Annotated in this window: 39 protein-coding genes and 1 pseudogene; 26 read left to right on the forward strand and 14 right to left on the reverse strand. The window is 67.5% G+C overall.

Translation table 11 applies throughout. The features are described from left to right. The first annotated feature begins 608 nt into the window (after window positions 1-608). The 5 genes from DN824_RS19035 to DN824_RS19055 all read left to right on the forward strand — a co-directional run bounded on the left by DN824_RS19035 (window position 609) and on the right by DN824_RS19055 (window position 5,853). Window positions 609-2,006: an enolase C-terminal domain-like protein gene (locus DN824_RS19035; RefSeq protein WP_138409931.1), complete on the forward strand. Its 1,398-nt coding sequence runs from the start codon at window positions 609-611 to the stop codon at window positions 2,004-2,006. Window positions 2,007-2,040: 34 nt separating this feature from the next. After that, window positions 2,041-3,009, forward strand: a complete 969-nt coding sequence (locus DN824_RS19040) for a tripartite tricarboxylate transporter substrate binding protein (RefSeq protein WP_138409932.1) — start codon at window positions 2,041-2,043, stop codon at window positions 3,007-3,009. A 69-nt stretch (window positions 3,010-3,078) separates the two neighbouring features. Beyond that, window positions 3,079-3,555: a tripartite tricarboxylate transporter TctB family protein gene (locus DN824_RS19045; protein WP_138409933.1), complete on the forward strand. Its 477-nt coding sequence runs from the start codon at window positions 3,079-3,081 to the stop codon at window positions 3,553-3,555. 9 nt (window positions 3,556-3,564) lie between these two features. Then, complete coding sequence (locus tag DN824_RS19050; RefSeq protein ID WP_138409934.1) at window positions 3,565-5,085, forward strand: tripartite tricarboxylate transporter permease; 1,521 nt, start codon at window positions 3,565-3,567, stop codon at window positions 5,083-5,085. A gap of 228 nt (window positions 5,086-5,313) precedes the next feature. After that, window positions 5,314-5,853 carry a hypothetical protein gene (locus tag DN824_RS19055; protein ID WP_138409935.1) on the forward strand — a complete coding sequence of 180 codons (540 nt, stop codon included), beginning with the start codon at window positions 5,314-5,316 and terminating at the stop codon, window positions 5,851-5,853. An 18-nt stretch (window positions 5,854-5,871) separates the two neighbouring features. On the opposite strand, the gene DN824_RS19060 is transcribed toward DN824_RS19055, so the two are convergent. Further along, entirely contained in the window at window positions 5,872-6,057 is a 186-nt protein-coding gene (locus tag DN824_RS19060; RefSeq protein ID WP_138409936.1) for a hypothetical protein, read from the reverse strand. A 150-nt stretch (window positions 6,058-6,207) separates the two neighbouring features. Here DN824_RS19060 and DN824_RS19065 point away from each other — a divergent pair, with 150 nt between their 5' ends. After that, complete coding sequence (locus DN824_RS19065; RefSeq protein WP_138409937.1) at window positions 6,208-7,074, forward strand: DUF6279 family lipoprotein; 867 nt, start codon at window positions 6,208-6,210, stop codon at window positions 7,072-7,074. Between the two features lie 124 nt (window positions 7,075-7,198). On the opposite strand, the gene DN824_RS19070 is transcribed toward DN824_RS19065, so the two are convergent. Further along, window positions 7,199-11,542 (reverse strand): DEAD/DEAH box helicase, encoded by a 4,344-nt coding sequence (locus tag DN824_RS19070; protein WP_138409938.1) that lies wholly within the window; start codon window positions 11,540-11,542, stop codon window positions 7,199-7,201. A gap of 122 nt (window positions 11,543-11,664) precedes the next feature. On the opposite strand from DN824_RS19070, the gene DN824_RS19075 reads away from it, so the two are divergent. From DN824_RS19075 to DN824_RS19095, 5 genes are all read left to right on the forward strand, one after another. Further along, window positions 11,665-11,973, forward strand: a complete 309-nt coding sequence (locus DN824_RS19075) for a hypothetical protein (RefSeq protein ID WP_138409939.1) — start codon at window positions 11,665-11,667, stop codon at window positions 11,971-11,973. 14 nt (window positions 11,974-11,987) lie between these two features. Then, the gene (locus DN824_RS19080; RefSeq protein ID WP_138409940.1) at window positions 11,988-12,680 is read left to right on the forward strand and encodes an SDR family oxidoreductase; all 693 of its coding nucleotides are present in this window, start codon (window positions 11,988-11,990) and stop codon (window positions 12,678-12,680) included. 97 nt (window positions 12,681-12,777) lie between these two features. Further along, complete coding sequence (gene egtB, locus DN824_RS19085) at window positions 12,778-14,073, forward strand: ergothioneine biosynthesis protein EgtB (protein WP_138409941.1); 1,296 nt, start codon at window positions 12,778-12,780, stop codon at window positions 14,071-14,073. Next, on the forward strand, window positions 14,074-15,033 hold the full coding sequence (gene egtD / locus DN824_RS19090) for an L-histidine N(alpha)-methyltransferase (RefSeq protein WP_138409942.1): 960 nt from the start codon (window positions 14,074-14,076) through the stop codon (window positions 15,031-15,033). Window positions 15,034-15,066: 33 nt separating this feature from the next. Then, window positions 15,067-16,836 carry a S8/S53 family peptidase gene (locus DN824_RS19095; RefSeq protein ID WP_138409943.1) on the forward strand — a complete coding sequence of 590 codons (1,770 nt, stop codon included), beginning with the start codon at window positions 15,067-15,069 and terminating at the stop codon, window positions 16,834-16,836. Between the two features lie 351 nt (window positions 16,837-17,187). Here the strand turns inward: DN824_RS19095 and DN824_RS19100 are convergent, their stop codons facing one another. Continuing rightward, window positions 17,188-17,583: a transcriptional regulator gene (locus DN824_RS19100; protein WP_138409944.1), complete on the reverse strand. Its 396-nt coding sequence runs from the start codon at window positions 17,581-17,583 to the stop codon at window positions 17,188-17,190. 167 nt (window positions 17,584-17,750) lie between these two features. Here DN824_RS19100 and DN824_RS19105 point away from each other — a divergent pair, with 167 nt between their 5' ends. Further along, window positions 17,751-18,032 (forward strand): hypothetical protein, encoded by a 282-nt coding sequence (locus DN824_RS19105; protein ID WP_138409945.1) that lies wholly within the window; start codon window positions 17,751-17,753, stop codon window positions 18,030-18,032. Between the two features lie 149 nt (window positions 18,033-18,181). Here the strand turns inward: DN824_RS19105 and DN824_RS19110 are convergent, their stop codons facing one another. Continuing rightward, window positions 18,182-19,498: a DEAD/DEAH box helicase gene (locus tag DN824_RS19110; protein WP_138409946.1), complete on the reverse strand. Its 1,317-nt coding sequence runs from the start codon at window positions 19,496-19,498 to the stop codon at window positions 18,182-18,184. Between the two features lie 175 nt (window positions 19,499-19,673). Then, window positions 19,674-19,994, reverse strand: coding sequence for a 3-phosphoglycerate kinase (locus DN824_RS19115; protein WP_138409947.1), 321 nt, complete (start codon window positions 19,992-19,994; stop codon window positions 19,674-19,676). A gap of 71 nt (window positions 19,995-20,065) precedes the next feature. Here DN824_RS19115 and DN824_RS19120 point away from each other — a divergent pair, with 71 nt between their 5' ends. From DN824_RS19120 to DN824_RS19130, 3 genes are read left to right on the forward strand one after another with little or no spacing between them, the layout of a single operon-like run. Continuing rightward, window positions 20,066-20,974, forward strand: a complete 909-nt coding sequence (locus tag DN824_RS19120) for a LysR family transcriptional regulator (protein ID WP_138409948.1) — start codon at window positions 20,066-20,068, stop codon at window positions 20,972-20,974. A 29-nt stretch (window positions 20,975-21,003) separates the two neighbouring features. Continuing rightward, window positions 21,004-21,558 carry a peptidylprolyl isomerase gene (locus tag DN824_RS19125; RefSeq protein ID WP_138409949.1) on the forward strand — a complete coding sequence of 185 codons (555 nt, stop codon included), beginning with the start codon at window positions 21,004-21,006 and terminating at the stop codon, window positions 21,556-21,558. A 47-nt stretch (window positions 21,559-21,605) separates the two neighbouring features. Then, the gene (locus DN824_RS19130; RefSeq protein WP_138409950.1) at window positions 21,606-23,438 is read left to right on the forward strand and encodes an ABC transporter ATP-binding protein; all 1,833 of its coding nucleotides are present in this window, start codon (window positions 21,606-21,608) and stop codon (window positions 23,436-23,438) included. Between the two features lie 114 nt (window positions 23,439-23,552). Here the strand turns inward: DN824_RS19130 and DN824_RS19135 are convergent, their stop codons facing one another. Next, window positions 23,553-24,683 carry a GNAT family N-acetyltransferase gene (locus tag DN824_RS19135; RefSeq protein ID WP_138409951.1) on the reverse strand — a complete coding sequence of 377 codons (1,131 nt, stop codon included), beginning with the start codon at window positions 24,681-24,683 and terminating at the stop codon, window positions 23,553-23,555. Between the two features lie 384 nt (window positions 24,684-25,067). On the opposite strand from DN824_RS19135, the gene DN824_RS19140 reads away from it, so the two are divergent. Both DN824_RS19140 and DN824_RS19145 read left to right on the forward strand, forming a co-directional pair. After that, complete coding sequence (locus tag DN824_RS19140) at window positions 25,068-26,168, forward strand: porin (protein WP_138409952.1); 1,101 nt, start codon at window positions 25,068-25,070, stop codon at window positions 26,166-26,168. 157 nt (window positions 26,169-26,325) lie between these two features. Then, entirely contained in the window at window positions 26,326-27,021 is a 696-nt protein-coding gene (locus DN824_RS19145; RefSeq protein ID WP_138409953.1) for a DUF2057 family protein, read from the forward strand. Between the two features lie 175 nt (window positions 27,022-27,196). On the opposite strand, the gene DN824_RS19150 is transcribed toward DN824_RS19145, so the two are convergent. Beyond that, complete coding sequence (locus DN824_RS19150; RefSeq protein WP_138409954.1) at window positions 27,197-28,318, reverse strand: beta-ketoacyl-ACP synthase III; 1,122 nt, start codon at window positions 28,316-28,318, stop codon at window positions 27,197-27,199. A 157-nt stretch (window positions 28,319-28,475) separates the two neighbouring features. Then, a complete protein-coding gene (locus DN824_RS19155) occupies window positions 28,476-29,294 on the reverse strand; it encodes a TlpA family protein disulfide reductase (protein WP_138409955.1) in 819 nt (272 codons plus the stop codon). Between the two features lie 99 nt (window positions 29,295-29,393). On the opposite strand from DN824_RS19155, the gene DN824_RS19160 reads away from it, so the two are divergent. Further along, complete coding sequence (locus DN824_RS19160) at window positions 29,394-29,924, forward strand: hypothetical protein (RefSeq protein ID WP_138409956.1); 531 nt, start codon at window positions 29,394-29,396, stop codon at window positions 29,922-29,924. A 4-nt stretch (window positions 29,925-29,928) separates the two neighbouring features. On the opposite strand, the gene DN824_RS19165 is transcribed toward DN824_RS19160, so the two are convergent. Continuing rightward, the gene (locus tag DN824_RS19165; protein WP_138409957.1) at window positions 29,929-30,141 is read right to left on the reverse strand and encodes a DUF3820 family protein; all 213 of its coding nucleotides are present in this window, start codon (window positions 30,139-30,141) and stop codon (window positions 29,929-29,931) included. Between the two features lie 293 nt (window positions 30,142-30,434). Between DN824_RS19165 and DN824_RS19170 the strand changes: the two genes are divergently transcribed. After that, a complete protein-coding gene (locus DN824_RS19170) occupies window positions 30,435-31,820 on the forward strand; it encodes a cytochrome B6 (RefSeq protein WP_138409958.1) in 1,386 nt (461 codons plus the stop codon). A gap of 103 nt (window positions 31,821-31,923) precedes the next feature. Then, on the forward strand, window positions 31,924-32,466 hold the full coding sequence (locus DN824_RS19175; RefSeq protein ID WP_174236541.1) for an ankyrin repeat domain-containing protein: 543 nt from the start codon (window positions 31,924-31,926) through the stop codon (window positions 32,464-32,466). Between the two features lie 24 nt (window positions 32,467-32,490). Here the strand turns inward: DN824_RS19175 and DN824_RS19180 are convergent, their stop codons facing one another. Next, window positions 32,491-33,420, reverse strand: a complete 930-nt coding sequence (locus DN824_RS19180) for a DMT family transporter (protein ID WP_138409959.1) — start codon at window positions 33,418-33,420, stop codon at window positions 32,491-32,493. A 191-nt stretch (window positions 33,421-33,611) separates the two neighbouring features. Between DN824_RS19180 and DN824_RS19185 the strand changes: the two genes are divergently transcribed. Together DN824_RS19185 and DN824_RS19190 are read left to right on the forward strand one after the other, a co-directional pair. Continuing rightward, complete coding sequence (locus tag DN824_RS19185; protein WP_138409960.1) at window positions 33,612-34,598, forward strand: aldo/keto reductase; 987 nt, start codon at window positions 33,612-33,614, stop codon at window positions 34,596-34,598. 151 nt (window positions 34,599-34,749) lie between these two features. Continuing rightward, window positions 34,750-35,967: an MFS transporter gene (locus DN824_RS19190; RefSeq protein WP_138409961.1), complete on the forward strand. Its 1,218-nt coding sequence runs from the start codon at window positions 34,750-34,752 to the stop codon at window positions 35,965-35,967. A 10-nt stretch (window positions 35,968-35,977) separates the two neighbouring features. On the opposite strand, the gene DN824_RS19195 is transcribed toward DN824_RS19190, so the two are convergent. Next, entirely contained in the window at window positions 35,978-38,134 is a 2,157-nt protein-coding gene (locus DN824_RS19195) for an FAD-dependent oxidoreductase (RefSeq protein WP_138409962.1), read from the reverse strand. 260 nt (window positions 38,135-38,394) lie between these two features. Between DN824_RS19195 and DN824_RS19200 the strand changes: the two genes are divergently transcribed. Together DN824_RS19200 and DN824_RS19205 are read left to right on the forward strand one after the other, a co-directional pair. Further along, window positions 38,395-39,006: a LysE family translocator gene (locus tag DN824_RS19200; RefSeq protein WP_138409963.1), complete on the forward strand. Its 612-nt coding sequence runs from the start codon at window positions 38,395-38,397 to the stop codon at window positions 39,004-39,006. Between the two features lie 116 nt (window positions 39,007-39,122). After that, a complete protein-coding gene (locus tag DN824_RS19205) occupies window positions 39,123-39,839 on the forward strand; it encodes a substrate-binding periplasmic protein (RefSeq protein WP_138409964.1) in 717 nt (238 codons plus the stop codon). A 38-nt stretch (window positions 39,840-39,877) separates the two neighbouring features. Here the strand turns inward: DN824_RS19205 and pgm are convergent, their stop codons facing one another. After that, window positions 39,878-41,527 (reverse strand): phosphoglucomutase (alpha-D-glucose-1,6-bisphosphate-dependent), encoded by a 1,650-nt coding sequence (gene pgm, locus DN824_RS19210; protein ID WP_138409965.1) that lies wholly within the window; start codon window positions 41,525-41,527, stop codon window positions 39,878-39,880. Between the two features lie 317 nt (window positions 41,528-41,844). Here pgm and DN824_RS19215 point away from each other — a divergent pair, with 317 nt between their 5' ends. After that, window positions 41,845-42,996, forward strand: coding sequence for a zinc-binding metallopeptidase family protein (locus DN824_RS19215; RefSeq protein ID WP_138409966.1), 1,152 nt, complete (start codon window positions 41,845-41,847; stop codon window positions 42,994-42,996). Window positions 42,997-43,142: 146 nt separating this feature from the next. Further along, complete coding sequence (locus DN824_RS19220) at window positions 43,143-45,719, forward strand: ATP-binding protein (RefSeq protein WP_138409967.1); 2,577 nt, start codon at window positions 43,143-43,145, stop codon at window positions 45,717-45,719. Window positions 45,720-45,726: 7 nt separating this feature from the next. Here DN824_RS19220 and DN824_RS19225 read toward each other — a convergent pair whose 3' ends face one another. Continuing rightward, window positions 45,727-46,878 carry an L-talarate/galactarate dehydratase gene (locus DN824_RS19225; protein ID WP_138409968.1) on the reverse strand — a complete coding sequence of 384 codons (1,152 nt, stop codon included), beginning with the start codon at window positions 46,876-46,878 and terminating at the stop codon, window positions 45,727-45,729. Window positions 46,879-47,097: 219 nt separating this feature from the next. Further along, window positions 47,098-47,289: pseudogene (locus DN824_RS19230) on the reverse strand (5-dehydro-4-deoxyglucarate dehydratase); the annotation flags it as partial.

The raw sequence follows: 47,289 nt of genomic DNA on the forward strand, positions 1-47,289 counted from the left end.
CCCCGAAGAAAGAATGGCCTTCAGTTCTTGTGGATTCATTATTTGAAAACCTTGCGCAGCAGTGGGGTGAAACTCGACATGAGTAGAGATACGTTATCGTACGACAATTGACATTGCCAGCCCCTGTCGTACGAACGCGACCAACGTCTTACCCGCCGGGCCGCAAGCCCCGCCAGCTCTAGTCTGGGCTCGAGCCCATGGCTAGTGCCAGCGCGACGCCGCGCCCCAACGGCGGTGAATCGACGCTGCCAGGTTTGACAAGGCCCGCCAGAGATGGGTAATAATCTCGCCAAGTCATATGACAACCTATGACACCAATAACAACAACAGCAGAGACAGGCCCATGCCCACGATCCGTGGTACAGCCACACGCCCGCTCCCCTGCCGTCTCGCCATGATCCTCGATCATCGCCTGCGCGCCCCGACCCGTCTGGTCGGGCGGCACCTTCCCTCCGGCACTGCGCAGCACCCACTACCGAACATCGACAGCCACCGGCGCCTCCGAGCCCCGGGGGCCGGCCGTGTGCGCCCGCTGGCCGGGCCGGCTGCGCGAACACCTTCTTCCCTGACGGCGATCGGCGCCACACTTTCGAGGAGTGAAACGGAAAATGGTTGATCAAACGACGGCGACCCCGGTCGTGCGGGACATGCAGGTCATTCCGGTGGCCGGCTACGACAGCATGCTGCTCAACCTGTGCGGCGCCCACGCGCCCTACTTCACCCGCAACCTGGTCCTGCTCAAGGACAGCGCCGGACGCACCGGCATCGGCGAAGTCCCCGGCGGCGAAGGCATCCGCCAGGCCCTGGAACGCACCAAATCGCTGGTGATCGGCCAGCCCGTCGGCCGCTACAACCGCATCCTCAATCAGCTGCGCCATGCGATCGCCGGCAACGGCCAGGGGCCCCAGGCCACCCGCCACGAAGTCACCTCCGAGGCCGAGGCCGCGGTGCTCAAGCAGCCACATGAAATCAACCTGCGCCTGGACAACGTGATCACCGCCGTCGAGGCCGCCCTGCTCGACCTGCTCGGCCAGCACCTGCAAGTGCCAGTGGCCGACCTGCTCGGCAACGGCCAGCAGCGCGACAGCGTGCCAATGCTCGCCTACCTCTTCTACATCGGCGACCGCAACAAGACCGACCTGCCCTACCTCGCCGGCAACGGCAGCGGCGACGACTGGTATCACATCCGCCACCAGGAGGCCGTGACCCCCGAAGCCATCGTCCGCCTGGCCGAAGCCACCGTGGCCCGCTACGGCTTCAAGGACTTCAAACTCAAGGGCGGCGTGATGAGCGGCGCCGAGGAGATGCAGGCCATTGCCGGCATCAAGGCGCGCTTCCCGGAGGCCCGAGTGACCCTGGACCCCAACGGCGCCTGGTCGCTGGACGAGGCCATCGCGGTGTGCAAGGGCCAGGGCCATATCCTGGCCTACGCCGAGGACCCGTGCGGTCCGGAAAACGGCTACTCGGGCCGGGAGGTGATGGCCGAGTTCAAGCGCGCCACCGGCATTCCCACCGCCACCAACATGATCGCCACCGACTGGCGGCAGATGGGCCACTCGCTGCGCCTCGAAGCCGTCGACATCCCGCTGGCCGACCCGCATTTCTGGACCATGGCCGGCTCCGTTCGGCTGGCGCAGATGTGTGACCAGTTCGGCCTGACCTGGGGTTCGCACTCCAACAACCACTTCGACGTGTCATTGGCCATGTTCACCCATGCGGCGGCCGCCGCGCCCGGGCGCATCACCGCCATCGACACCCACTGGATCTGGCAGGAAGGCCAGGAGCGCCTGACCCGCGAACCGCTGCAGATCGTCGGCGGCGAGGTCCGGGTGCCGGACAAGCCGGGCCTGGGCATCGAGCCGGACATCGACCGGATCATGGCGGCCCATGAGCTGTACAACAAGGTCGCCACCGGCGCCCGCGACGATGCCATGGCCATGCAGTACCTGGTCCCGGGATGGACCTACGACCCCAAGCAGCCGAGCCTCGGTCGCAAAACCCGCTAACGCATCACGCCCACGTCCCCCAGAGGAAATAACAATGAGAAAAACCCTTTGCGCCTCCCTGCTCTGCGCCGCCATGAGCTTCACCGCCGCCAGCACCTTCGCTGCCGAGACCAAATGGCCGACCCGGCCGGTACAGGTCGTGGTGATCGCCAACGCCGGAGGCGACACCGACTTCAACGCCCGCACCATGGCCAAGTACTTCACCAAGATCACCGGCAAGCCGATGGTCATCACCAACATGGCGGGCGGCGGCGGCACCATCGCGGCCGACCAGGTCAAGAGCGCCGCGCCTGATGGCAACACCATCCTCTTCACCCATACCGGGCAGATGATCGTCAACGAGGTCGCGGGCCTGACCGAGGATTCCTTCGAAGCCTTCGACATCTCCTGCATCGCCGGCGTCGACAAGGGTGCCGTGTTCGTGTCGTCCAAGAGCTCCGGCCTGACCACTCTCGACCAGCTGATCGACAAGGCCAAGGCCGAGCCCAACACCGTCACCTACGGCACCGAGATGGGCAGCTACTCCCACCTGCAGGGGCTGATGTTCGAGAAGCTCACCGGCGCCAAGATGAAGATGGTCGACGCGGGCACCGTGTCCGAGAAGGTCGTGGCGCTGCTGGGCGGCCGCATCGACCTGGGCGGCATCAGCTACGGCTCGGTGCAGGACTACGTCGCCAGCGGCGAGATGTTCGCCCTCGGCCAGCCCAACGACGAGCGCAACCCGCTGCTGGGCGACGTCAAGACCTTCAAGGAGCAAGGCGTCGACTTCGTGATGGAGAAGCCCTACATCGTCGCCTTCCCCAAGGGCACCGACCCGGCCATCGTGCAGAAGATGGCGGACGTGATGAAGCAGATCACCGAAGACCCCGCCTACGGCGAGGAGCTGAAGAAGACCTTCAAGCAACCGGTGAGCTACTACGGCACCGAAGAGTCGATCGCCCTGCTGCGCAAGACGCGCGAGGAATTCATGCAGTTCAAGGACGAGTTGCGCCAGGGCAAGTAAGCGCTGCGCACCGGCCGGACGCGCTCGCCGCGTCCGGCCTCCATGCCCTTAACCCATGAGGACCCGCCCGTGGACACCTACAAGAAAAAGGAGCTGGCGGTCGGCGCAGTGATGCTCTGCGCTGGCCTGTTCTACCTGGTGCTGACCATCAACCTGCCCCGCAAGGGCACCATCGACGCCTCCACCGTTCCTTACGTGCTCGCCTTCGGACTGTGCCTGCTCGGCCTGCTGCAACTGCTGAGCGCGCGCAAGGCGACCCGGCCTGAAGCCGAGCCGGACGCGGCGCCGAAGACACCCGCCGATTACCCGACCGTGCTCAAGACCCTGGCGCTGATCGCGGCCTACATCGGGCTGCTGGAGCCGGTCGGGTTCCCCATCGTCACCGCGCTCTACCTCTACGTGCAGTTCATCGTGCTGACCCCGAGCGAGCAGAAAGCCAATCACCTGACCTACGCCCTGATCGCGGTCATCGCCTCGGTGGCCATCTTCTTCACCTTCCGCCACGGCTTCGACCTGATGCTCCCGGCCGGCTTTCTGGACCTTTAGGAGGCGGACATGTTCGAGCTACTGCAGGCAGGATTCGGCGCTGTCTTCACGCCCTACATCCTCGTACTCATCACCCTGGGCGTCGCCGTCGGGATCGTCTTCGGCGCGGTACCCGGTCTCTCGGCCACCATGGCCATCGCGCTGTGCCTGCCGCTGACCTACACCATGGGCCCGGCCGCCGGGCTGTCGTTGCTGGTCGCCCTGTTCATCGGTGCCACCTCCGGAGGACTGATCTCGGCGATCCTGCTGAAAATTCCCGGAACACCCGCCTCCATCGCCACCACCTTCGACGGTGCGCCGATGATGGAAAAGGGCGAGGGCGTGAAGGCGCTCGGTCTGGGCGTCGTGTTTTCCTTCATCGGGACCATCCTCAGCATCGTCGCGCTGATGTCCATCGCGCCCTGGCTGGCCAAGACCGCCCTGCGCTTCGGCCCGCATGAATACTTCTCCATCGCGGTCTTCTCGCTGACCCTGATCGCGACGCTTTCCGCAGGCACCCTGCTCAAGGGCATCTACGCCGGCACCCTGGGGTTCGCCTTCTCCACCGTCGGCATCGCGCCGGTGGAGGCGATTCGCCGCTTCACCTTCGACTCGCCCAACCTCAACGCCGGTTTCGCCATGCTGACGGTGATGATCGGCATGTTCGCCGTCGCCGAGGTGATCAAGATCGCCGAGACCGGCCGGTCCATTCACCGAACCCGCATCCCGGACGTGAACATGAAGAACGTCAGGGGCTTCGGTTTCTCCATCAAGGAGTTCTTCGGCCAGATCCCCAACGCCATCCGCTCCTCGCTGGTGGGCATCGGTATCGGCATCCTGCCCGGCATCGGCGCGGGCACTTCGAACATCGTCTCCTACATCTTCGCCAAGAAGCGCTCGAAACACCCCGAGCGCTTCGGCAAGGGCGCGCCTGAAGGCGTGGTGGCCAGTGAAACGGCCAACAACGCCGGCATCGGCAGCGCGATGATTCCGCTGATGACCCTCGGCATCCCGGGCGACGCGACGACCGCGATCCTGCTCGGCGGCTTCCTGATCCACGGCATCCAGCCGGGCCCGATGCTGTTCATCAGCCAGGGACCGCTGGTGTACACCATCTTCGCCGCGCTGCTGCTGGCCTCGGTGATGATGCTGGTGCTGGAGTTCTACGGGCTGCGCATCTTCATCAAGCTGCTGGCGGTGCCCAAGCACATCCTGCTGCCGATCATCCTGGTGCTCTGCGTGGTGGGTGCGTTCGGGCTGAGCAGCCGCCTGTTCGACGTCTGGAGCATCATGCTGTTCGGCCTGATCGGCTACGGCTTCGTCAAGGGCGGCATGCCCGCGGCGCCCTTCATCATCGGCTTCATCCTGGGGCCGATGGCCGAAACCAACCTGCGTCGCGGGCTGATGCTGTCGGACGGCAACTTCAGCGGGTTCATCACCAACCCGATCTCCTGCGCCTTCCTCGTGCTCGCCGCCGCCTCGATCGCCTGGAACCTGATCCAGGCCCTGCGCTCGAAGAAAAGCGCTACGGCCCAGTTGCTACGCAGCTGACCCGGATGCCCTGGCCGGCGGCCTGGGCCAAGCCGCCGCCCCTCTCCCCACAGGGCTCTGCCTCGGGGAAAGGGCCGGGGCGACAGGGCAGCGGACCAGAGCCCCGCCCCGCACACCCCGCCACCCGATGCCAACGCCGACTGCCCGCATCCCTCGCCCAGGCGAACAGAACCCCGCACCGCTGGTCGAACCACGCGAAGAACAATGATGCAAAGGGCAAGGTCAGCCATGAAAACACCAACGATGATCGTGCTGCTGCTCGCCTTGGGCGGCTGCGCCTCGCAATCGTGCGACATGCCGTGGAGCGAGAGCGCCTGTCGCGAGGATCGCCTGCTTTACCAGAACGACCTGATGCAGGCGAAGATACTCATCGCATCGGGCGACGAGGAAGGCTACGAGCTGGCCCATGCGCTGCTCAACCGCAGCGCCAGGCAGGATCAGCGCGGCGAGACCGAGTTCTACCGTGCTCTGCTGATGATCCGCCAGGGCCCGCAAACCACCGAGGTGATCCGCATGCTGGACAGGGCCGCCGACAAGGATCACCCGCACGCCATCGCCCTGCTCTACAAGATCTACGACGAACCCTACCTGGTCGACCAGACCGACCCCGCCAAGGCCCGGCAGTACCGGGAGCGCTACGGGGAGCTGGACGTGGCCCAGAGCGGCTACCCCTCCTTCGACAAGGCGCGCGAGGTCGTCGATCAGTTGCTCGACGCCCCGCAACAGCTGGTCGAGCAGCGCACCGCCGAGGAACCGGCCGACGACTGATCGGCCGGCCCCTGCCGATCACAGCGCCGTGTGATCCGTATCCGGCGCCTTCTCGCCGTTGGCCACGGCCTGCGCTTCGGCTTCCGAGGCATAAGGGCCGCCCATCATGGCGCCGTCGAGTTCCACGACCCAGCACACCACCCAGGTGGGCCGCCAGGATGCGGGCATTTCGTCGCTGGTCAGTTTGCGTACGGTTGGCTTCATGGGTCCTCCTGTTTGGTCGATAACCCTGTACAGCTGACCACCACCGCCCGGCTTTGCTCGATTCCAATTGAAACGACTTGCATCGAAGCGCCGGCGAACGGTACGCGCCCGTTGGGCTCTATTGACCAGGTACCGGAGATCGAGGCCCCGATGCATCACTCGCCGACGCTGACCAGAACCCTGCTGCTGACGCTGGCATTCGCCGTTGCCCTGGCCGGCTGCACGCGGATCACCCTGGTCTACCGCAACCTCGATACCCTCATCCCCTGGTCGCTGAACGACTACCTGGCGATGAACGCCGAGCAGCAGCGCGGCTTCAAGGCCGACCTGCGCGAGCACCTGAGCTGGCACTGCAAGACCCAGCTGCCCGACTACCTCAACTGGCTCGAGCGGCTGCAGCGACAGGTCGCCAGCGGTTCGGTGGACGAACAGACCCTGCGCGCCCGCTACACCGAGGCCAGGGAGGCGGTCCAGGTGATCGCGGTCGAAATCACCCCCACCACCGTGGAGCTTCTGCGCGACCTGGACGATCGCCAGCTCAAGGTGCTGGAAGACAAGTTCGACGAGCAGCGGCGCGAGCGCCGGGAAAAGTACCTCGACCCGCCCCTCGACCGGCAGATTCGCGACCGCGCCGACCGTATGCAGGAGCGCCTGGAAGACTGGGTCGGACGGCTCAGCGCCGAGCAGCGCCAGCGGGTGCTGGCCTGGTCCCACGCCCTGGGCGACCAGAACCGCCGCTGGATCGACAACCGGGACCAGTGGCAACAGGCGCTCGTCGAGGCGCTGGCGCAGCGCCACTCGCCGGCGTTCCCCGAGCGCATGGCCGGCCTGCTGCAGGATCGCGAAGCGCACTGGACCGAGGCCTATCGCCAGACGTTCGAGCGCAACGAGCAGGCGGGCATCGATCTCGCGCTCGATCTCTACGCGATGTCCAGCGAGACCCAGCGCGCCCGTCTGATCTCGCGCCTCGAAGGCATCCGCAAGGATTTCAGCTCGCTGCGGTGTTTGAGGGATTAGGGAAGCTGGAAGCTGGAAGCTGGAAGCTGGAAGCTGGAAGAGAACAGTCTGGGGCTGTCCTGGAGGCACGCGGGTTTATCTCATGGCGTCGATCATTTCCCGGCCAAGACTTCAAGCTTCAAGCTCAGACGGCTCTCATACCGATCAAGCTCTGCCTCACCCGCGTCTGTTCTTCCACCGGCAGCTCGACGAGGGTTTCGGCCTTGCCGGCCACCAGTGTCGCCACGGGGATGCCGTCGCGGTAGACGATGCGATTGCCGGCAAGGGCCGGCACCCTGGTTCCGGGCAGCAACGTGCCGAGCTGGTTCAGCGGATCGACGGCCGATAGGCTGACCAGCTCGCCGCTGGCCGGGCGCTTGCGGGTTTCGCGCAGCAGCGCGACCGCATCGGGCAAGGCGAACTGTTCGCCCGAGACGCCGGCGACGAAGCGTCCGCCGCGGATCTCGCCGCGGGCTTCGAGCCGGTGATAGATGCGCAGCAGCTCGCGCCACGGCGGCAGCCAGTCGGCTTCCCGTTCGAGCACGCGCCAGAAGACCACCCCATATCGGCGCAACAACACCATCGCCAGATGCTCCAGCGCCTGCTGATCGGGCGCGGCGCGCTCGCCTGAGTCGGACTCGGGAGGCTTGCGCACCAACGCCCAGCGTCCGGCATCGGCCATGCCTCCGATGAACGCCCCGCCCCGGTTGCGCCGTCCGCCTCGGCTGCGCTTGGCGGCGGGCGCGAGCAGCGCGCGAAGGCCGGCGAAGCTGTCGGCGTTGACCACCCCGACCGCTACCAGCTCGCCCAACGCGTCTTCCAGCTCGCTGCGCAACAGGTGCGCGTCGTGGCTGAGTTCGTCGAAGAACAGCGCGCCCTGGTCGCGCAGCGTATCGAGCACCCGTTGTGCCCGTGGCGAGAGCTCAAGCGTACCCTGCCCCCCGGCCAGTCGCTGCCAGGTGGCGAGCTGGCGGCGCGGCAGCAGGACGATCGGCGTGCCGCGCACCGGACCGCTTCCGGCTCGGGTCCGGCCCGCCAGACGGGTCCAGACCACACGGCCGGAACGGCACAGGTCGTCCAGCCAGGTGATGCTGTAGTCCTGCAGCCGGCCGGGCAGCAGCTCGCCTTCCCAGGCACCGGCGGCCGCCTGGAAGCCTTCGAGCTGGGCGACCACGACGTCCAGCGCATCGGCGCCGCGCATGCGGGCGTCCCTGGACAGGTGCTGCCAGTCGAACAGAAAGCGCATGAAGTCGGCGCGCTCCACCGGCTCGATCTCGCGCCGCAGGCGCTTGACCGTGTAGCGATGGATGCGCGCCAGCAGGTGGCGTTCGCACCATTGTTCCTCCCCGGCATCGGGGCTGAAACGGCCACGCATCACGTAGCCCTCGCGCTCCAGGCGCAACAGCGCCTGGGCCACGGACGAGGCCGGCAGCGCCAGCGGACGCGCGATCAGGGCCACCGGCAGCGGGCCGAAACCGGACAGCCGGGCGCGGACCAGTTCGGTGATGGCCTGCTCCTCGTCCCAGGCCTGGTCGTAGCCGGCCGGAGGCTGCAGCGCAGGCGCCAGCGGTGCGCTGGGGTAGATCGCGCGCAGCATCGCCAGCCGCTCGACCGGCAGCCACAGCGCGCGCCCGGTGGCGACCTGCATGCGCGTCGCCCGCCCGGCGCGGGCCAGTTCGTCCAGCCAGCCGGCCCAGCCGGGATGCTCGCTCGCCTCGTCCTCGGCCATGCAGCCCAGTCCGGTCAGCGCCTCGTGCATCTCGTCCGCGCTGCGCGCCTCGGGCCAGGCTTCGACCCGCACCGCCTCGATGGCGTCGGGGTCCAGCGCGCCGAGGTCATCGCTCGACTCCGGATCGGTCCAGCGCCGGTTGAGCACCGCCTGGGTGCGTCGTTCCTCGAGCGGCGCATCGTCGAGAAAGGCGTAGGGCCGCGCGCCGAGCACCTGGATCGCCAGCGGCGACGGCGCCGGCAGGTCGCGGCAGAGCAGCTCGACCTCGCCGCGTTCCATCGCGCCGAGCAGGGCCAGCCAGCCGTCGCAGTCCATCGCCTCGTTGAGGCAGTCGTCCAGGGTCTGCGCGACCAGCGGATGATCGGGAATCTCGCGCTCGCCGACGATGTTCTCCAGGCACGCGACCTGATCGGGAAAGACCGTGGCGAGCAGGTCCTCGCTCTTCATCCGCTGCAGCTGCGGCGCCACCTTGCGACCGCCCGCCATGCGCGGCAGGGCCAGCGCGGTGGTGGCGTTCCAGCGCCAGCGCACGCCGAACAGCGGCGCATCGAGCAGTGCCTGGATCAGCACCTGGCGCGCCGAATTCGAATGCAGGTAGCGCCAGACTTCGTCCAGTTCGAAGCTGTGGCTGGTCGACAGCGAGAGGATGATCGCATCCTCGGTGGCCGCCGCCTGCAGCTCGAAGTTGAACGTGCGGCAGAAGCGCTTGCGCAGCGCCAGCCCCCAGGCGCGGTTGACCCGGCTGCCGAACGGCGAATGGATGATCAGCTGGGTGCCGCCGGACTCGTCGAAGAAACGCTCCATCACCAGTCGCTGCTGGGTGGGCAGTACGCCCAGCGCGGCGCGCGCCCGGGCCAGGTACTCGACGATCTGCCGGGCGGCCGATTCGTCCACGCCCAGCGTGTCGCACAACCAGTCGATCGCCGGTTGCAGCCGGGACGGCCGCTGCTCGCCGCCTTCATCGCCAGGCGGTGCGGCGTCGGCCAGCAGTGCGTCGATCTGTCCGCGCAGCCGCGCCACGGCGAAGGACAGCTCGTCGCTGCGCCCGGGCGCCTCGCCCAGCCAGAACGGGATGTTCGGCGGCTGGCCCTTGGCATCCTCGACCCGCACCCGGCCGGGCTCGATCTTGAGGATCTTGTAGGCGGTGTTGCCGAGCTGGAACACGTCGCCGGCCAGGCTCTCGACCGCGAAATCCTCGTTGACGGTGCCGATGTTCAGGCCCTGGGGTTCGAGCAGCACGCTGTAGTCGGCGTTGTCGGCGATGGTGCCGCCGGAGGTCAGCGCGGTCAGCCGCCCGCCACGCCGCCCGCGCAGGCTGCGCGAGACGCTGTCGCGGTGCAGGTAGGCGCCGCGCGCGCCGTGGCGGGTGGTGTAGCCCTCGGCGAGCATCGCCAGCACCGCCTGGTAGCGGGCCTCGTCCAGCTCGGCGTAGGGCATGGCGCGGCGGATCAGCGCCAGCAGGTCGCTCTCCTGCCACTCCCGGCAGGACACCTCGGCCACGATCTGCTGGGCCAGCACGTCCAGCGGCGCCTGCGGGATGTGCAACCTGTCCAGCTCGCCGCGCCGCACGCAGTCGAGCAGCGCCGCGCATTCGATCAGGTCGTCCCGGGAGCTGGGGAACAGGCGGCCCTTGGAGATCCCGGCGACCTGGTGCCCCGCCCGCCCGACCCGCTGCAGGAAGGCCGCGATCGAGCCGGGCGAGCCGAGCTGGCAGACCAGTTCGACATCGCCGATGTCGATGCCCAGCTCCAGCGAGGCGGTCGCCACCAGCACCCGCAGCTCGCCGCGCTTGAGGCGCTGCTCGGCATCCAGGCGCTGCTCGCGGGCCAGGCTGCCGTGGTGGGCCGCCACCAGGTCGCTGCCCAGGCGCTCGCTCAGGTGCCGCGCGGCGCGTTCGGCCATGCGTCGCGTGTTGACGAAGATCAGGGTGGTGCGGTGCTCGCGGGCCAGTTCGGCGAGGCGGTCGTAGCACAGCTCCCAGACCTCGTTGCTCATCACCCCTTCGAGCGGCACCGGCGGCACTTCGAGGGCCAGGTCGCGGGCGCGGCGATGGCCGACGTCCACCACTTCGCAGGGGCGGCCGGCGCCCACCAGAAAGCCCGCGACCGCCTCGATCGGCTTCTGCGTCGCCGACAGCCCGACCCGCACCAGCGGCTGGCCGCAGAGCGCTTCGAGCCGTTCCAGCGAAAGCGCCAGGTGGCTGCCGCGCTTGTTGCCGGCAATCGCGTGAATCTCATCGACGATGACGCTGCGCACGCCCTTGAGCATGTCCCGCCCGGATTCGGACCCGAGCAGCACGTAGAGCGATTCCGGCGTGGTGACCAGGATGTGCGGCACCCGCTTGCGCATGGCCGTGCGCTCGCGCTGCGGGGTGTCGCCGGTGCGCACCGCGGTGCGGATGTCCACTGGCGGCAGGCCGAGGCGCTGCAGTTGCGCCGCGATGCCGGCCAGCGGCTCGACCAGGTTCAGCTGGATGTCGTTGGACAGCGCCTTGAGCGGCGAGACGTAGACGACCCGCGTCTCGTCCGCGAGCCCGTCGTCGGCCAGGCCACGCCGCACCAGGTCGTCGATGGCGGCGAGGAAGGCGGTGAGCGTCTTGCCCGAGCCGGTCGGGGCCGCGACCAGCGTCGAGCGCCCCGCCAGGACCAGCGGCCAGGCGGCCGCCTGCGCGGCGGTCGGGGCGGGAAAGTGGCTGGCGAACCAGCCGGCCACGGCGGGGTGAAAGCCGGCCAGGCCGGCCTCGGAGAGGGAGGTAGTCATCGACGCAATATGGTGCCGGCCGACCGCCTCGACAAGGCCGCGCTGACGGCTGGTCGCGCCCCGGGGAAACGGCGGCCGCGCCCGGGGGTCTACCCCTGGTACACCCACCTCTAGGAGGCAGCATGAGCAATCCATCGATGACCCTGGACGATGCGATGAAACTGGCATCCGAAGCCTTCCTGCCGCTGGGCTGCGTGACCAGCGCCAACCCCGAGGACGACAGCTTCGGCTTTACCGTGATGAACAGCGGCGGCGAGCCGGTCCTGCAGGTGGCCAACGTCCCGAGCAGCCAGTACGCCGACCCGGTCAGCCTGGGCGGCGTCCTGCAGCAGGCGCGCCTGGACGTCGAGCACAAGGGCTGCCACCTCGAGCCCTGGACCATGCCGATGGAAGACGCCACCGGCATTCCGGTCACCCCGCCCAACTACTGAGCCAGGAGACGCCCATGGCCGATCCCGTACTGCTGATCACCGGCGCCTCGTCCGGCATCGGCGCCGCCACCGCCCGGGCCGCCGCCGGAGCCGGGTACCGCGTGGCACTCGCCGCGCGGTCGAAGGACAAGCTCGAGTCGCTGGTGCAGGAACTGGGCGGCCCCGACCGCGCGCTGGCGATCGCCTGCGACGTCAGGGAAATCGACGACCAGCAGGCCATGGTCGCCAGGACGCTGGAGACCTACGGCCAGCTCGATGCCGTCTACGCCAATGCCGGGATACCCGGCGCCGAGGGCGGGTTCGCCGGTGCGGACCCGCACGTCTGGCGCGAGATGCTGCTGACCAATGTGTTCGGCGTCGCCCTGACGGTGCGCTACAGCCTCGATGCCCTCAAGGCCAGCCGTGGTCACCTGCTGCTGACCGGCTCGGCGGCCGGGCGCTTCGTGATCCCGGGCTCGATGTACAGCGCCAGCAAATGGGCGGTCACGGGCCTGGGCCACAGCCTGCGCGAGGAACTGCGCGGCAGTGGCGTGCGGGTCACGCTGATCGAGCCGGGCATGGTCGACACCCCGCTGTTCGACGAACCACCCGCCTATGCGCTGCAACCGCAGGACATCGCCAATGCGGTGCTCTACGCGCTATCGCAGCCGGCGCACGTCGATCTCAACGAGATCCTCATCCGTCCGACGCCCCCGCTGGACGACTGATCGCCCGCCCGCCGCGTTTCATCGCAGCGAACTTTCGCCGTCTATTTCAGGTCGTTACAGGAGCGGTTTGCCGCTCCACCCACCGGAGACGATGCCCATGGCGTACCTGGCCCGCGAGCCCATGCCACGACCGGCGCAGGCCTGTCTGGATCAGGCGCTGCGACGCTACCAGCAGGTGCGTGCGACCAGCGAATCGATCTGCGCGCCGCTCTCGATCGAGGATCACCTGATCCAGAGCATGCCCGACGTGAGCCCGCCCAAATGGCACCTGGCCCACGTGAGCTGGTTTTTCGAGACCTTCCTGCTCAAGCCCTACCTGGCCGGTTACCGGACGCCCAACGAGGCCTTCGACCACCTGTTCAATTCCTATTACGAAACCCACGGCACCCCTTTCCCGCGGGCCCGGCGCGGCCTGATCTCGCGCCCGGGCGTGGCCGAGGTCTACCGCTACCGCCACCACATCGACCAGGCCATGGGCGAGCTGCTCAGCCAGCCGCCGGCAGAACACGCGACAGAGATCGCGCGCCGGGTGGAACTCGGCCTGCAGCACGAGCAGCAGCATCAGGAACTGATGCTGATGGACATCAAGCACATCCTCGCGCAGAACCCGCTGCATCCGGTCTACCGCAACGACCTGAAACCAGCGCCGGCGCCCTCGCCGCAGACCCTGCGCTGGCTCCGCATCGAAGGCGGCGTACGGCACATCGGGCACAGCGGCGATGACTTCGCGTTCGACTGCGAAACACCCCGGCACCGCCAGTACGTCGAAGACTTCCAGCTCGGCAGCCGGCTGGTCACCAATGGCGAGTACCTGTCGTTCATCGTCGACGGCGGCTATGCGCGCACCGAACTGTGGCTGTCGGATGGCTGGAACCTGATCCGCCAGGCGGGCTGGAACGCGCCGCTGTACTGGCAGCACCACGAGGGTTTCTGGCACGAGATGACCCTCGGCGGCCTGCGCCCGCTGGACCTCGCCGCACCGGTCTGCCACCTCAGCCATTACGAGGCCGACGCCTATGCGCGCTGGGCCGGCGCGCGCCTGCCCACCGAGGCCGAATGGGAAGTCGCCGCCACCGGCCAGCCGCTGCGGGGCAATTTCCTGGAGAGCGATCACCTGCAACCGGTGGCGGCCAGCGCCTCGCCGGACGCACCGGCGCAGCTGTTCGGCGATGTCTGGGAGTGGACCGCGAGCGCCTACCTGCCCTACCCCGGTTTCCGTCCGCTCGAAGGTAGCCTGGGCGAATACAACGGCAAGTTCATGTCCGGCCAGATGGTGTTGCGCGGCGGGTGCTGCGCCACGCCCGAGTCCCATGTCCGAGCCACCTACCGCAACTTCTTCCCACCCGCCTCGCGCTGGCAGTTCGCCGGCCTGCGCCTGGCCAAGGAGAGCTGAATGGCCCTTGCCGTCCGCTTTTACGACCAGTCCCATCACGAACAGACCGCCTCGCTGCGCGACGAAACCCTTGCCGGCTTCGCCGCGACGCCCAAGTGGGCCTCGCCAAAGTTCTTCTACGATCGGCGCGGTTCGGAGCTGTTCGAACAGATCTGCCAGCAGCCGGAGTACTACCTCACCCGTACCGAGGAATCGATCCTGCGCAGCGCCGCCAACGACATCGTGGAGATCGCCGGCCCCCACGCGGACCTGATCGAGTTCGGCAGCGGTGCCAGCCGCAAGGTGCGCCTGCTGCTCGAGGCAATGCACCCGACCAGCTACCTGGGCATCGACATCTCCGAGGACTTCCTGCTGTCGAGCACCCAGCGGCTCGCCGCCGACTACCCCTGGCTGGACGTCCATGCCGCCTGCGCCGACTTCACCGGTGAACTGACCCTGCCCCAGGGCTTCGACAGCGAACACCCGCTGGCCTTCTTCCCCGGGTCGAGCATCGGCAACTTCACCCCCGACCAGGCGCGGCAGTTCCTGTCTTCCCTGCACGGCATGCTGCCGGCCGGCGCCGGGCTGCTGATCGGTGTCGACCTGGTCAAGGACAAGGACGTGCTCGAAGCCGCCTACAACGACCGGGCCCACGTCACGGCCGCGTTCAACCTGAACCTGCTCGAACGCATCCGCGAGGAGCTGGACAGCGACATCGACCCCTCGCGCTTCGTCCACCACGCCTTCTTCAACGAGCGCGAGTCGCGCATCGAGATGCACCTGGTCAGCCCGCAGGCGCAGGACGTGGTCATCGAGGGCCGGCATTTTCACTTCGATGCCGGCGAAAGCCTGCACACCGAGAATTCCTACAAGTACACGCGCGAAGCCTTCGTCGAGCTGGCTCGAAGCGCCGGCTTCGAGTCGACCGCCTATTGGACCGACCCCAAGGCGCTGTTCAGCGTCCATTACCTCACCCGCTGAGCCTTGCCCTGTCACCTCCACCATGAGACCGCAATGCCCAACCCCACCCTGCTCCCCGGCCTCGCGCTGGGGCTTTCACTCGCATTCGGCACCTTCCCTGCGCTGTCCGACGAACCGCTGCGGATAAAGCAGCTCCAGCGCTGCGGCGACCTGCTGCAGGCGCAGGAGATGACATTCTGCCTGCGGGCGACCGGGCTGGATGGCGACGCCGCGGACCTTCGGGTCCTGCTCGATGGCAAACCGGTGGAGCAGGATGACCTGGTGCGCGATGGCCAGACGCTGCGCCTGACCCTGCGCGCCCGCGAGCGCCAGAGCGGCCCGCTGTGGATCGAGCGCGGCGAGCAGCGCAGCAACGCCGCCTGGCTCTCGCTGCGGAGCAGCCACGTGCTCGCTGCAGGGCCGGACAAGGTCGCCGAGAACATGGAAGGCCTGACCACCTACGTCGACCTCATCAGCGTGGTGATCGAGGAAAACCACGACGGCCTGGAAGAGGCCCGGCGCCTGGCCGAACGCTACGGCGCCGAGGTGGTGGGGGCGATTCCGCCGCTCAACACCTATCAGCTGCGCCTGCCGGCGACCAACCTCACCGAGCGCGACGCCCTGGTGCTGCGCATCGGCAGCGAGATATCGGTGGATGCCGTGGTAATCGAGGAATCGAGCCCCGAGAGCGGCGAGTCGGAACATCGCCCCGAAACCCGTCCGGCCCCCGAGGAGTGGGCGGCCAACCGCTTCATCGACGCGGTGAACTACTACCGGCGCCGCGTGCCCGTCACCGAGTCGCCCATCGAGCCGGTGCCGGTGCGCATCGGCGTGATCGAGCGCGACGTGGACTTCGACGCGCCGGACTTCGCCGATTACCTGGGCGCCTGCGAAGGCGAGCGCCGCACCTGCCTCTACGCCCGCGATGGGGACAAGCCTGACGGCCACGGCAGCACGGTGGCCGGCATACTCGCCGCCGACTGGAACCAGGGCGGCAATACCGGCTTCCTGCGCGGGCTCGACGAAGTGGGCGGCGGCTTCGAGGTGATCGTCGACCGCAATTCCGACGCCGGCATCCTCGGCAACATCGCCGCCTCGGTGAACCTGGTCGAAGACGGGGCACGAATCCTGAACTGGAGCTGGGGCATCCATCGCCTCGGCGCGCTGGACGTCAAGGGCGACGAAGTGGACTCGCTGGTGCGCTCGGGGCTGGCGTTCAGCGGCTACGAGGAGCTGCTCGAAGAGTTCTTCCTCTGGCTGCGGATGAAGCATCCGGACGTGATCGTGGTCAACTCGGCCGGCAACGGCTCGTCCTTCAGCAGCGCCGACGAGTACCGGCTGCCGTCATCCTTCGTCACCGAACAACTGCTGGTGGTGGGCGGCCATCAGCGCAGCGACGAGAAAAAGGTCTCGGTCAGCGACCCGCGCTACGTCGAGCGACGCGCTTCGTCGAACCTGGACATGCGCGTCGACATTTCCGCCTCGGCCTGTGCCGAAGCCTCGACCCGCGAGGCCGAGGCGCGGGGCGAGCCGCACTGCGGCACCTCCTACGCGACACCGATGGTCGGCGGCATCATCGCCGCCATGCTGTCGATCAACCCGGACCTGACGCCCGAACAGGTGCGCATCCTGCTGCGCCGAAGCGCCATGACCATCGGCGATGAATTCGACTTCGAGCCCACCGACGCCGACGACCTCACCGCCCCGATCCTGCCCTCGGAGCGTGGCTATGAGCTCGATAACAAGGATGTCGGCCGCTCGGCGCGGCTGGACATGCAGAAGGCGCTGGACCTGACGGTCAGAAGCCGCGACCGGGTGCGTTAACGGAAAGCGCAGGTATAACAACACGCGTGGATGAAAAAAGCGTCATCCACCCTACGGACCATCGTTCGGTAGGGTGGATCACGCTTTACCGATCCACCACCCAAATCCGCGACCCGCTTGCCAGACCGGCCCGATCAGCGCGTAGGGTGGATCACGCTTTACCGATCCACCGCCCAAACCCGCAACCCGTTTACCAGACCGGCCCGGTCAGCGCGTAGGGTGGATCACGCTCCACCGATCCACCGCCCACCCGCAACCCGTTTGCCAGACCGGCCCGGTCAGCGCGTAGGGTGGATCACGCTTTACCGATCCACCACCCGAACCCGCGACCCGCTTGCCAGACCGACCCGATCAGTTGCCGGCCGCGGCCCTGGCGGCGATATCGTCGAACACCTCGGGGACCAGCGCGGCCTCGCCCTTTTCGTCGAGCTGCCGGCGAAAACCGTCGCTGGCGGGCGCGCCCGCCTCGAGCAGGCGCAGCAGCTGGGCGCCGCGCTCGGTGAGCACGAAATTCTCGCCGGTGCCGCCCTCATCGGTCGGCCGTGCGGCGATGAACTTGCCCTCGAAGAGCAGGCTTTCGTAATCGGAGGCTTCGGCGCGCAAGTGATCGAGGTTCGGCAACGGCTGGCCGGCCGCCTCCATCGCCTGGGCGTGCTCTTCGGCATAACGGCGCGGCTTGAAGGTGTCGTTGGCCGACGTCTGCACCTCGTGCAGCAGGCGCAGGATCAGATCCCAGTTGTAGCTCATCACGTCTCTCCTTTTGCCGGTGGCGGCCGCACCGCAGGCACGGCGTACATGCATAGTGACCCTGAGGCTCACCGCTAGGTTCGATCGTCCGTCGGGGGGTGGGCGCGCTGAACTTAACCGGCGGATCGACGATCCACCGTTCAAGACGTCCTGCGAGGAGTTACGCCATGAAATCCCTGATCATTTCGCTTACCGCAGCCTTGCTGGCCAGCCCCGCGGCATTCGCCTGCACCACCGACGAAGCCAACGCCAAGGCTCAGGAACTGGGCAAAAGGGTCAACGAACTGACCAAGAGCGACCCCGAGCGCGCCGCCAAGATCAACGCCGAAATCCGAGACCTCCAGCTCAAGCGCTCCGCCAACGAGCTGGGCAACGAATGCGAAGCCTACGACCAGCGCATGCGCGACCTGGAAAAGGCCGAAGACAAAGCCGACATCCCGGCCAGCTGATCCTACCCGGCGGCACCGACGTGAATGGGCTGCGCGCCCGAGCGGCCAGCGTGAGGCGCTGGCCTGACAGACCACCCTCGCAGCCCCACCTCCCGCGGGAGCGGTCGGGGACGCCCAGTCTTGACCGCGAAGGGGCTACTCCCGAACGCTTATTCCGCCGGCTTCTTACGCTTGAGCGGCGCCAGGCCGTCCTGGCTGACGACCTTCGACGGGGCCTCGCGCTTGGGCTTGCGCGCGGCGGGCTTGGCCTTCTTGTCGGCGGTTTTCTTCTCGATCTTTTTCTTCTTGGTGCCGGCGGCCTTGCCTGACGCCTTGAGGTTCTTCGGCCCCTGGTAGGTGCCCTTGAGTCCCTTGATCACGCGACGCTCGAAGCGCTGCTTGAGGTAGCGCTCGATGCTGGACATCAGGTTCCAGTCGTTGTGGCAGATCAGCGAGATCGCCAGGCCATCGCCGCCGGCACGGCCGGTGCGGCCGATGCGGTGCACGTACTCGTCGCCGGAGCGCGGCATGTCGAAGTTGATGACCAGGTCCAGCCCATCGATGTCCAGGCCGCGGGCGGCGACGTCGGTCGCCACCAGCACCTTCACCCCGCCCTGCTTGAGGCGATCGATGGCGAGCTTGCGGTCCTTCTGGTCCTTCTCGCCGTGCAGCACGAAGACCTTCATCTCGCCGGCGACCAGGTGGCCGTAGAGCCGGTCGGCCTGGGCGCGGGTGTTGGTGAAGATGATCGCCTTCTGGAACGGCTCGTTGGCCAGCAGCCAGTGCACCAGCTTTTCCTTATGCGCCGGGTCGTCGGCGGTGATGATCTGCTGGCGGATGTTCTCGTTCAGCTCGCTGACGCGGTTGAGCTGCAGGTGCAGCGGGTCATCGAGCACCTGCGCCGCCATCTCGCGCAGCGCCGCGCCGCCGGTGGTGGCGGAGAACAGCAGGGTCTGCTCGCGCTTGCCGCACTCGCCGACCAGGCGCTGCACGTCCTCGGCGAAGCCCATGTCGAGCATCCGGTCGGCCTCGTCTAGCACCAGCAGCTCGACGTCCTTGAGCACCAGGTTGCCGGCGTTGAGGTGTTCGATCAGCCGGCCGGGGGTGCCGATCAGGATGTCCGGGCACTTGCGCAGCATCGCGGCCTGGACCTTGAAATCTTCCCCACCGGTGACGATGCCGCCCTTGATGAAGGTGAACTGGGCGAAGCGCTCGACTTCCTTGAGGGTCTGCTGCGCCAGCTCGCGGGTCGGCAGCAGGATCAGCGCGCGCACGTCGGTGCGCGGCTGGGCGTCGCGGATCAGGCGGTTGAGCATCGGCAGCACGAAGGCGGCGGTCTTGCCGCTGCCGGTCTGCGCCGTCACGCGCAGGTCGCGTCCTTCGAGCGCCGGGGGGATGGCCGCCACCTGCACGGGCGTGGGCTCGACGAAGTTGAGTTCGGCGACCGCCTTGAGCAGGCGTTCGTGCAGGGCGAATTGGGAGAACAAGGCGACACCTCGGGCGAAGACGGGAAAAACGGCTGCATAGGTTACCCGGTTACGCCGCCGCACGCCGCATCCGCAGGGCGGCCCATGTTCGCTGAGCGCCGGGACGGCTAAGCTTGGCCGCCGGCTCCGGGCTTGGCCCGCGAACCCTTCGTGCCGCTATCGGGCAGAGGCGCGCTCACTGCGGCTCGCAGGTCAGGGTCGCGCGCAGGCGGATGACATCGCGCTTGAACTTGACCGTCATCGGCACTTGCGCGCCGGCCGCGATCACCGCCCGGCGGGTACGTGGCGACTCGGGGCCGTTGCGAAACACGGCGGTGCAGCTGACCGGCGTCGGCCCGTAGTTGTAGAGCAGCAAGGCGGACATGTCCCGGTCGATGGCCTGGGGCGTCACCGAGATCTCGGTATCGTTGAGTTTCTGTTCGACTTCGATCGGATAGGTCGCGGCAAGGCCGGCAACGGGCAGCACGGCAAGAAGCACGCAGCAGAGTCTTTTCATTTTTGGCAATCTCCTACGGGGCGGACCCGAGCGTATCAGACCGCCCATGGCGCAGCAGAAGGAAACAGGCAATGAAAGCCCCCCGCGTGACCCTCGACCAGTGGCGCACCCTGCAGGCGGTCATCGACCACGGCGGTTTCGCCCAGGCGGCCGAGGTGCTGCACCGCTCGCAGTCGTCGGTGAGCTACACCGTGGCGCGCATGCAGGAGCAGCTCGGCGTGCCACTGTTGCGCATCGACGGGCGCAAGGCGGTGCTCACCGACGCCGGCGCGGTACTGCTGCGCCGCTCGCGCCAGTTGCTCACCCAGGCCGGCCAGCTGGAAGAGCTGGCCCATCACATGGAACAGGGGTGGGAAGCCGAAGTGCGCCTGGTGGTGGACGCCGCCTACCCCAACCAGAAACTGATCCGCGCCCTGACCGCCTTCATCCCGAAAAGCCGCGGCTGCCGGGTCCTGCTGCGCGAAGAAGTGCTGTCCGGCGCCGAGGAGGTGCTCAAGGAGGGCCATGCGGACCTGGCCGTCAGCGCACTGGACATCACCGGCTACCTCGGCAGCGAACTGAGCACGGTCGAATTCGTCGCCGTGGCCCAGGCCCAGCACCCGCTGCACCAGTTGCAGCGCAAGCTCAGCGTGCAGGACCTGCAAACCCAGATGCAGATCGTGGTGCGCGATTCGGGCCATCGCCAGCCACGCGACAGCGGCTGGCTGGGCGCCGAGCAGCGCTGGACGGTCGGCAGCCTGGCCACCTCGGTGGCCTTCGTCCGCAACGGCCTGGGCTTCGCCTGGCTGCCACGGCACATGATCGAACGCGAACTGGCCGAAGGCGTGCTCAAGCCGCTGCCGCTGGTGCAGGGCGGCGTGCGCCGGCCCTTGTTCTACCTCTACACCAACAAGGACAAGACCCTCGGTCCGGCCACGCAGATTCTCATCGAACTGATCAAGACGTACGATGCCGAACCGCTCGCGGCCTTCGCGGGTTGATCGACGTACCAACGCAGGGAAATTCATCCATGTTCAAACGATTGCTACTTGCTGCCTCCACCCTTCTGCTGACCGGCCAGCTGCTGGCCGCCGACAAGCCTCAGGTGCTGCTCAACACCAGCCTCGGCGAAATCGAGATCGAACTCGAGGCGGACAAGGCGCCGGTCAGCGTGCAGAACTTCCTCGCCTATGTGGACAGCGGGTTCTACGACAACACCATCTTCCACCGGGTGATCTCCGGCTTCATGATCCAGGGCGGCGGCTTCACCGAAGACATGCGCCAGAAGGACACCCAGGCCGCGATCAAGAACGAGGCCGACAACGGCCTGCACAACGTGCGCGGCACCCTGGCGATGGCGCGCACCCAGGCGAAGGATTCGGCCACCAGCCAGTTCTTCATCAACCATCGCGACAATGCCTTCCTCGACCACGGCTCGCGCGATTTCGGCTATGCCGTGTTCGGCAAGGTGGTACGCGGCATGGACGTCGTCGACCAGATCGCCCAGGTGCCCACCGGGCGCAAGGGCATGATGCAGGACGTACCGCGCGAGCCGGTCAGGATCATCTCCGCCAAACGCCTGTAGTTTCCGCGGGGCGGGCCCTGCGCCCGCCCTTCTCCAGCGAGGCCTGAATGCTGTTCCGTCGTTTCGAAAACCTGATAGACCCGTTCAAGGAAGCCCCCGCCACCCTGCCGCCCCACGGCATATTCCGGTTCTACCTGCATTACCTGATGCAGGTCTGGCCGCTGCTCGTCGCGCTGCTGACGGTCGGTTTCTTCGTCACCCTCATCGAGGTGGCGCTGTTCAGCTTCATCGGGCAGCTGATCGACATGGTGCAGGCCACGCCCAGCGCCGAATTCTTCGAGCAGAACGCCAACCAGCTGATCTGGATGGCCGTGGTCGCCCTGCTGCTGCGCCCGCTGTTCTTCGGCCTGCATGACCTGCTGGTCCACCAGTCGCTGTCGCCGAGCCTGACCAACCTGATCCGCTGGCAGAACCACCGCTACGTGCTGCGCCAGAGCCTGGGGTTCTTCCACAACGATTTCTCCGGGCGCATCGCCCAGCGCGTCATGCAGACCGGCCCGGCGCTGCGCGAGTCGGCGGTCCAGGTGGTCGACTCGCTGTGGCACGTGATCATCTATGCCGGCAGCGCCCTGGTGCTGTTCGCCCAGGCCGACATCCGCCTGGTCATCCCGCTGACCCTCTGGATAGTCGGCTACATCGCCGCGCTGTGCTATTTCGTGCCGCGGGTGCGCCGTCGTTCGGCGGACGCGTCCGAAGGACGCTCCAGGGTGATGGGCCGGGTGGTCGACGGCTACACCAACATCCTCACCCTCAAGCTGTTCGCCCATTCCCAGCATGAGGAGCGCTACGCCCATTCGGCGATGCAGGACCTGGTTCAGCGCTTCCGCTGGCAGTCGCGCATCATCACCGCGATGGACTTCTCGATCATCTGCATGAACGGCCTGCTGATCGCCGGCACCGTCGGACTGGCCCTGTGGCTGTGGAGCATCGGCGAGATCACGCCCGGCGCGATCGCCCTGGCGGCCGGTCTGGTGATCCGCATCAACAACATGTCCGAGTGGGTCATGTGGGTGGTCAACAGCATCTTCGAGAACGTCGGCACCGTGCAGGACGGCATGCGCACCATCGTCCAGCCGCAACAGCTCGCCGACCGCCCCGACGCCGCGCCCCTGCAGGTCCGCGAAGGCGGCATCCGCTTCGACAACATCCACTTCCACTACGGCAAGGCGGAAGGCGTCATCGCCGGCCTCGACCTGCAGATACGCCCCGGCGAGAAGATCGGCCTGGTCGGCCCGTCCGGCGCCGGCAAGTCCACCCTGATCAACCTGCTCCTGCGCCTGTACGACCTGGAGAGCGGCCGCATCCTCATCGACGACCAGGACATCGCCCGGGTAACCCAGGAAAGCCTGCGCGCGCAGATCGGCGTGGTGACCCAGGACACCGCCCTGTTGCACCGCTCGATCCGCGACAACCTGCGCTACGGCAAGCCCGACGCCAGCGACGAGGACCTGCTCAAAGCCATCCGCGGCGCACGAGCCGACAGCTTCATTCCCGAACTCAGCGACGACGCCGGCCGCACCGGCCTGGACGCCTACGTCGGCGAGCGCGGCGTCAAGCTCTCCGGCGGCCAGCGCCAGCGCATCGCCATCGCCCGCGTGCTGCTCAAGAACGCGCCGATACTGGTCCTCGACGAAGCGACCTCGGCGCTGGACTCGGAGGTCGAGGCCGCCATCCAGGACAGCCTGGAGACGCTGATGGAAGGCAAGACGGTGATCGCCATCGCCCACCGGCTGTCGACCATCGCGCGGATGGACCGCCTGGTGGTGATCGATCGCGGGCGCATCGTCGAAACCGGCACCCATGCCGAACTGCTGGAGCGCAACGGCCTCTACGCGCGGCTCTGGCAACACCAGACCGGCGGCTTCGTCGGGGTGGAATAAGGGCCTCCGCTTGGGAGCGGTCCTGAGCGCGAACGGCGCCGCACCCTATAGCGGTCGAGACTCGGCGCCTTCGGCCGCTTCCACGACGAACCGGCGCCTGAGCCCCCCACCGCGCTACGAATCGCCCTGGCGATACGGCAAGGCCTGGCGGGCGGCTTCGGCGTAGCGCAGCACCCCTGCGCGCTCCTGTTCGAGAAAGTCGGCGACCGCGGCGCGCAGTCCCGGGTGCCGCAGGTAGTGCCAGGAGCGGGTGATCACCGGCTCGAATCCGCGGATCAGCTTGTGCTCGCCCTGAGCGCCCGCGTCGAAGCGCTGCAGGCCCATGGCGATGGCCTGGTCGATGCCCTGGTAGAAGCAGGTCTCGAAGTGCAGCCGGTCGAATTCCGCCAGGCATCCCCAGTAGCGCCCATAGAGGCTGTGTCCGTCGGTCAGGCAGAACGCCATGGCCACCGGCCGGCCGCTCTGCACCGCCAGCACCACGCGAATGGCCTCGGGCATCCGTTCGGCCAGCAGGCTGAAGAATGCCCGCGTCAGGTACGGGGCCTGGCCACGAACCTCGTAGGTGTTGGCGTAGCAGGCATAGACGAAATCCCATTCACGCTCGCTGAGCTGGTGCCCCTCGCGCCAGTCGAAACCGATCCCCTGCCCCGCCACCTGCTCGCGCTCCTTGCGCAGTTGCTTGCGCTTGCGCGAGGCGAGCGCATCGAGAAAGTCCTGGAAGTCGCGGTAACCGCGGTTGTGCCAGTGGAACTGGCAGCCGATGCGTTCGAGCCAGCCCGAGCGAGCGCCCATCCGCTCGTCACAGGCAGGGCTGGTGAAATTGATGTGCAGACTCGACAACCCCTCCTGCTCCAGGCCCGACTGTAGCGCGTCGAGCAAGGACGCAGCGGCCTGCGGGTCACCGAGCAGGCGCGGCCCGCAGACGGGCGAGAAGGGAATGGCAGCCAGCAGCTTGGGGTAATAGGCGATGCCAGCGCGACGGCAGGCATCGGCCCAGCCGTGATCGAATACGAATTCGCCGTAGGAGTGTCGCTTCAGGTAGGCCGGGATGGCGGCAAGCAGATCGCCACGCTCATCCAGCCACAAACGGTGCGCTGGCTGCCAGCCACTGTGGCCGCCCACGCAGCCAGCGTCTTCCAGCGCGCTGAGGAAAGCATGGCGCAGAAATGGCTGCGCCACGGGCAATAGCGCATCCCAGCGAGCCGCCGGTACAAGATGCAGGGAATCGGCGAGAAGCACGGTCACGACAAAACTCCGGCACGAGAATTCTTTTCAAAAAGGAACGGTTCTTTTTCCGTTTTACACCTGTTGATGGAAGCAGATCCTGCCCAAATAACTGTAAACCATGACGCAGTCGAAGTTTCTCTAATTCAACTTGCCTTCATTCTCCAAAACTTAACATTTCATCGATAAGGTCGCGCGGCCTCTTTACGCCTTTATTATTTACAACCCCCTCCGAGCGCGCCCTTAACTCGTCCTAAATACTTGTTTTTGAAAAAGTTCCTATAACTCTAAAATGTCATATGGCAGAAAGCCTTCTGTCATATCGCATTTCCATAATCGCCTCCGTTCACACAACGACGTCATGGCATTCGCAGGGCGGCGTTTCATAAACGAAGGAGTTTTTCGATGAAGAAGAAGTTGATTGCGATTGCTGTTGGCTCTGCGCTGTCGATCCCGGCTGTAGCACTGGCCGATGTAAGTATCTATGGCCGTGCACACGTATCGGTGGACTACCTCGATGATGGCGCCGACTACTCTGAAACCAACCTGTCGAGCAACTCCTCGCGCCTGGGCTTCAAAGGCAACCATGACATCAACCCTGATCTGAAAGCCTTCTTCCAGATCGAACAGCAGATCAACTTCACCACCGGCGCCTCGAGCGGCGGTACCGACTTCGCCACCCGTGACACCTTCGTCGGCCTGGGCGGCAACTTCGGCGCCGTGCAGATCGGCCGCTTCGACAGCCCGTTCAAGGTAGCCCGTGGCCCGTTCAACCTGTTCGGTGATCAGGTCGGCGACATGAACAACCTGGCCCGCGTCACCAACGGCCGCCTCGACGAGCGTTATGACAACACCATCCAGTACACCACGCCGACCTTCAACGGCTTCAACGCCCGGGTGGCCTACTCGATGTACAAGGGCCAGTCGCTCAACATCACCGACACCACCAGCAACAACGAAGACAGCGATGCCTTCAGCGCGTCGCTGAACTATATCGGTGGCCCGCTGGAAGCCACCCTGGCCTATGAGCAGGTAGAAGAAGACACCCTGCGTGGCGAGGCCGATTCCATTCGCGCCGCTGCCGCCTACAAGCTCACCGATGCCTTCAAGCTGGTCGGCTTCTACCAGACTACCGACTACACCGGCTACAGCGATACCACCAGTGCCGCTCGCGACTCCGGCACCTTCAACGTCTACGGCCTGGGCGGCGAACTGGCGATTGCCAAGAACACCGCACTGAAAGCCACCTGGATGACTCACGACAGCGACGCCAAGAGCGCCGATGCCGACATGTGGGTCATCGGTGTCGAGCACAAGCTGGACAAGGCCGTGCGCGTCTACGCCAACTACGCCGTAGTCGACAACGACGACAACGTTGCCTACTCCCCGTGGATGCAGTCCCGTACCGCCACCCCGAGCAACCAGTCGATCGATGCCAACGGCGTGAACCATGCGCTGGGTGAGAAAGCGGCTGGCTTCACCGTAGGTCTGCGCTACGACTTCTGATCCGTCAAGGATCGGATGTAAAACAAACCGGGCTGCTCCCCAAGGGACAGCCCGGTTTGTCATTTAATCGACACCTACCCGTCTTATTCTTGTTTCCGGACTGTAACCGACCCAAACCGCCGAACTTCGGCGGGGCCCTTCGCACCTAGGAGTTTTCATGCGCCGCTTGTTCGTTATCGCCATGGCCGGCCTGCTGGCCGCCTGCGCCCAGCAACCCAAAGTCCAACTGTATTCCGGCGCGCCGCAGCCGCAGAGCGAAGTGCTGACGCTAGTGGTTCCGAGCGAGTTGGAAATTCGCACGATCAATGGCCAGCCCTACTCCACCGCCAACGCCTCGTTCGGCCTGGACGACAAGCAACTGCTCCTGCAGCCGGGCGCCTATCAGGTTCAAGCCTTCTACAAGAACGGGTTCGACGTCGCGGGCGGCATGAGCCATGAAGTGGTTCGCGGCCGCACCGCCATCTTCAACATCGACGGCAAGGCCGGCGAGCTGTGGCGCCTGGAATTCGACCGCCCGGCCAACCTGGCCGAAGCAAAGAAGTTCGAGGATGAATTTCCCGCCTGGGCCGTGAACACCCGCACCGGCGAACGGAAGCAAGCGCAGGCCGGCAACCGTAACGTCTCGGCCTTCAGCGTCATGATGGGCTCCAGTGAAGTCGCTCCCCAGGCCGCCAGCGTTGCGCCACTGGGTACGGCGCCTGCTGCCGCGACCCCGCCGGTAGCGCTGAATCCGGCACCGGCCCAGACCGCTGCGCTGCCGCACAGCGATGCCACCCTGACCACCCTGCAACAAATGTGGAATCTGCTGACCCCGGAAAGTCGCAAGGCCTTCCTGAACTGGGCTCAACAGTAAGCACCCAACAGGGCTGCTGCCGCGCGTAGCAGCCCGCTCTCAAAGCGAAACACGGTCAGTCCAGGGTCTCTCTGGCAAGACCGTTACCCGTCGAAAGCCTCAACACACTGCGCGCTCAGGATCATATCGCCGCTCAGCACCGATCCGGCAATCGCCACGAGCGCCGCCTGGGCACTCAGCGCTTGCGCAGGATCACGCTGCCGATCGAGTAACCGGCGCCGAACGAACTCAGCACGCCGAGGCTGCCGGCCGGCAGGTCGTCCTGGTGCTTGTGGAAGGCGATCACCGAGCCGGCCGAGCTGGTGTTGGCGTAGCTGTCGAGAATGACCGGCGCCTCGTCGGGCTCGGCATCGCGACCGAGCAGCTTGCGGGCGATCAGCAGGTTCATGTTGAGGTTGGCCTGGTGCAGCCAGAAGCGCTTGACCTGGCTGGCATCCAGGCCGTTTTCCTGCAGGTGCTGGCCAATGAGGTCGGCGACCATCGGACAGACTTCCTTGAACACCTTGCGCCCTTCCTGGACGAACAGCTTGTCCGGGTTGGTCATGTATTCCTCGGCGGTGCGGTTGAGGAAGCCGAAGTTGTTGCGGATGTTGTTGGAGAACTCGGTGAGCAGCTTGGTGCTGACCACTTCCCACTGGTAGGGCGAGGTGGCGAGGTCGGCGCGCTCGATCACCACGGCGGTGCAGGCGTCGCCGAAGATGAAGTGGCTGTCGCGGTCACGGAAGTTCATGTGACCGGTGCAGATTTCCGGGTTGACCATCAGGATAGCCCGCGCCTGCCCCAGCTGGACCGCGTTGACCGCGTTCTGGATGCCGAAGGTGGCCGACGAGCAGGCCACGTTCATGTCGAAGCCGAAGCCGGAGATACCGAGCGCCGCCTGCACTTCGATCGCCACCGCGGGATAGGCGCGCTGCAGGTTGGAGCAGGCGACGATGACGCCGTCGATGTCGGCGGCCGTCTTGCCGGCACGCGCCAGCGCTTGCTCGGCGGCCTTGACCGACATCTCGCACAGGATCGACCACTGATCGTTGGTGCGTTCGGGGATGCGCGGCACCATGCGCTGCGGGTCGAGGATGCCGTCCTTGTCGGTCACGTAGCGGCTCTTGATGCCCGAGGCCTTCTCGATGAAGGCGACGCTGGATTCGGCCAGCGGCTGGATTTCACCGGCCTCGATGGCGGCGGCGTGTTCGCTGTTGAAGCGGTGCACGTAGGTATTGAACGACTCGACCAGCTCTTCGTTGCTGATGCTGTGAGGGGGGGTATAGAGCCCGGTGCCACTGATGACGACGTTGAACACAGTCGTTCCTCTTCGATAAGGCGGATCGTTGTCGGCACCCGGAAACGCAACGACCGGCGGGTGGCCGGTCCGGGTCGTTTTCCTGTACCTCGTTGATGGCGGCTATTGTGCACCAAAACGTAACAATTTCCCCAGTGCTCGCGCTCAATGGTGTCAATCAGTTCCGTCTTTCAACGCCCTGCAACCGTTCCAGCGCGCGGGAGAGGCTGGCCTCGGACAGCTCGCCCAGATGGCTGCCGCGCTGGCGACCCTCGGCATCGTAGAACAGCGTGGTCGGCAAGGCCCGGGACCCGACCCTCCGCCCCAGCTCCCCGGCGGGGTCGAGCAGCAGGTTGTCCAGCGCCAGGCCCTGGTCGGCGAGATAGCCCTGGGTCACGGCGGGCCCCTCGCCCTGGTTGACGAACAGGAAGGTCACCTGCGGCAGGCGCTGCTGCGCCTCGGCGAACACCGGCATTTCCCGCCGGCAGGGCGGACACCAGGTGGCCCAGAGGTTGATCACCAGCGGCTGGCCGATGAAGCGTTCGAGTTCGACCGCCTCGCCACTGGCGGTATGAAGGGTCAGCGACGGCAGGCGCGTCTGCTGCTCGAAGCTCTGCCAGGCGAAGGAGGCGATCATCCAGGCGCCGACGCCGACCGCCAGCGCGACGCCCGCCGGCTTGCGCAGCGGCCGGTCCCGCCACAGCCGCCAGCCGGCATAGAGCGCTGCCGCGACGAGGCCTGGCCAGGCGATGAAGCCCCCGTCGCGGATGTCCAGTACCCGCCAGGGTTGCTCTGCGAAATGCCCGGCGTACCGCGCGACGAACGCGAGCCGCGCCACCAGCAACGCCAGCAGCAACAGGCGAAACAGCAGCGCTTCGGGATTGATCCCCTGCCCGCGACCGAGCCACCAGCCGACCAGCACCGCCAGTGCCAGGCTGCCGAGCAGGATCAGGTGGGCCAGGGAAAACGTCAGGGGTCCGAGAGAGAGCGTCAGCATGGGTGATCCGATCCGGGCGAAGCGGCCATGTTCGCACAGGTGGATCGCCGACCTGCCTGGGGTATCCTGCGCACCCCTCAGGCCCACCAGGACATCCCCATGAACGCCCCGCTCGTCGAACTCATCACCCAGATAAGCTCGGGTTGCCTGAGCGACGCCCAGATCCGCCAGATCGCCGACGAAGCCGCCCAGGCCTACGCCGACCCGCAGGCCTTCCTGCAGGCCAACCCGGACATCAACTACGACGACAGCTTCCCGATCCCGCTGGGCGAGTGGGTGGTGGTCGGCAGCCTGCCAGACACCGTGCTGTTCCAGGCCGACAGCTACGAAGAGCTGTTCGCCCAGATCGTCGCCTCGTTCGGCCCGCAGGTGAACTTCGTGCTCAAGCCCAAGCAGTTGGCCAAGACCGAGCCGCTGGTGGCGCTCAACCGCATCCAGGTGCAGCTGGGCAGCCTCTACCCGGAGAAAGGCGGGTACGTGCTGGTGGATTTCAGCGAGCCGCTGGACGACGCGCTGCAGGCGGTGCTGGTCTACCGCAGCGACCTGGAGCGGATGATGGCGCTGGCGGTCGAGGTGGGCATCTATGCCGCGCCGTCCTACGAGGCGCTGCGCGACGCCGGCGACGAATGACGCCTCAGCGCCGGCGCAGGGGATCGAGCAGGCCCGACAGGCCGTTGTGGTCGATCTCCTGCATCAGCTGCAGCAGCCGGCCGATGTCGCCGGGCGGGAAGCCCTCGCGGGCGAACCAGTTGAGGTAGTTGCCGGGCAGATCGGCAATGATCCGCCCCTTGTATTTGCCGTAGGGCATCGTCTGGGTTACCAGGCGTTCGAGGTCTTCGGGTTTCATGGCACAGCGTGTCGGTCGGTGGCCGGCGATACTGCCACAGCAGCCACCCTGGCTGAAGCGCCAGGGGTTAGGTCGATTCTGCGTAAGTCTTTCCCAGATCGGGGAGAAAAGACATAAGCCGCCGCGCCCGATTCTCCCGAGGCCGCTACGGCCGTGGCTTGACGGTTCGGGGCGCTCCGTTGGTTGACTCGCTCAATCACCTTCATAGAGTAAGGCTATTTTCGCAACGCCCAGGGCTTGGCTAGGCCTGCTGGTACGGCTCGATGAGGAGCCCATCCAACAGGAGAACAACAATGACCCATCCCCTTGCCCGCCAAGCGGCCACGCTGGGCCTGCTGCTCGGGGCGGCAACCGCCTTCGCGGCGGACGCCCCGCCCACCAGCTATTCGCCCGTGGTGATCACCGAACCCTTCGACGTGATCATGAAGCGGATGTCCGAAGCCAAGCCCGGCATCATGGAAAAGCACCGGGCACTGCTCGAGCAGCGCTACGACCTGGCCGACAGGCCGGCCGAGGGCGTGACGATGAGCAAGGGCAAGCCGGTCCAGGGCGGCGTGCGGGTCCGGCTGCCGGCCGACACCAGCTGGGAACAGCTCGCCGCCCTGAGCCCCGACGAAATCCGTGAACGCAATCTGTTCCCGGCCGGTTTCCTGCCCCTGCCGCATCCCAACCACACCGAAGGCGGGATGGTCTTCCCGCAGTTTCAGATCGACGAGGTCAATCGCATCGAGCAGCGCGACCTGACCCGCTTCGACCTGGACTTCGACCTGCCCGACCACCTGCTGCCGGAGTTTCCGGCGCCGATCTACCTGACCACCCGGCCGGACCTGGGCGACGTCTCCCAGGGCAAGCTGGTCAACCTGCGCAACTACTTCGAGCTGTTCAACGGCATCCTCAATCCCAAACAGCTCGAAGGCCTCCGACTGCTGGTCACGCCCTTCACCCAGCAGCAGTTCAACCCCACCGACGACCGCCGCAGCGAACATCCCCATACCGGCGTCGCCTGCCTGGACTGCCATGCCAACGGCCATACCAATGCCGCGACGCACCTGGCCGGCGACGTCAGGCCCCAGGCCTTTCGTCACCGCCTCGACACGCCGTCGCTGCGGGGCGTGAACATCCAGCAGATCTTCGGCTCGCAGCGCGCCCTCAAGACCGTGGAGGACTTCACCGAGTTCGAGCAGCGTGGCGCCTATTTCGACGGCGATCCGGTGATGGCGGCGAAAAAGGGCATCAACGTGCTCGAGCGCGGCAGCCAGGTGCATTTCATGGGCGAATTCCAGGCCATGCTCGACTTCCCGCCCGCCCCCAAGCTGAACCTCGAAGGGCGGCTGGACCCGGCCCGGGCGACCGAGCAGGAGCTGCGTGGCGAGCAGGTGTTCCACGGCAAGGGCGCCTGCGCCGGCTGCCATGTGCCGCCTTATTACACCGATCACCTGATGCATAACCTCAAGACCGAGCGCTTCTTCAAGCCGCAGGAGATCAACGGACGCATGGCGATAGGCGACGGGCCGATCAAGACCTTTACGCTGCGGGGCATCAAGGATTCGCCGCCCTACCTGCACGATGACCGGCTGCTCACCCTCGAAGACACCGTGGAGTTCTTCAACCTGGTGCTGCAGCGCCGCCTCGACGAGCAGGAGAAGGCCGACCTGGTGGCCTTCCTGCGGACCCTCTGAAACATCCGCCGAGGCCGGCGCCGTGCGCGGGAACGCACGGCGCCGGCTGATTGCGGTCATATCGACTCGAGAAAGCCTTTCCATCCGCCCACAGGGAACCACCATGACGGACGACATCACCCGCGGCCCCGCGTCGTCGATGAGCGAAGAGGAAATGCAGGAATTCGCCAGCCAGGTCTTCGACGTGGCCCGCAAGGGCGACGCCGGGATGCTCGGGCGCCTGCTGGACAAGGGCCTGCCCGCCAACCTGCGCAACCAGAAGGGCGACACGCTGCTGATGCTGGCCAGCTACCACGGCCATCTCGACGCCGTCCGCGTGCTGCTCGAGCACGGCGCCGACCCGAACATCGTCAACGACGCCGGCCAGTCGCCGCTGGCGGGCACCGGTTTCAAGGGCGACCTGCCGATGGCCGAGCTGCTGGTGCGTCACGGCGCGGACGTCAATGCCGCCTCCCCCGACGGCAAGACCGCCCTGATGATGGCCGCCATGTTCAACCGCACCGGAATCGTCCAGCTGCTGCTGAGCCACGGCGCCAACCCGGCGACCGCCGACATCAACGGCGTCACCCCGCTGGCCGCCGCCCAGACGATGGGCGCGGCGGATACGCCGAGGCTGCTGGCCGAAGCCCTGGCCGCGCGCGGCTGAGGCCGCCCGCCGCGCGGGACAGGCTCAGCGCGCGCCGCGATTGGTCAGCATCACCCCGCCGATGGTCAGGACGCCGCCGACCAGCATCGCCAGCGTCAGGGGCTCGTCGAGCAACAGCGTGGCCAGCAACACGCCGAAGACCGGCACCAGGTTGTTGAACACCGCCGTGCGCGCGGGGCCGATCGCCTGCACGCCCTGGTAATACCAGACGAAGCCGATCACGGTGCCGCCCGCGCCCAGGTAGAAAATCGCCGCCAGCTGTTGCCAGCCGAGGCTGCCGAGCTGCAGCGGCGCCGGATCGAACACCGCGCCGATGCCCAGTAGCAGCAGCCCCCAGAGCGCCGCGTAGGTGGTGGTGACCAGCGGTGACATCCCGCGCAGCGCATGGCGGCCGATCAGGGTGTAGGCGGCCCAGCTGGTCACCGCGCAGAGCATGAAGAGTTCGCCCTTGCCCACCGCCGAACCGATGTCCCGTGCCGCGCCGAGCAGGTCGCCGCGGCTGATGACGATCGCCGCGCCGCAGAAGGCGACCAGGATGCCGACCCATTTGCGCAACCCGAGCGGCTCGCGAAAGAGTGCCGCCAGCAGCAGCGCGGTGACGATCGGATTGAGCGCGACGAACAGCGCCGTGCGCCCGGCCGGCATCTGCGACAACGCCGCGAAGAAACTGATGTTGTAGAGAAACACCCCGGTCGCGCCGAGGGCGAAGGTGGTCAGCGTCTGTCCCAGCGTCAGGCGCGGCATCCGGCCCTCGACCCGCCAGGTGAGCGCCAGCAGCAGAAGCACGGCGACGGCGAAACGCCCGGTGGCCGCCACGCTGGGCGCCAGCGACTCGGCCAGCAGCCGCCCGGCGATGAAGGTGCCGCCCCAGAGCAGCGCCACGGCGGTGAGCTTGCAGTAGATCGGCAGGTGGGACGGCGCGATGCGATCGGCCGGCGGGGTGGCAGCGGTCATGGCGAGTACTGTCGTTGAACGGGGCGGATATAGTCCGGCTTATCCGGCTCCTCGTCGAGATCGCCATGACGCGTGAAGAACGCGGCGGGCCGATCTGGCCGCAACGGCCGCACACCTGGCGCCGGCCGCTGTCTGTACTCTTGCCCGGCCGGCACGGCTGGCCGCTACCGGACAGACACGAGGAGCCTTGCATGACCATCGAAACGCGTTCGATCGAGGGCATCGCCACGCCCGTTTCGCGCATCGGCCTGGGCACCTGGGCCATTGGCGGCTGGATGTGGGGCGGCGCCGACGACCGCAATTCGATCGCCACGCTCCACGGCGCCCTGGAGCGCGGCATCAACCTGATCGACACGGCGCCGGTGTATGGCTTCGGGCATTCCGAAGAGGTCGTCGGCCAGGCACTGGAAGACCGTCGCGACCAGGCCGTGATCGCCACCAAGCTGGGCCTGGACTGGACCGACCGGGGCCCGCGCCGCAACTCCACGCCGCAGCGCATCCGCCAGGAAATCGAGGACTCGCTGCGGCGCCTGCGCACCGACCGGATCGATCTCTACCAGGTCCACTGGCCCGACCCGCTGGTGCCCATCGAAGAGACCGCCGCCGAGCTGGAGAAGCTGCGCCGCGAAGGCAAGATCCTCGCCATCGGCGTCAGCAATTATTCGCCCGAGCAGATGGACGCGTTCCGCCGGGAAGCCCCGCTGGCCAGCGTCCAGCCGCCCTACAACCTGTTCGAGCGCGCCATCGAGAAGGACGTGCTGCCCTATGCGCGCCAGCATGGCCTGGCGGTGCTGGGCTACGGCGCCCTGTGCCGGGGGCTGCTGTCCGGCCGGATGAAGCCCGACACCACCTTCGGCGGCGACGACCTGCGCACCTCCGATCCGAAGTTCCGCGCCCCGCGTTTCGCGCAGTACCTGGCCGCCGTCGAGGCGCTCGGGGCACTGGCCCGGGAGCGTCACGGCAAATCCGTGCTGGCGCTGGCGATCCGCTGGGTGCTGGAGCAGGGTCCGACCATCGCGCTCTGGGGCGCACGGCGTCCGGACCAGCTGAACGGCATCGACGAGGCGTTCGGCTGGACGCTCGACGAGCAGGACCTCAAGGACATCGACGCGCTGCTGGCCGAGCACGTCAAGGAACCGGTAGGCCCCGAGTTCATGGCACCCCCGGCGCGGAACTGAGCGCACCTGCCCCGCCGAGCGGAAACACTTTGTAAAACCTGACGAAACCACTCAAGATCCTTCTCCTTCGGGCAGGCCGCAAAGGCCCGCCCTTGAGCGGTTGCGTCGAACGAACGCAATCGCCTTCGCGCAATCGATCATGAGGTTGGACATGACGGAACAGGCCCTGGCGGCTGCGCCACGTCTTTCACCGCGGGCCGTGCTGTTGCTCGAGTTCGCCCTGGCCATGGGCGGCTTCGGTATCGGCACCGGCGAGTTCGCGATCATGGGGCTGATGCCCAACGTGGCGCAGGGCCTGGGCATCAGCGAACCGCAGGTCGGCCATGTCATCAGCGCCTACGCCCTGGGCGTGGTGGTGGGCGCCCCGCTCCTGGCGATCCTCGGCGCCAGGCTTGCGCGCCGTCGGCTGCTGCTGATGCTGATGGGGTTCTTCGCCCTGGGCAACCTGGCCAGCGCGCTGGCGCCCGACTACCACGCGCTGCTGGCGTTCCGCTTCGTCACCGGGCTGCCCCATGGGGCCTACTTCGGCGTCGCCACGCTGGTCGCCGCCTCGATGGTGCCGCCGAACAAGCGCGCCCAGGCGGTCAGCCGGGTGCTGGCCGGCCTGACCATCGCCATGCTGGTCGGCAACCCGGCGGCGACCTGGCTGGGGCAGTGGCTGAGCTGGCGCTACGCCTTTGCGCTGGTCGCGGCGATCGCCTTGCTGACGGTGCTGCTGGTGGCGATCTTCCTGCCGCTCGACCGCAACGAGCCGCGCAACGAGCCCATGCGCGAGCTGCGTGCGTTCAATCGCAAGCCGGTCTGGCTGGCGCTGGCCATCAGCTCGATCGGCTTCGCCGGGATGTTCTGCGTGTTCAGCTACCTCGCCCCGACGCTGCTGGAAGTGACCCGGGTCAGCCCCGGCTGGATTCCCCTGGGGCTCGCGGCCTTCGGTCTCGGCGGGATCATCGGCAACCTGGCCGGCGGCTGGCTGTTCGACCGCCTGCAGTTCAAGGCGGTGGCCTGGGTGCTGGTGTGGAGCACGGCGGTGCTGCTGATCTTCCCGCTGGCGGCCCACTCGCTGTGGACGGTGCTGCCGGCGCTGTTCGCGGTGGGCACCATGGTCGCCCTCTCCCCGGCCCTGCAGACCCACCTGATGGACGTCGCGGCCGATGCCCAGACGCTGGCCGCGGCCTCCAATCACGCCGCGTTCAACGTCGCCAACGCCCTGGGCCCCTGGCTCGGCGGACTGGCCATCACCGCCGGCTTCGGCTGGACCTCCACCGGCTACATCGGCGCGGCGACGGCCGTGTGCGGCCTGGCGATCTTCTTCTGGGCCTGGAGTGGCCAGCCGGCCACCTCCCGCGCGACGGTGGCCGCCAGGCCCTGAGCCGGCCGCCTCAGGCCGGCGGTTCGCTGACGCGCCTGCGGTTGATGCGTTCCGCCCAGCGGAGCAGGCGCTGGCGGCGCGGTGCGTGATCGCGCTTCCAGAGCGTCGCCAGGCGATGGTTGGCTTCGCCGAAGGTGGGGTAGATGTGCACCGTCGCCAGCAGCTTCTTCAGGCCGATCTTGTGCTTCATCGCCATGACGAATTCGGCGAGGGTCTCGCTGGCCTGCTCGCCGACCACGGTGACGCCGAGGATGCGGTCCTTGCCCGGCACGGTGAGCACCTTCACGAACCCGTCCGGGGCTTCGTCGATCTGGGCGCGGTCGAGCGCGGCGAGGTCCAGACGGGTCACCTCGAACTCCACCTCCTGCTCCCGCGCCTCCTGCTCGCTGAGCCCCACCCTGGCGACCTGGGGCGAGGTGAAGGTTGCCCTGGGCGTGACCCGGTAGCTCACCTTCAACCGCCAGAACATGCCGAACAGGGCATTGAACACCGCATAGCGCGCCTGGCGCACCGCCATATGGGTGAACCGGTAGGGCCCGGCCACGTCGCCGATCGCATAGATGTTCGGCATGCGCGTGGCGAGGTACTCGTTGACCTCCAGGGTGCCGTCCTCGCCCGGCTCGAGGCTGAACTGTTCGAGCCCGAAACCATCGAGGTTGGCGCTGCGGCCCACCGCCACCAGCACCTCGTCGAAAGGCAGGCTCAGCTCGCGGCCATGGGGGTCCTGGCAGACCATCCGGCGCTCGCCTTCGCCGATCTCGAAACGCTGGGTGACGTGCCCCAGGCGCAGGTCCACTCCGTCGGCGCGCAGCGCCTGGGCGAGCACCTCGCCCGCCTCCTCTTCCTCGCAGGCGAGCAGCCGTTCGCCGCGGTGGACCAGCGTCACCTGGCTGCCCAGGCGCTGGAACGCCTGGCCCAGTTCGCAGGCCACCGGCCCGCCACCGAGCACCAGCAGGCGCGCGGGCCGCTGGCGCAGCTGCCAGATCGAGTCGGAGGTCAGCGGCTCGACCTCGGCGAGCCCGGGGATGTCCGGTATCGTCGGTCGGCTGCCGGTGGCGAGGATCAGGCTGCGGGCGCTCAGCGTGCGGCCGTCCACCTCCACTTCCCAGGGCGATACGACCCGCGCCTCCCCGGCGATGACCTCGACGCCGAGCTGTTCGTAGCGCGCGGCCGAGGCCTGCGGCGCGACCTTCCCGACCGAGGCCCGCACCCCGTCCATCACCGCGCCGAAATCCAGCTCGCCACGCGCCCGGGCAAACCCGAGACGCTCGCCGCACACCCTGTCGTGCGCCAGCCGGGCGAAGCGAACCAGCGCCTTGGACGGCACGCTGCCGGCGTTGAGGCTGTCCCCGCCCAGGGCGTTCCTTTCGATCAGCGCGACCCGGGCTTTCATCGACGCCGCCAGCTCGGCCGCCGCCAGCCCGCCGGCGCCACCACCGATCACGATCAGGTTGCGCTCGAAGCGCCTGGGCTTGCGCCAGCCCTTGTAGGCCTTGCGTGCCTTGTAGACGCCGAGCAGCTTGTTGGCCAGCAGCGGAAACACCCCCAGCAGCACCAGGGTCGTGATCATGCTGGGCGACAGGATGCCCGACAGCGAGTCGATCCGGGCCAGCTCGCGCCCCGCCGCGACGTAGACCGCATTGCCCGGCAGCATCCCCGCCCAGGTCGTCCACCAGAAGGTCCAGAACTTCACCCGGGTCAGGCCCAGCGCCGGATTCAGCAGCACGAACGGGATGACTGGCATCAGCCGCAGCGAGAACAGGTACAGCGGCCCGTCGCGGGTCAGGCCCCGGTCGATGCCGGCGATGTGCCGGCCGAAGCGTTTCTGGAACCAGTCGCGCATCATGAACCGGCTCATCAGCATCGCGATCGTGGCGCCGACGGTCGAGGCGAAGGACACCAGCAGCGTGCCGCCGATCAGGCCGAACAGCGCCCCGCCCAGCAGCGTCAGCACGACGGTGCCGGGAAACGAAAAGGCGGTCAGTGCCACATAGGCCAGGAAGAAAAGGGCACCCGCCCACCAGGGGTGGCCGCGCACCTCGGCACGCAGCGGCCCGTGCAGCCTCTTGATCGACTCCAGCGTCAGGTACTGGCCGAGATCGAAGAAAAAGAAGCTCGCCACGGCGGCGAGGATCAGACCAATCACGACGAGCTTGCGTGCATTCATCGAAGCGGCGGGTTCCTGAAGTGAAGATCCGAAGCCATCGCTGCGCCAGGCAGCGGGACGGCGAAGGCCTGTGGAAAGTCTCACGAGACGGAGATTGGAGGGGCTGCCGCGCCCGGCGTTCAGTCCGCTCGGCGATGCGCCCTCCGGGAGCGGCGGATCATCGCCCCGCGCACCCGAAAATCGCGGCGAACGCCCGCCCCGGCTGCCGCTCGCCGGCCCGCTGTGCTCTACTGAAAGGCCCACCGACACGGACTTCATCCATGGCGCTGCATACCTGGCTGCTCTATCTCGTCGCCGTCACCGGCCTGGCCCTGACCCCGGGGCCCAACGGCCTGCTGGCGCTGACCCACGGCGCGCTCTATGGCCGGCGCCGGACCCTGTGGACCATCGGCGGCGGCGTGCTGGGCTTCGTCCTGCTGATGGCGCTGTCGATGTTCGGCATCGGCGCCCTGCTGCAGGCCTCCGCCCAGGCGCTGACCCTGCTCAAGCTGATCGGCGGCCTGTACCTGATCTGGCTCGGCATCCAACTCTGGCGGACCCCGGCGATGCGCCTGGGCACGCTGGAAAGGAGCGCGCCGAAGGCCGCGGGCAGCCTGTTTCGCCAGGGCCTGTTCTCGGCACTGTCGAACCCCAAGGTGATCCTCTTCTTCGGCGCCTTCCTGCCTCAGTTCCTCGACCCGCAGGCCCCGTTGCTGCCGCAGTTCCTGGTGATGGCCGCCACTTTCGCCGCGGTCGAAGGGCTGGTGGAGATTCTCCTGGCGAGCCTGGCCAACCGTGTCCGCCCCTGGCTCGAGCGCAGCGGCAAGGGCTTCAATCGTTGCTGCGGCGCGCTCTTCGCGCTCATGGGCGCCGCCCTGCCGATGACCCGCTGAGCGGGCCGATCGGCACGACCAGCAGGCATTGCGCGGCTCGCACGGCGCGTGTGGGGCCGTTAGGATTGGCCCTGGCCTTGCGCGCCTTCGAGCGCGACGCAACCGAAAGGATTCCCATGCGTAACCTATGCCTCGCCACGACCGCGGCGCTCTGCTTCGCCGCCCATGCCGACGAGCCGGCCTTGCGCTTTTCGGTCAGCGACAGCTCGACCATGCCGATGATGCGCATCGAGGACGGCGTGGCGCGCGAAGGGATTCTCTACGACCTGCACCTGCGCATCGCCGAGAAGGTCGGGCGGCGCGCCCAGCAGACGGTGATGTCGCGCCTGCGCGTCCAGAAGATGATGAGCGACGGCCGGATCGACGTGAGCTGCTACCTGCACCCGTCCTGGCTGCGCGAGAACGGCCATCGCTACCGCTGGACGGTGCCGTTCATGGTCCAGCGCAACCAGCTGGTCGGACGCGACAACAGGGTCACCGTGCCCGAGCATGGCGAAGTCATCGGCACCGTGCTGGGCTTCAGTTACCCCTTCGACAGCATGTTCGCCAGTGGCGCGCTGCGCCGCGACGACGGCCGCACCCAGGAAATCGTGCTGGCCAAGCTGGAGGCCGGGCGCTATCGCTTCGCGATCAGCAACGATCTGTCGCTGCGTTGGTTCAACCGCGACCTGCCCCCGCACGAGCGTCTGCTCGCGTTGCGGGAGCTGAGCGCCGAGCCCGTTGCCTGCATCGTCCGCGACGTTGCGCAGGTGCCGACCGCGCAGGTGATCGAGGCGATGCAGCAGATGCAGCGTGACGGCGAATTCGAGGCCATCCTGGAGCGTTACCGCTAGCGCCCGTCCGGCACGCGCCGGGCGGGCGAATCGCCGGATCAGCCCTTGAGCGCCTCGTCGACGATCTGCTGCGCCTCGCCGAGGATGCGTTGCAGGTGCGCCTCGTCGCGGTAGCTTTCGGCGTAGATCTTGTAGATGTCCTCGGTGCCCGAAGGACGCGCCGCGAACCAGCCGCCTTCGCTGGCGACCTTGATCCCGCCGATGGCTGCGCCGTTGCCCGGCGCCTTGTCGAACACCGCGGTGATGGCGTCGCCGGCCAGCTGGCTGCTGCGCACCCGTTCCGGCGTGAGCTTGCCGAGGGCCTTCTTCTGCTCGGCATCGGCGGCGGCATCGACGCGGTCGGCGTAGATCGCGCCGAATTCGTCGGTCAGGGCGCGGTAGCGCACGCCCGGGTCGCGTCCGTCGCGGGCGGTCATTTCCGCGGCCAGCAGCGCCATCACGATGCCGTCCTTGTCGGTGGTCCAGACGCTGCCGTCACGCCGCAGGATGGTGGCGCCGGCGCTTTCCTCGCCGACGAAGCCCAGCGAGCCGTCGACCAGGCCGCCGACGAACCACTTGAAGCCCACCGGCACTTCGACCAGCGGGCGACCCAGCCGGGCGGCGACGCGATCGATCATGGCGCTGCTGACCAGGGTCTTGCCGACCGCGGCCCCGGCGCTCCACTGCGGTCGGTTCTGGAACAGGTAGTCCACCGAGACGCTCAGGAAATGGTTGGCCGGCAGCAGGCCGACGCTCGGTGCGACGATGCCGTGGCGGTCGTAGTCGGTGTCGCAGGCGAAGGCGATGTCGTAGCGATCCTTGAGGCCGATCAGGCGCTGCATCGCGTTGCTGGACGAGGGGTCCATGCGGATCTTGCCGTCCCAGTCCAGGGTCATGAAGGCGAACTGCGGATCGATGGTCTCGCTGACCACGTCCAGGTCGATGCCGTAACGCTCGGCGATCCGCGACCAGTAATGCACGCCCGCCCCGCCCAGCGGATCGACACCCAGGCGCAGCCCGGCGGCGCGGATCAGGTCGAAGTCGATGACGCTGCCCAGGTCGTCGACGTAGGCGCTCAGGTAGTCGTGGCTATGGGTGTTCGCCGCCTGCCGGGCCTCGCCCAGCGGCATCCGGCGTACGTCCTTCAGGCCGCCTTCGAGCAGTTCGTTGGCGCGGTTCTGCACCCAGCCGGTGACGTCGGTGTCGGCCGGACCGCCGTTGGTGGCGTTGTACTTGAAGCCGCCGCTGTCCGGCGGGTTGTGCGAAGGGGTGATGACGATGCCGTCGGCCAGCCCGCTGCTGCGCCCTCTGTTATGCACCAGGATGGCGTGGGACACGGCGGGCGTCGGCGTGTATTCGCCTCCGGTCGAGAGCATGGTCTGCACGCCGTTGGCCGCCAGCACTTCCAGCGCGGTGTCCAGCGCGGGCTGGGAGAGCGCATGGGTATCGGCGCCGATGAACAGCGGGCCATCGATGCCCTGGCCCTTGCGGTAGTCGCAGATCGCCTGGCTCATCGCCAGGACGTGGTGGCGGTTGAAACCACGGTTGAGCGAGCAGCCCCGGTGGCCGGAGGTTCCGAAGGCGACGCGCTGGGTGGCCACGCTCGGGTCCGGCTGGAGGTCGTCGTATGCCGCCAGCAGGCCCTCCACGTTGGTCAGCATCGAAGCGGGTGCCGGCTGGCCGGCCAGAGGATGGATACGCTCGCTCAAGATAAAGCTCCCTGAATATCGAATGACGGCAAGAGAATCGACGACGCACGGGCATTGCTGCGCGCGCGGGTGCGCAAGCTGGGATGCCGGAACGGGCGCGGAGTTCGATGCGCCGTCGGCAATATCGCGGCGCGCAGTGTGCGCAGCGCGCGGGCGCGGGTCCAGTGCTGATGCATGCCGCCCCACCGCGGCGCGCCCGATGGCCGGAAAACGCCGGGTCATGGCGCTCGGAGCAGCGCATGCGACCGGCTCGACGGCATGGAACCCCGGGGCTCGCCAGTCGATCTAGTGAGCACTCACTCAAGAGGTGGCGATCCATGGACGCGTTCTTCACATCGCTCTCCCGCCGACTCAACGACGCCGCCCACCCGCTGCGGGCGGTCACCCCGCGTATCGATCAGTGCACCTGCGGCCAGCCGGTCTACTTCGGCAACAGCGTCTGCCTGGTCTGCCAGTCGGCGCTCGGCTACGTCCCCGAGCGCGGCAGGCTCGCCACCCTGCGCCCGGGATCGGACAACGGCACCTGGCGGCTGGCCGAGGACCCGCAGTCGCCGTCGTACCGGCGCTGCGCCAACCTGGACAGCGCGGCCGGCTGCAACTGGCTGCTGCCGGCCGGCGGCCAGGACCGCCTGTGCCTGGCCTGCCGCCTCACCCGGGTCATCCCCGACCTCTCGGTGGAGGGCAACGACCTGCGCTGGCGCAAGCTCGAAGCGGCCAAGCGCCGGCTCGTGGCCCAGTTGCTCGCCCTCGGCCTGCCCGTGGTGCCCAAGCGGGAAAACGAGCGGGACGGCCTCGCCTTCGAGTTCCTCGGCACCGACACGAGCGGCCGGCAGCCGATGACGGGCCATGCCAGCGGGGTGATCACGCTGAACATCGCCGAGGCCGACGATGCCCGGCGCGAGGAAGTCCGGGTGCAGATGCACGAGCCCTACCGAACGCTGCTCGGGCACTTCCGCCATGAGGTCGGCCACTACTACTGGGACCGGCTCATCGCCGACGGTCCATGGCTCGAGCCCTTCCGCCAGCTGTTCGGCGACGAGCGCGAGGACTATGGCCAGGCCCTGCAGCGCCACTACGACGACGGCCCGACGCCCGGCTGGCAGACCGGCTACATCAGCGCCTACGCCACCATGCACCCCTGGGAAGACTGGGCCGAAACCTGGGCCCACTACCTGCACATGATGGATACCCTCGACACCGCCCTGAGCTTCGGCATGCGCGCCGCCCCGGGGGCGCTGGAGCTGGCGCCCTTCACCCGCGCGGCCCTGTACGACCCGGACGACCCGGAAGGCGACGCCTTCCTGAACTTCATCAACGCCTGGATCGAGCTGGCGGCGATGCTCAACGAACTGGCGCGCAGTATGGGCCAGCCGGACCTCTACCCCTTCGTGCTACCGGCGGCGGCCATCGGCAAGCTGCAGTTCGTCCACCGGGTGATCCAGGCCGGCCGCCCGCTCGGGGGGCACTGAATCCGAACGACCGCAGGCGCCTGTAACCGGGGCCTGCCGACGGACGGCGAGCCTCCCTGGGACCCGTTGTGCTGCTAAAGTAACCGGCCGCGCCATCGCGCCATCGGGCACCCGCTCTGGCCGTACAGCGACGCGACAGGACTACGATGACCGACCTGGATGACACCCGCCGCCGCACCCATTCGCAGGGGCGGCAGGCGCAGCAGCCCAAGGTGGCGGATCAAGGCGACGTGAACCGCCTGCTGGCGGCCAGCGAGGAGCGTTACCGCACGCTCTTCAAGGCCATCGACTCGGGGTTCTGCATCGTCGAGATGCGCTTCGATGACGCCTTGCGGGCAGTCGACTACCGGGTCGTCGAGGGCAACCCCGCCTTCGAGCGCATGACCGGCCTGTTCGATGCCGACGGCAAATGGGTCAGCGAAATCGCCCCCGACCTCGAACGCCACTGGTTCGACCTCTATGGCCGCGTCGCGCTGACCGGCGAGCCGGTGCGCTTCGAAAACGCCGCCGAGCCCTTCGGCTGCTGGTACGACGTGCAGGCGCTGCGCATCGGCGAGCCCTCGGAGCGGCGCGTGGCGATCCTGTTCAACGACATTTCCGAGCGCCGACAGGCCGAACTGGCCCTGGCCCGCAGCGAGGAACACTGGCGCAGCCTGTTCGAAAGCCTCAGCGAAGCCTTCATTATCGGCCAGCTTCTGCGCGACGAGGCCGGCCATCCGGTCGACTGGCGCTACCTGGACATCAACCCGGCCTGGGCGCGGATGACCGGCGTGCCCGCCGGAGACGCCACCGGCAGGACGGTGCGCGAGATCTTTCCCGGCGTCGACCCCGCCTGGATCAGCGAAACGGCCCAGGTGGTCGCCTCCGGGCACTCGGCCACCTTCACCCGGCAGATCGCCGGCCGCTGGTACGAGGGGCGCGCGCATCGCGTCGATGCGCACCGCGTCGACGACGAACGTTTCGCGATCATCTTTCGCGACGTGACCGAGAGCCGGAAGGCCGAGGTACGTCGCAACGGCCTGCTCGAACTCGGCGACCGCCTGCGCAACATGAGCGACCCCACCGAAATGTCCTACGTGGCCGCCGAGCTGCTGGGCACCACGCTGGGCGTCAACCAGACCGGCTACTGCATGCTCGACCCGGACACCGAAACCGCGCTGCTCGAGCGCGACTGGGTGGCGCCGAACGTGCCGAGCAACACCGGCGAATACCGGATGCGCGACTTCGGCTCCTTCATGGACGACCTGGGCCGGGGCGAAACCGTGGCCATCACCGATACCCACCTGGACCCGCGCACGCGGACGCATGTCGAGGCTTTCGACGACCTCTCGGTCCGGGCGCTGCTCAACGTGCCCGTCGTCGAACATGGCCGCACCGTCGCCTTCATCTTCGCCAACTGCTCCTGGCCCAGGCCCTGGGAAGACGCGGAAGTGGCCTTTGCCCGCGAGGTCGTCGAGCGCACCCGGGCCGCCATCGAGCGCCGCCGCGCCGAAGACAATCTGCGCGAGCTCAACGCACGGCTCGAGAGCCTGGTCGCCGAGCGCACCGCCGAACTCCTGAAGTCCGAGGAACTGCTGCGCCAATCGCAGAAGATGGAAGCGGTCGGCCAGCTCACCGGCGGCCTGGCCCACGACTTCAACAACCTGCTCGCCGGTATCGGCGGGAGCCTCGAACTGCTGGGCAAACGCCTGCAGCAAGGGCGCCTGGACGAGTTGCCACGCTATCTGGACGCGGCCCAGAGCGCGAGCCGGCGCGCCGCCGCCCTCACCCACCGGCTCCTGGCCTTTTCCCGCCGCCAGACCCTCGACCCCAGGCCCACCGACGTCAACCGTCTGGTGGACAGCATGGAAGAGCTGGTACGGCGCACCATGGGGCCGGAAGTGGTGATCGAAGTCGTCCGCGCGGCCGGGCTCTGGTCGACCCTGGTCGACCCCAACCAGCTGGAGAACACCCTGCTGAACCTCTGCATCAACGCCCGCGACGCCATGCCCAGCGGCGGCAGGCTGACCGTGGAGACCAGCAATCGCTGGCTGGACACCGACGCGGCGCGCGAGCTGGACGTGCCACCCGGGCGCTATGTCTCGCTATCGGTGACCGACACCGGCAGCGGTATGCCGCCGGAGGTGCTGAACAAGGCGTTCGACCCGTTCTTCACCACCAAGCCGCTGGGCATGGGAACCGGCCTCGGGCTGTCGATGATCTACGGCTTCGCCCGGCAATCGGGCGGACAGGTGGTGATCCAGTCCCGGCCCGACGAAGGCACTCGGGTCAGCGTGCTGTTGCCTCGCCATTTCCAGCAGGCCGGCGCGGCCGAGCCCTTCCCCGCACACGGCGAGCCGCCCCGTGCCGTCGCCGGCCAGACCGTGCTGGTGGTCGATGACGAGCCGACCATCCGCATGCTGGTCTGCGAGATTCTGGAGGAACTGGGCTACGCCGCGATCGAGGCCGAAGACGGCGCCACGGGCCTGAAGGTGTTGCAGTCGGACCGGCGCATCGACCTGCTGGTCTCGGACGTCGGCCTGCCGGGCGGCATGAACGGCCGCCAGATGGCCGACGCCGCCCGCGTCGGACGGCCCGGGCTGAAGGTCCTGTTCATCACCGGTTACGCCGAAACCGCCGCCGCGATCGGCAGCGCCCACCTGGAAGCCGGCATGTACGTGATGACCAAGCCCTTCGACATCGAAGCGCTGGCCGTGCGGATCAAGGAACTGATCGGCGACTGACCCCGGCTCAGGGCCGCGCGCCGAAACTCCGCTCGGCCAGCGTCCAGCCGCCTACCTGCTCATGGATGCTGAGGCCCAGCCCTGGCCGCTGCGGCACGATCAGGCTGCCGTCGCGGATTTCCAGGCGCTCGTTGAAGGCCGGCTCCAGCCATTCGAAGTGCTCCACCCAGGTCTCGTGCTCGTAGGCCGCCGCCAGGTGCAGATGGATCTCCATGACGAAGTGCGGCGCCAGGGTCATGCCGCGGATCTCGGCCAGCGTGGCCGCCTTGAGGAAGGGGGTGATGCCGCCGATGCGCGGCGCATCGTGCATCAGCACGTCCATCGCCCCGCTTTCGATGAAGGCATGGACGTCGGCGCCGCTGGTGAGCATCTCGCCCGTGCCGATCGGCGTGTCGAGCTGGGCGGCCAGCGCCGCGTGGCCCGCCATGTCGTGGGCGTCCAGCGGTTCCTCGATCCACTCCAGGGCGTAGCACTCCAGCGCCCGCCCCATGCGCAGGGCCGTGGTGCGGTCCCATTGCTGGTTGACGTCGACCATCAGCGGCACCTCGTCGCCCAGCTGCCTGCGCAGCGCTTCGACGCGTTGCAGATCGACACGCCGGTCGGGGTGGCCGACCTTCATCTTGATCCCGCCGATGCCACGCGCCCGTGACGCGGTGGCCTTGTCCAGCACTTCCTCGATCGAGGCCTGCAGGTAACCACCGGAGGTGTTGTAGCAGCGCACGGCATCACGCCGCGCGCCGAGCAGTTTGGACAGCGGAAGCCCGGCCCGCCGCGCCTTCAGATCCCAGAGCGCCGTGTCGAGGGCGGCGATCGCCTGGACCGCCACACCGCTGCGGCCGACCGAGGCGCCGGCCCACAGCAGTTTGCTCCAGAGCCGTGAAATGTCGTTGGGGTCTTCGCCCAGCAGCAGCGGCGCCATCTCGCAGGCATGCTCGAACTGGGCCCGGGCACCGGTGCGCAGCGTGTAACCGAAGCCCATCCCGGCGTGGCCCTGGGCCGTTTCGAGTTCGGCGAACAGCAGCGCGACCGAAGCCAGGGGACGCTGCTTACCGGTGAGTACCTTGGCGTCGCTGACCGGTGCCGCCAGGGGCAGGTCGACCGAGCGCAGCCTGATCCAGGCGATGCGATCGCCCTGTGTTTCGGTGCTGGATACGTGCATGGCATCCTCCTGTGTGCAGTGTGCAGCCCGTGGGAGCGGACCCAAACCTCATGGATGTCCCGTGGGAGCGGTCTTGACCGCGAATGGGGCATTCGCACCAGCGACCATCCAGCAGAACATTTACGGGCCTTGAAAGCGCGCGGTCGAGACTAACCATCCCCGACCGCTCCCACGAAAAACTCACGGTCCCGTGGGAGCGGTCCGGAGACGCTCGAAACCTTACTGCGCGCCCTGCTTCTCGATCAGCGCGGCCAGGCGTTCGTACTCGTCGGGCTTGAGATCGGTCAGCGGCGCGCGCACCGGGCCGGCGTCGTGGCCTGCGATCTTCGCTCCGGCCTTGACGATGCTCACCGCGTAGCCCTTGCAGCGGTTGCGGATGTCCAGGTACGGCAGGAAGAAGTCGTCGATCAG

Origin of the sequence: Stutzerimonas nosocomialis (assembly GCF_005876855.1) — a bacterium.
In the GTDB taxonomy this organism is placed as follows: domain Bacteria; phylum Pseudomonadota; class Gammaproteobacteria; order Pseudomonadales; family Pseudomonadaceae; genus Stutzerimonas; species Stutzerimonas nosocomialis.

Excerpts from the sequence above, each read along its gene's own strand:
- DN824_RS19050 (WP_138409934.1), top strand. The coding sequence starts at position 3,565 with ATGTTCGAGCTACTGCAGGCAGGATTCGGCGCTGTCTTCACGCCCTAC.
- DN824_RS19120 (WP_138409948.1), top strand. The coding sequence starts at position 20,066 with ATGAAAGCCCCCCGCGTGACCCTCGACCAGTGGCGCACCCTGCAGGCG.
- DN824_RS19100 (WP_138409944.1), bottom strand. The coding sequence starts at position 17,583 with ATGAGCTACAACTGGGATCTGATCCTGCGCCTGCTGCACGAGGTGCAG.
- DN824_RS19170 (WP_138409958.1), top strand. The coding sequence starts at position 30,435 with ATGACCCATCCCCTTGCCCGCCAAGCGGCCACGCTGGGCCTGCTGCTC.
- DN824_RS19040 (WP_138409932.1), top strand. The coding sequence starts at position 2,041 with ATGAGAAAAACCCTTTGCGCCTCCCTGCTCTGCGCCGCCATGAGCTTC.
- egtD (WP_138409942.1), top strand. The coding sequence starts at position 14,074 with ATGGCCCTTGCCGTCCGCTTTTACGACCAGTCCCATCACGAACAGACC.
- DN824_RS19070 (WP_138409938.1), bottom strand. The coding sequence starts at position 11,542 with ATGACTACCTCCCTCTCCGAGGCCGGCCTGGCCGGCTTTCACCCCGCC.
- DN824_RS19180 (WP_138409959.1), bottom strand. The coding sequence starts at position 33,420 with ATGACCGCTGCCACCCCGCCGGCCGATCGCATCGCGCCGTCCCACCTG.
- DN824_RS19055 (WP_138409935.1), top strand. The coding sequence starts at position 5,314 with ATGAAAACACCAACGATGATCGTGCTGCTGCTCGCCTTGGGCGGCTGC.
- DN824_RS19195 (WP_138409962.1), bottom strand. The coding sequence starts at position 38,134 with ATGAATGCACGCAAGCTCGTCGTGATTGGTCTGATCCTCGCCGCCGTG.
- DN824_RS19190 (WP_138409961.1), top strand. The coding sequence starts at position 34,750 with ATGACGGAACAGGCCCTGGCGGCTGCGCCACGTCTTTCACCGCGGGCC.
- DN824_RS19160 (WP_138409956.1), top strand. The coding sequence starts at position 29,394 with ATGAACGCCCCGCTCGTCGAACTCATCACCCAGATAAGCTCGGGTTGC.
- DN824_RS19065 (WP_138409937.1), top strand. The coding sequence starts at position 6,208 with ATGCATCACTCGCCGACGCTGACCAGAACCCTGCTGCTGACGCTGGCA.
- DN824_RS19035 (WP_138409931.1), top strand. The coding sequence starts at position 609 with ATGGTTGATCAAACGACGGCGACCCCGGTCGTGCGGGACATGCAGGTC.
- DN824_RS19220 (WP_138409967.1), top strand. The coding sequence starts at position 43,143 with ATGACCGACCTGGATGACACCCGCCGCCGCACCCATTCGCAGGGGCGG.
- DN824_RS19145 (WP_138409953.1), top strand. The coding sequence starts at position 26,326 with ATGCGCCGCTTGTTCGTTATCGCCATGGCCGGCCTGCTGGCCGCCTGC.
- egtB (WP_138409941.1), top strand. The coding sequence starts at position 12,778 with ATGGCGTACCTGGCCCGCGAGCCCATGCCACGACCGGCGCAGGCCTGT.
- DN824_RS19175 (WP_174236541.1), top strand. The coding sequence starts at position 31,924 with ATGACGGACGACATCACCCGCGGCCCCGCGTCGTCGATGAGCGAAGAG.
- DN824_RS19155 (WP_138409955.1), bottom strand. The coding sequence starts at position 29,294 with ATGCTGACGCTCTCTCTCGGACCCCTGACGTTTTCCCTGGCCCACCTG.
- DN824_RS19185 (WP_138409960.1), top strand. The coding sequence starts at position 33,612 with ATGACCATCGAAACGCGTTCGATCGAGGGCATCGCCACGCCCGTTTCG.
- DN824_RS19205 (WP_138409964.1), top strand. The coding sequence starts at position 39,123 with ATGCGTAACCTATGCCTCGCCACGACCGCGGCGCTCTGCTTCGCCGCC.
- DN824_RS19075 (WP_138409939.1), top strand. The coding sequence starts at position 11,665 with ATGAGCAATCCATCGATGACCCTGGACGATGCGATGAAACTGGCATCC.
- DN824_RS19095 (WP_138409943.1), top strand. The coding sequence starts at position 15,067 with ATGCCCAACCCCACCCTGCTCCCCGGCCTCGCGCTGGGGCTTTCACTC.
- DN824_RS19140 (WP_138409952.1), top strand. The coding sequence starts at position 25,068 with ATGAAGAAGAAGTTGATTGCGATTGCTGTTGGCTCTGCGCTGTCGATC.
- DN824_RS19130 (WP_138409950.1), top strand. The coding sequence starts at position 21,606 with ATGCTGTTCCGTCGTTTCGAAAACCTGATAGACCCGTTCAAGGAAGCC.
- DN824_RS19105 (WP_138409945.1), top strand. The coding sequence starts at position 17,751 with ATGAAATCCCTGATCATTTCGCTTACCGCAGCCTTGCTGGCCAGCCCC.
- DN824_RS19125 (WP_138409949.1), top strand. The coding sequence starts at position 21,004 with ATGTTCAAACGATTGCTACTTGCTGCCTCCACCCTTCTGCTGACCGGC.
- DN824_RS19115 (WP_138409947.1), bottom strand. The coding sequence starts at position 19,994 with ATGAAAAGACTCTGCTGCGTGCTTCTTGCCGTGCTGCCCGTTGCCGGC.
- DN824_RS19225 (WP_138409968.1), bottom strand. The coding sequence starts at position 46,878 with ATGCACGTATCCAGCACCGAAACACAGGGCGATCGCATCGCCTGGATC.
- DN824_RS19165 (WP_138409957.1), bottom strand. The coding sequence starts at position 30,141 with ATGAAACCCGAAGACCTCGAACGCCTGGTAACCCAGACGATGCCCTAC.
- DN824_RS19215 (WP_138409966.1), top strand. The coding sequence starts at position 41,845 with ATGGACGCGTTCTTCACATCGCTCTCCCGCCGACTCAACGACGCCGCC.
- DN824_RS19080 (WP_138409940.1), top strand. The coding sequence starts at position 11,988 with ATGGCCGATCCCGTACTGCTGATCACCGGCGCCTCGTCCGGCATCGGC.
- DN824_RS19060 (WP_138409936.1), bottom strand. The coding sequence starts at position 6,057 with ATGAAGCCAACCGTACGCAAACTGACCAGCGACGAAATGCCCGCATCC.
- DN824_RS19200 (WP_138409963.1), top strand. The coding sequence starts at position 38,395 with ATGGCGCTGCATACCTGGCTGCTCTATCTCGTCGCCGTCACCGGCCTG.